General features: G+C 63.9%; 50 protein-coding genes (2 of these 50 running past the window's edge). 25 read left to right on the top strand and 25 right to left on the bottom strand.

Going from position 1 to position 57671, the window contains the following annotated elements; all coding sequences use genetic code 11:
* The 13 genes from LB524_RS22530 to LB524_RS22470 form a co-directional block, all read right to left on the bottom strand.
* Positions 1 to 383, bottom strand: the 5' portion of a protein-coding gene (locus tag LB524_RS22530; RefSeq protein WP_224530239.1) for a flagellar basal body-associated FliL family protein. The gene continues 112 nt to the left of window position 1, outside the view; 383 of the gene's 495 nt are visible here — the first part of the coding sequence; the start codon lies at positions 381 to 383; its stop codon lies beyond the left edge, outside the window.
* An 18-nt stretch (positions 384 to 401) separates the two neighbouring features.
* Positions 402 to 1106 carry a flagellar basal body L-ring protein FlgH gene (flgH, locus tag LB524_RS22525; protein ID WP_224530237.1) on the bottom strand — a complete coding sequence of 235 codons (705 nt, stop codon included), beginning with the start codon at positions 1104 to 1106 and terminating at the stop codon, positions 402 to 404.
* Positions 1103 to 1690, bottom strand: a complete 588-nt coding sequence (locus LB524_RS22520; RefSeq protein WP_224530235.1) for a MotE family protein — start codon at positions 1688 to 1690, stop codon at positions 1103 to 1105. The genes flgH and LB524_RS22520 overlap by 4 nt, the downstream gene beginning before the upstream one ends.
* Before the next feature lie 2 nt (positions 1691 to 1692).
* A complete protein-coding gene (locus tag LB524_RS22515; protein WP_140721464.1) occupies positions 1693 to 2934 on the bottom strand; it encodes a flagellar basal body P-ring protein FlgI in 1242 nt (413 codons plus the stop codon).
* Positions 2931 to 3443 carry a flagellar basal body P-ring formation chaperone FlgA gene (gene flgA, locus LB524_RS22510; protein ID WP_224530229.1) on the bottom strand — a complete coding sequence of 171 codons (513 nt, stop codon included), beginning with the start codon at positions 3441 to 3443 and terminating at the stop codon, positions 2931 to 2933. Before flgA ends, LB524_RS22515 begins: the two co-directional genes overlap by 4 nt.
* 6 nt (positions 3444 to 3449) lie before the next feature.
* Positions 3450 to 4238 (bottom strand): flagellar basal-body rod protein FlgG, encoded by a 789-nt coding sequence (gene flgG / locus LB524_RS22505; RefSeq protein WP_015315912.1) that lies wholly within the window; start codon positions 4236 to 4238, stop codon positions 3450 to 3452.
* 10 nt (positions 4239 to 4248) lie between these two features.
* Positions 4249 to 4572 carry a flagellar hook-basal body complex protein FliE gene (locus LB524_RS22500; RefSeq protein ID WP_181166333.1) on the bottom strand — a complete coding sequence of 108 codons (324 nt, stop codon included), beginning with the start codon at positions 4570 to 4572 and terminating at the stop codon, positions 4249 to 4251.
* Positions 4569 to 4985, bottom strand: coding sequence for a flagellar basal body rod protein FlgC (gene flgC / locus LB524_RS22495; RefSeq protein WP_015315914.1), 417 nt, complete (start codon positions 4983 to 4985; stop codon positions 4569 to 4571). Before flgC ends, LB524_RS22500 begins: the two co-directional genes overlap by 4 nt.
* A 2-nt stretch (positions 4986 to 4987) precedes the next feature.
* Positions 4988 to 5368 carry a flagellar basal body rod protein FlgB gene (flgB, locus tag LB524_RS22490; RefSeq protein ID WP_015315915.1) on the bottom strand — a complete coding sequence of 127 codons (381 nt, stop codon included), beginning with the start codon at positions 5366 to 5368 and terminating at the stop codon, positions 4988 to 4990.
* A 192-nt stretch (positions 5369 to 5560) separates the two neighbouring features.
* Positions 5561 to 6397, bottom strand: a complete 837-nt coding sequence (locus LB524_RS22485) for a hypothetical protein (RefSeq protein ID WP_224530227.1) — start codon at positions 6395 to 6397, stop codon at positions 5561 to 5563.
* Positions 6378 to 7793 (bottom strand): flagellar protein export ATPase FliI, encoded by a 1416-nt coding sequence (gene fliI, locus LB524_RS22480; RefSeq protein WP_224530225.1) that lies wholly within the window; start codon positions 7791 to 7793, stop codon positions 6378 to 6380. The genes LB524_RS22485 and fliI overlap by 20 nt, the downstream gene beginning before the upstream one ends.
* Position 7794: 1 nt before the next feature.
* The gene (gene flgF / locus LB524_RS22475; RefSeq protein WP_224530222.1) at positions 7795 to 8520 is read right to left on the bottom strand and encodes a flagellar basal-body rod protein FlgF; all 726 of its coding nucleotides are present in this window, start codon (positions 8518 to 8520) and stop codon (positions 7795 to 7797) included.
* Between the two features lie 2 nt (positions 8521 to 8522).
* The gene (locus LB524_RS22470; protein ID WP_224530218.1) at positions 8523 to 10334 is read right to left on the bottom strand and encodes a DUF1217 domain-containing protein; all 1812 of its coding nucleotides are present in this window, start codon (positions 10332 to 10334) and stop codon (positions 8523 to 8525) included.
* A gap of 156 nt (positions 10335 to 10490) precedes the next feature.
* On the opposite strand from LB524_RS22470, the gene motA reads away from it, so the two are divergent.
* The 6 genes from motA to LB524_RS22440 are packed head-to-tail and all read left to right on the top strand — an operon-like array spanning position 10491 to position 15324.
* Entirely contained in the window at positions 10491 to 11366 is an 876-nt protein-coding gene (gene motA / locus LB524_RS22465) for a flagellar motor stator protein MotA (protein ID WP_015315920.1), read from the top strand.
* Between the two features lie 32 nt (positions 11367 to 11398).
* Positions 11399 to 12346, top strand: a complete 948-nt coding sequence (locus LB524_RS22460; RefSeq protein ID WP_140619462.1) for a FliM/FliN family flagellar motor switch protein — start codon at positions 11399 to 11401, stop codon at positions 12344 to 12346.
* 17 nt (positions 12347 to 12363) lie between these two features.
* Positions 12364 to 12750: a flagellar motor switch protein FliN gene (fliN, locus tag LB524_RS22455; protein ID WP_015315922.1), complete on the top strand. Its 387-nt coding sequence runs from the start codon at positions 12364 to 12366 to the stop codon at positions 12748 to 12750.
* 43 nt (positions 12751 to 12793) lie between these two features.
* On the top strand, positions 12794 to 13807 hold the full coding sequence (locus LB524_RS22450) for a flagellar motor switch protein FliG (RefSeq protein ID WP_140619464.1): 1014 nt from the start codon (positions 12794 to 12796) through the stop codon (positions 13805 to 13807).
* Positions 13808 to 13810: 3 nt separating this feature from the next.
* Positions 13811 to 14893, top strand: a complete 1083-nt coding sequence (gene flhB, locus LB524_RS22445) for a flagellar biosynthesis protein FlhB (protein WP_140713476.1) — start codon at positions 13811 to 13813, stop codon at positions 14891 to 14893.
* Entirely contained in the window at positions 14890 to 15324 is a 435-nt protein-coding gene (locus LB524_RS22440; RefSeq protein ID WP_015315925.1) for a hypothetical protein, read from the top strand. Before flhB ends, LB524_RS22440 begins: the two co-directional genes overlap by 4 nt.
* A 24-nt stretch (positions 15325 to 15348) precedes the next feature.
* Here LB524_RS22440 and LB524_RS22435 read toward each other — a convergent pair whose 3' ends face one another.
* From LB524_RS22435 to LB524_RS22420, 4 genes are all read right to left on the bottom strand, one after another.
* Positions 15349 to 16119, bottom strand: coding sequence for a helix-turn-helix transcriptional regulator (locus LB524_RS22435; protein WP_224530211.1), 771 nt, complete (start codon positions 16117 to 16119; stop codon positions 15349 to 15351).
* A complete protein-coding gene (locus LB524_RS22430) occupies positions 16116 to 16826 on the bottom strand; it encodes a helix-turn-helix transcriptional regulator (RefSeq protein WP_224530209.1) in 711 nt (236 codons plus the stop codon). Before LB524_RS22430 ends, LB524_RS22435 begins: the two co-directional genes overlap by 4 nt.
* Before the next feature lie 470 nt (positions 16827 to 17296).
* On the bottom strand, positions 17297 to 18328 hold the full coding sequence (locus tag LB524_RS22425) for a histone deacetylase family protein (RefSeq protein ID WP_224530194.1): 1032 nt from the start codon (positions 18326 to 18328) through the stop codon (positions 17297 to 17299).
* A gap of 84 nt (positions 18329 to 18412) precedes the next feature.
* Positions 18413 to 19066, bottom strand: a complete 654-nt coding sequence (locus LB524_RS22420) for a TetR/AcrR family transcriptional regulator (RefSeq protein WP_140823150.1) — start codon at positions 19064 to 19066, stop codon at positions 18413 to 18415.
* A 258-nt stretch (positions 19067 to 19324) separates the two neighbouring features.
* On the opposite strand from LB524_RS22420, the gene LB524_RS22415 reads away from it, so the two are divergent.
* The 8 genes from LB524_RS22415 (at position 19325) to LB524_RS22380 (ending at position 29968) form a co-directional block, all read left to right on the top strand.
* On the top strand, positions 19325 to 20998 hold the full coding sequence (locus LB524_RS22415; protein WP_224530191.1) for an amidohydrolase: 1674 nt from the start codon (positions 19325 to 19327) through the stop codon (positions 20996 to 20998).
* Positions 20999 to 21138: 140 nt separating this feature from the next.
* Complete coding sequence (locus tag LB524_RS22410) at positions 21139 to 22233, top strand: ABC transporter ATP-binding protein (protein WP_224530188.1); 1095 nt, start codon at positions 21139 to 21141, stop codon at positions 22231 to 22233.
* Entirely contained in the window at positions 22233 to 23162 is a 930-nt protein-coding gene (locus tag LB524_RS22405; protein ID WP_224530184.1) for an ABC transporter permease, read from the top strand. The genes LB524_RS22410 and LB524_RS22405 overlap by 1 nt, the downstream gene beginning before the upstream one ends.
* Positions 23155 to 23967, top strand: a complete 813-nt coding sequence (locus LB524_RS22400) for an ABC transporter permease (protein ID WP_140661826.1) — start codon at positions 23155 to 23157, stop codon at positions 23965 to 23967. Before LB524_RS22405 ends, LB524_RS22400 begins: the two co-directional genes overlap by 8 nt.
* Before the next feature lie 43 nt (positions 23968 to 24010).
* The gene (locus LB524_RS22395; protein ID WP_224530182.1) at positions 24011 to 25039 is read left to right on the top strand and encodes an extracellular solute-binding protein; all 1029 of its coding nucleotides are present in this window, start codon (positions 24011 to 24013) and stop codon (positions 25037 to 25039) included.
* 67 nt (positions 25040 to 25106) lie between these two features.
* Positions 25107 to 26303: a serine hydrolase domain-containing protein gene (locus tag LB524_RS22390; protein ID WP_140713488.1), complete on the top strand. Its 1197-nt coding sequence runs from the start codon at positions 25107 to 25109 to the stop codon at positions 26301 to 26303.
* 32 nt (positions 26304 to 26335) lie between these two features.
* The gene (locus LB524_RS22385) at positions 26336 to 27517 is read left to right on the top strand and encodes a serine hydrolase domain-containing protein (protein WP_224530180.1); all 1182 of its coding nucleotides are present in this window, start codon (positions 26336 to 26338) and stop codon (positions 27515 to 27517) included.
* 126 nt (positions 27518 to 27643) lie between these two features.
* Complete coding sequence (locus LB524_RS22380) at positions 27644 to 29968, top strand: Tex family protein (RefSeq protein ID WP_224530178.1); 2325 nt, start codon at positions 27644 to 27646, stop codon at positions 29966 to 29968.
* Here the strand turns inward: LB524_RS22380 and LB524_RS22375 are convergent, their stop codons facing one another.
* A complete protein-coding gene (locus tag LB524_RS22375; protein ID WP_224530176.1) occupies positions 29969 to 30880 on the bottom strand; it encodes a LysR family transcriptional regulator in 912 nt (303 codons plus the stop codon).
* 103 nt (positions 30881 to 30983) lie between these two features.
* Here LB524_RS22375 and LB524_RS22370 point away from each other — a divergent pair, with 103 nt between their 5' ends.
* The 11 genes from LB524_RS22370 (at position 30984) to LB524_RS22320 (ending at position 48376) form a co-directional block, all read left to right on the top strand.
* The gene (locus tag LB524_RS22370) at positions 30984 to 32177 is read left to right on the top strand and encodes an acyl-CoA dehydrogenase (RefSeq protein ID WP_224530174.1); all 1194 of its coding nucleotides are present in this window, start codon (positions 30984 to 30986) and stop codon (positions 32175 to 32177) included.
* A 114-nt stretch (positions 32178 to 32291) separates the two neighbouring features.
* Positions 32292 to 35651 carry a DUF2126 domain-containing protein gene (locus LB524_RS22365; protein WP_224530172.1) on the top strand — a complete coding sequence of 1120 codons (3360 nt, stop codon included), beginning with the start codon at positions 32292 to 32294 and terminating at the stop codon, positions 35649 to 35651.
* 6 nt (positions 35652 to 35657) lie between these two features.
* Positions 35658 to 38069, top strand: coding sequence for a circularly permuted type 2 ATP-grasp protein (locus LB524_RS22360; RefSeq protein WP_140875277.1), 2412 nt, complete (start codon positions 35658 to 35660; stop codon positions 38067 to 38069).
* A gap of 12 nt (positions 38070 to 38081) precedes the next feature.
* Entirely contained in the window at positions 38082 to 38966 is an 885-nt protein-coding gene (locus LB524_RS22355; RefSeq protein ID WP_140792790.1) for a transglutaminase domain-containing protein, read from the top strand.
* 245 nt (positions 38967 to 39211) lie between these two features.
* Entirely contained in the window at positions 39212 to 40150 is a 939-nt protein-coding gene (locus tag LB524_RS22350) for a glycosyltransferase family 2 protein (protein ID WP_224530170.1), read from the top strand.
* Positions 40151 to 40248: 98 nt separating this feature from the next.
* The gene (locus tag LB524_RS22345) at positions 40249 to 41364 is read left to right on the top strand and encodes a DNA topoisomerase IB (RefSeq protein WP_140661836.1); all 1116 of its coding nucleotides are present in this window, start codon (positions 40249 to 40251) and stop codon (positions 41362 to 41364) included.
* An 84-nt stretch (positions 41365 to 41448) separates the two neighbouring features.
* Entirely contained in the window at positions 41449 to 41823 is a 375-nt protein-coding gene (locus LB524_RS22340) for a YciI family protein (protein ID WP_015315946.1), read from the top strand.
* Positions 41820 to 43094, top strand: coding sequence for an RNA polymerase sigma factor (locus LB524_RS22335; protein WP_224530168.1), 1275 nt, complete (start codon positions 41820 to 41822; stop codon positions 43092 to 43094). The genes LB524_RS22340 and LB524_RS22335 overlap by 4 nt, the downstream gene beginning before the upstream one ends.
* Before the next feature lie 191 nt (positions 43095 to 43285).
* The gene (locus LB524_RS22330) at positions 43286 to 44800 is read left to right on the top strand and encodes an aldehyde dehydrogenase family protein (protein ID WP_140619496.1); all 1515 of its coding nucleotides are present in this window, start codon (positions 43286 to 43288) and stop codon (positions 44798 to 44800) included.
* A gap of 435 nt (positions 44801 to 45235) precedes the next feature.
* Entirely contained in the window at positions 45236 to 46225 is a 990-nt protein-coding gene (locus LB524_RS22325; protein WP_224530164.1) for a TAXI family TRAP transporter solute-binding subunit, read from the top strand.
* A 93-nt stretch (positions 46226 to 46318) separates the two neighbouring features.
* Positions 46319 to 48376: a TRAP transporter permease gene (locus LB524_RS22320; protein ID WP_015315950.1), complete on the top strand. Its 2058-nt coding sequence runs from the start codon at positions 46319 to 46321 to the stop codon at positions 48374 to 48376.
* A 49-nt stretch (positions 48377 to 48425) separates the two neighbouring features.
* On the opposite strand, the gene LB524_RS22315 is transcribed toward LB524_RS22320, so the two are convergent.
* The 7 genes from LB524_RS22315 to LB524_RS22285 all read right to left on the bottom strand — a co-directional run.
* Positions 48426 to 49355, bottom strand: a complete 930-nt coding sequence (locus tag LB524_RS22315) for a hypothetical protein (protein ID WP_224530163.1) — start codon at positions 49353 to 49355, stop codon at positions 48426 to 48428.
* Between the two features lie 326 nt (positions 49356 to 49681).
* Entirely contained in the window at positions 49682 to 52453 is a 2772-nt protein-coding gene (locus LB524_RS22310; RefSeq protein ID WP_224530162.1) for a nitrate reductase, read from the bottom strand.
* Between the two features lie 3 nt (positions 52454 to 52456).
* Entirely contained in the window at positions 52457 to 52786 is a 330-nt protein-coding gene (gene nirD, locus LB524_RS22305; protein WP_140619503.1) for a nitrite reductase small subunit NirD, read from the bottom strand.
* 211 nt (positions 52787 to 52997) lie between these two features.
* Positions 52998 to 55448 carry a nitrite reductase large subunit NirB gene (gene nirB / locus LB524_RS22300; RefSeq protein ID WP_224530160.1) on the bottom strand — a complete coding sequence of 817 codons (2451 nt, stop codon included), beginning with the start codon at positions 55446 to 55448 and terminating at the stop codon, positions 52998 to 53000.
* A 4-nt stretch (positions 55449 to 55452) separates the two neighbouring features.
* Positions 55453 to 56250 carry an ABC transporter ATP-binding protein gene (locus LB524_RS22295; protein WP_224530158.1) on the bottom strand — a complete coding sequence of 266 codons (798 nt, stop codon included), beginning with the start codon at positions 56248 to 56250 and terminating at the stop codon, positions 55453 to 55455.
* A gap of 10 nt (positions 56251 to 56260) precedes the next feature.
* A complete protein-coding gene (gene ntrB / locus LB524_RS22290; protein ID WP_140619509.1) occupies positions 56261 to 57151 on the bottom strand; it encodes a nitrate ABC transporter permease in 891 nt (296 codons plus the stop codon).
* Positions 57152 to 57237: 86 nt separating this feature from the next.
* Positions 57238 to 57671: the 3' end of a CmpA/NrtA family ABC transporter substrate-binding protein gene (locus LB524_RS22285; protein ID WP_224530156.1), read on the bottom strand. Its footprint extends 883 nt past the window's final position; the window shows 434 of its 1317 coding nt (coding positions 884-1317); its start codon lies beyond the right edge, outside the window; its stop codon occupies positions 57238 to 57240.

Genomic DNA, 57671 nt, shown 5'->3' with positions numbered 1-57671 from the left:
ATCTGGTGCATCTTGAGGGTACGCACGAAGGCCAGAAGATCCTGCTGGACGTCCTCCGCCATCGCCGGCGGCTGCGGAGCGTCGTAGACCACGGACACTTCCATCCTGATCCAAGTGTCCGCGGGCGAGGCGATGTTGGTGGTGATCGGCGCCAGCGCGACGAGCGTCGGCCCCGCGCCAGCTTGTTGAGCGGCTTCGGGCTGGGGTACCTTGCCCTCGTTTTCAGGCGCGACTGGCACCGACGATGGCGCGCCGACGGCCTTGAGATAGCCGCCCGACATCCAGCCCATGCCGATGGCGGCAGCCGTCACCACCAGCAGCATGGCGCCCTGGATGGCAAGGGAGGGACCCTTGCGAGGCTGAACCTGATCGACATTGGCCATGGCGGTCCCCTCCAATGCCTAGAACGGTAGAACCTGGTCGAGAACCTGCTGGCCATAAGCCGGCTGCTGGACCTCGCTGACGCGGCCACGGCCGCCATAGGAGATGCGCGCCTCGGCGATGCGTTCATAGGAGATGGTATTTTCCGCGCCGATGTCCGACGGGCGCACCATGCCGGCGATGGTGAGCACCCTGAGCTCGTAGTTGACGCGCACTTCCTGGGAACCCCTGATCATCAAATTGCCGTTGGGCAGGACCTCGGTGACGACGGCGGCGACGTTGAGCTCCAGGTTTTCGGAGCGCTTGATTTCGCCGTCGGCATTGGTTTCGGTGCTGGAACTCAAGCCGGCGTCGCCCTTGCCGCTGGTGCTGTTGCCTTCCCATCCGAGCGTGACGTCATAACCCAGCTTGCGTGCGGCGGTGCGGCTCCGGTCGTTCTGGTTCTTGAAGTTGGCCTTGTCGTTGAGCTTGATCCTGACGGTCAGGATGTCGCCTTCGCGCAGCGCCCTGGGATCGGTGAACAGCCGGCTCTGGCGGTCGTCCCACAAAGAGAACTTCTTGACCGGAGCGGCGGGCGGCTGAGGATAGCTGTAGGGTACTGCCCCGTCGCCGCCGATGCCCGAACCGACCGGCGACAGCGATGGTTCCCTACCGATTTCCTTGAAATTGGTTGCGCAGCCGGACAAGGCTGCCGCCGCGCACAGGATGAGCATTCTGCGGATCATGACGGATCTACCCTTCGGGCTGCGCTGGCCATGATGCCGGTGAGCGTCGCCGCCGCCTTCTGGTCCATTTCGTTGAGGATGACACCCGCCTTCCGTGAATCGAGCTTCATCAGGATGGCCGCGGCGAGGTCCGCATTGACGATCGCCAGGCGTTCGGCCGCCGCATCGGGCTTCATGCCGGCATAGATCTTGACGACGCCGTCCTCGGCCCGGGCCAGAAACACCTCGCGCCGCTTCAGCCAGGTTTCGTATTCGGCTTTTTTTGCGTCCAGCGCCTTCATGCGCTCGTCGATGCCTGCCTGCAGCTGTTTTAACTCTTCCGCCTGCAAGGCATAGCGGCGGTCGCGCGCGGCGTCGGCGATGTTGGAGCAGAAGCGCTCGATCTCGCTCTGGTCCGGCGCCTTTTCTCGTGTCAGTTGCTGCGATGCGACCGCAGGCTGCGCTCCGGGCAGAATTTGGCGAACGACATCCTCGGCGCGTGCGCCGCTGCTCGAAGCGGACATGGCCGCGAGGACCGTGGCCGCGAACAAGATTGCGCGGGGAGGGCGTCCTTGATGGGATGAGAGGGAGGTGATCATCGACATCGCTATTGGAGAACCAGATCGGCTTGCAAGGCGCCGGCCGACTTGATGCCTTGCAGGATGGCAATGATGCCGTCCGGCTTGACGCCGAGACGGTTGAGGCCGGAAACGAGAGTTTGCAGGTCGGGCCCGTCGAGCACGGCGACGCGGGCGTTGGGCCGGGTGGCATCGATGGCTGTGAACGGTTCGACGGCGGTTTCGCCCTTAGAGAAGGGTTCGGGCTGCACCACGCGCGGCGCTTCCGTAATGCGCACCGTCAGCGTGCCGTGGCTGATGGCGACACGTGAGATCTTGACGTCGTTGCCGATGACGATGGTACCGGTGCGCTCGTCGATGACGACGCGGGCCGGCGTGTCGGACTCGACCACCAGGTTTTCGATCTCGGCATAGAAGCGGGCCGCCGAAACGCTCTTCGGCCGCCTGATCTGCACGGTGCGGGAATCGCGCTCCGCCGCCACGCGCATGCCGAAGCGCTGGGCGGTGTAGTCGTTGATCGCGTCCGCGATGCGGATGGCGGTGGAGAAATCGGGATTGCGCAATTGCAGTGTCAGCGTCGACTGGTCATCGAACTCGGCCTTCACCTGCCGCTCGATTATGGCCCCGTTCGGCACGCGGCCGGCGGTCGGTACGCCTTGCGTCAACTGCTCGGCCTGGCCTTGAGCGGTGAAACCGGAAACGATGACCGCGCCCTGGCCGACGGCGTAGATCTCCCCGTCCGCCGCCTTCAGCGGCGTCATGATCAGCGTGCCGCCGGCAAGCGAGGTAGCGTCGCCCATCGAGGAGACGTCGATGTCGATGCGGGCGCCGGACTGCACATAGGGCGGCATGTTGGCGGTGACGATGACGGCGGCGACGTTCTTGGCGCGTGCGCTGCCGCCTTCCGTGGCGATGCCGAGATTTTCGAGCATGGCGCGGATCGACTGTTCGGTGAACGGCGAGTTGCGCAGGCTGTCGCCGGATCCGGCGAGCCCGATGACGAGGCCGTAGCCGACGAGCTGGTTGTCGCGCGAACTCTGCAGCTGCGCGATATCCTTGATGCGCGAGGCGACCTGGCCAGGCGGCAGCGAGCTTGGTCCGGGCGAAACGCGGAACATGCGCGCGGTGGTGGCGGGATCATATTCGGGATCGTCGTAGACACCGCCATTCCTCGCGGCGAGTTCGCGCTTGGCCTTGGGCGTCAGGCCATCGGCTAGTGCCGGCTGCAGACCGAGCGTGGCCGCAATCAGAAGGGCAAGCAGGCGCATCATGAAGCGCCGACCTGGATGGTGCCGTCGGCCATCACCGTGCCGGAGAGAATCTTGCCGCTGTCGCTGTTGCGGACCTTGATGAAGTCGCCCGCCGAACCCGGCTGCAAGGTCACGGCGGTGGCCGTGATCGTCAGCCCGCCGGCGACGAAGAAGACCTGCACGGCGGCACCCTGCTCGACCAGCCAGGCCTCACGGACGGCGGCTGAAGGAATGTAGCGGCCGGGCAGCAGCGTGCGCTTGGCGATCTTGCCCTGCAATTCCTCGGAACGGGTCGCAACAGCATCGGGCTTATGCTTGCCGGGGATGAGGGTGACCTGCTTCAGGGCGGCGAGTTCGATGGTCTCGCCGGGATAAATGACCCGGTTGGGGATCAGCACGACCTCGCCAGCAGGTTGGTTGCTGGCGATCTGGTTGGCCGAGTCCTGGGCGAAAGCCGGCATGCCGCAGGCCACCAGCGCAAGGGCGAGCGCGGCGCGACGGAATGCGGAGCAGGAGATCGGCATGGCCATCATCCGTTACCTGATGTTCTTGGAGACGACGGAGGCCATGTCGTCGGCGGCCTGGATGACCTTGGAGTTCATTTCATAGGCGCGCTGCGCCGAGATCAGTTCGGTGATTTCCTTGACCGGGTCGACATTGGAGGCCTCGAGATAGCCTTGCTGGATGGTGGCGAAGCCGGGATCGCCGGGCACGCCGACATTGGCCGGGCCGGAAGCCGTTGTCTCCTGGAAGAGATTGTCGCCGAGCGGCGCGAGGCCCGCCTCGTTGGCGAAGTTGACGATCTGGAGCTGGCCGAGGTTCTGCAGGTCGGTCTGGCCGTCGATGCGGGCGAAGACCTGGCCGGTCTTGTTGACGATGACTTCGACCGCATCAGTCGGCACGGTGATGGCCGGAATGACACTGGCGCCGTCCACCGTCACCAGCTGGCCGGTGGCGTTGGTGTTGAAGGCGCCGGCGCGGGTATAGAGCGTACCGCCATCGGCGCCTTCGATCTGGAACCAGCCCCTGCCGGTGAGCGCCATGTCGAAGCTGTTGCCGGTGCTGGTCAGTTCACCCTGGGTGTGGACGTTGCGCACGGCGGTCGTCTTGACGCCGAGACCGATCGAAACGCCTTCCGGCACCAGCGAGGCATTGGAGCGGTTGGGGACGCCTTGCGTGCGATCGACCTGGTAGAGCAGGTCGGAGAATTCGGCACGGGCGCGCTTGTAGCCGGTGGTGTTGATGTTGGCGATGTTGTTGGCGATGACTTCCAGATTGGTCTGCTGGGCATTCATGCCGGTGGCGGCGATGGCGAGTGCTTTCATGGCCTGCTCCTCAGATGCCCATGCGACTGACTTCGAGATAGGCCGAGACCACCTTGTCGCGGATGGCGACGGCGGTCTGCAGCGCCTGCTGGGCGCTCATCACGGCATCGACCACCTGGCGGGTGTCGGCGTCGCCCTTGAGCGCCTGCATCGACACCTGCTCGGCATTCTGCATGGTGCTGACGGTCTTGGAGGCAGCCTGGCTCACCGCTTCGGCGAAGGAGGTGCCAAGGTTGCCCGATGCCGCCGGCGCAACGCCACCCTGCAGCAGATCGGTGGCTGTATCGCCCAGCCCAGGCTTCAGGTTAAGCGCGCCGATGCCGTTGACGATCATTGGTTCCTCATCAGGTCGATGGTCATTGAAATGAGATCACGCGCCTGCTTCACGACTTGCAGGTTGGCCTCGTAGGAGCGGTTGGCCTCGGTCATGTCGGCCATCTCGATCAGCACGTTCACATTGGGCATCTTGACGTAGCCCTTGTCGTCGGCGGCCTCGTTGCCGGGCTGGAATTCGACGGGAAAATTGCTCGGGTCGCGGTCGATCGAATTCACCTCCACCGTCGAGCTGCCGGAGGCCCGGTCGAGTTCGGAGACGAAGCTGATGGTCTTGCGGCGATACGGGTCGGCGCCCGGCGTGGTGCCTGTCGACTGGGCGTTGGCGAGGTTTTCCGAAACCACGCGCAGGCGCTCGGACTGAGCGCCAAGGCCTGATGCTGCGACTTTGAGGGCTGCGGTCAGTGCGTCCATGGTCAGCTCTTCACCGCCATCATCATCATTGAGTGGAATGCCTTGACGATGGCCGTGTTGAGTTCGAAGGAGCGGCGCACCTCGCCGGCCTTGAGAAGCTGGTCTTCAAGCACGACCGTGTTCTTGGAGGGCATGACCACGCCGTCGTCTTCCTGCGGCTTGATGGAGAAGCCGGCATTGGTCGCCGCAGTGCCGAGATGACCGGGCTCGGTGATCTGGAGCGACACCGCGGTGCGGTCGAGCACCTTCTCGAACGGCTCGACGTCGTTTGCCGTGTAGCCCGGCGTGTTGGCATTGGCGATGTTGCCGGCGACCGCCGACTGACGTACCGACAGCCACTGCGCTTGCTTGGCGGCGAGATCGAAAAGGGAAACAGGCTCCATGGGAATCTCCGGGCATGTGCCCAAAGACTAGGACGCCAGTCTTGCGCGGACCTTGCGATCGGTCGCTAGAACGTGAAGGCGAAAACGGTGAAGCGGTTTTCGGACGACATCATGCTCCATCTCTTGAAATGGAGACGGATGATTTCAGGACGATCCGACCTGAAATCATCCTCGGCACAAAACCGTGACGGCTTATCTGGAAAGCTCGATCACCTGGTTGGCACTGGTGAGCATGACCCATTTGCCGTTGCGCTGCTCGATCGCCGATACCTTGCTGGAATCCGGCAGCGTCGAACCGCGCTGGACCATCCACAGGCCGGTGTCGTCCTCGATCATGGCGCGGCCATTGGCGACATGGACCATGCGGAACTTCGCGATGTCGGCGGGGAAGGGTTGCTCGCCGGGCGGCTGCGTTTTGGAGTCGTCCTGCACCGTGCCGGTGGCAAGCAGATCCACATCGGCGTTGGGAACGTCCCTGGCGGTCAGCGGCGCGCTGCGCTCGGCGACCACGCCACCTCCCGCACGTCCCGAATTGGTACCGGTGCCGCCGAACTTGATCGCCTGCACGCCGAACTGGTCCTGGTTGAAGAAGATGTACCAGGGAAACAGGGCGCAGGTCAGGCCGAGCGTGATGCCGAGCGCTGCGATGACGACGTCGCTGCGACGGTCCGCCTTCTTCTTGCCCAGTCTGGGGAATTGCGGCTTTGGCGGCTGCGGCCATTCGCTGGCGGCAAACAGGCCATCGATCAGCGATTCGCGACTGGCTTGAGCCATATCGGCAGCCTCGACGCGGGGAAGGGAATTCACAGGGGGCTCGGCAGTCCGGGCCGGCAAAGGCTCGGATCTGGGGAGAGCCGATTTGACGGCCTTGGCCAGAACAACCGCGGTCGGGGCAGCCATGGCGGCGGCGGCGTTTGCCCTGGCGACCCTGGCCTCCTCCGCTCGAGCCTGCTCCGCGGCGTTCGCTTCGGCGATCATCTCGTTCAGGAGGCGCTCGGTGTACTGGCGTTCAGTCTCTTGGTTCGGCATTCTGCTTTCCCTTGAGATGGCGGGCAAGATCGGAGAACGGATCGGCGGACGGACGGTCCCTGGGCGATTGCGTCAGCGCCTCATAGATGAGGGGCACCTGGCGTACGGCCATATCGAGTTCAGCGTCGACGCCGCCCTGATAGGCGCCGAGCAGCCGGATGTCGCGCGTGTCCTCGAAACGGGAGATCATCGACTTCAGCCGCGTCACCAGGGCTCGCTGCTCGACGCTCCAGGCCTTGCCGGCCAGTCGCGAGATGGACGACAGCGGATTGACGGGCGGATAGCGGCCCTGTTCGGCGATCGCGCGGTCGAGCACGACATGGCCGTCGAGGATGCCGCGCACCGAATCGGCGACCGGATCGTTGTGATCATCGCCGTCGACCAGCACGGAAATGATGGCCGTGATCGATCCCTTGCCTTCCAGTCCTGGGCCTTCGGTTCCAGGCCCGGCGCGCTCGAGCAGCTTGGGCAGTTCGGTGAAGACCGATGCGGGATAGCCGCGGGCAACCGGCGGCTCGCCGGTTCCCGTCGCCACCTCGCGCAGGGCGTGAGCGAAGCGGGTGATCGAATCCAGCACCAGCAGCACACGGTGGCCCTGGTCGCGAAAATGCTCGGCGACGCGCATGGCGGTGTCTGGCGCGCGCCGGCGCATCATGGCGCTCTCGTCGCTGGTGGCGACGACGGCCACGGTCTTGGCCATGCTGTCGCCGATCGTATCCTCGAGGAATTCGCGGACCTCGCGGCCGCGTTCGCCGATCAGCGCCACGACGACGGTGTCGAACGCGTCGGCGCCGGCGAGCATGGCAAGCAGCGTCGACTTGCCGACGCCCGATCCGGCGAAGACCCCCATGCGCTGGCCGAAGCAGAGCGGCGTGAAGATGTCGATGACCTTGACGCCGGTCATGAAGGCGGTACCGACGCGCTGCCGCGCCATGGCGCCGGGTGTCGCGACGGCCGCCGACATGTCGTCGCCCCTGACCAAGGGCGGACCACCGTCGATTGCCCGGGTGAGCGCGTCGATGGCGCGGCCGCGCCACGAGGCATGCGGCGCCACCGCGAGCGGACCCCTGCGGAACACGGCATCGCCGATGCCGGCGTCGGCGCTGCGTTCGAAGGGGGCGATCACAACCTCGTCGCGGCTGATCTTGACGATCTCGCCGCGGCGCGAGCCGGACTGACCGCGCTGCTCGACAATGTCACCCAGCCTGGTGAAATCGGAAAGGCCGCGCACCTTGTAGTGCGTTGATGTGACTTCGGTGACGAGCCCGCCGCGCTTGACCAGCCCGTCGCTGTCGCCAAAGCGCCTGATAATCCGCTCCAAAGCGGCAAGCCGATCCAGCGGCGCCGGCTGGAGCTGTCTTTCGGGTGCGCGGAGGGCTGGCTGCTCTGACGACATGCTACGACTTCGAGCCGAGCGTCTTTATCGCCTCCTCGGCGGAGGAATCGGTCTGCCGCATCAGCGCGGCAGTGTTCTCGAAGGCGCGCTGGACCATGATCAGCCGGGTCATTTCCAGCACGGGATTGGCGTTGGATTCCTCGAGGAAACCCTGGGCGACGCCGATGTCGGAGCGGTCGGTGACCGGTTCGGGCGTGCGTGCGGGCACAATGCCGGAATTGCCGTAGCGCACGAAATTCTCGCCCGGGTCGAAATTGTAGAGGCCGATGGAGCCGACGAGCTGTTCGTTCTGGCGCAGCGAGCCGTCGGCGCCGGCCTTGGGCGGACCGTTGCGGGGATCGAGCTGGATCGGCGCCCCGCCGGCGTCGAGCACCGGATGGCCCTCGACCGACATCAGCTCGCCATTCTCGTTCATCGAGAAACGGCCGTCGCGGGTCATGACGGTGCCAACTGGCGTGTCGATGGCGAACCAGGCGTCGCCCTGGATGGCGAAATCGAACGGGTTGCCGGTCTCCGTCATGGCGCCGTGTGCCCCCGACAGAAAGGTCTTGCCGGAGGAGGCGAACGAAACCGACTTCTGCCCTGCGCCAGACACCACGTCCTCGAACTTCACGCCGGTGGCGCGAAAGCCGACGGTGCTGGCGTTGGCGACGTTGTCGGCGATCGTGTCGAGCCGGCGCTCGAGGGCTATCTGCGCGGAGAGGGCAACGTAGAGACTGTCTCGCATGATCAGAACTTCAGTTTCTGCATGGCCATCATCAGGTCGGTGGAGATGCCCGATGTGACCGGTTTGGCAAAGAGCACGCTGACCGACGTCACCGCCGTCGAGGTCGGATTGTTGATCTCGTACATGCTGGTGAAGCGGGTCAGGAAGTTGTTCAGTTTCACTGGGTCGGTGAAATCCGAGATGTCGAGCTTCTGCCCGAACAATTGCGCCTGCTTGTCGATGTCGGCGGTGGCGAAAGAATCGGGCAGCCCCAGCGCGGTGCGCACCACGCTGGCAAGCGCCGTGTCGGCCAGCACGTCGTACCAGCTGGTGATGGTTGATGCTTTGCGGTCGAAATAGAGCGCCAGCCGCACGCCCTCATTGGTCTTGCCGGCGTCCTCCTCGAGGGTCTGGCGCATGTAGTTGTCGACGGTCGGCTGCTGCGCCGGATTGATGGTGGTGGCTGCTTCGCCGTACTGCTCGAAGTTGAAAGCGGCGGCGAGCCCGGCATAAGCCTTGTTCGTCATCTTGTTGGCGACGCTGTCGGCGTCGCGAATGCCCCCGGTCAGCACGCTGCGGATGAGATCCTTGCTTTCCGTCGCCGGATCGAGTCCGTAAGCCGAGAGCGCATAGTTGTACAACCGGCTGTTGGCCATCAGGTCGTCGATGGATTTCACGTTCGTGACGTTGGCAAGGTAGTATGCGGTCTCCGATTTTATGGACTCCGCGTTCGGCGGGATCAGGCCAAGGGCCGACCCGGTGGTGTAGATCTTCGGCGTGTCTTTCAGCACCTCGTCGCGCGACGTTGTCTGATCGCCATATTGGGCAAAGTTGAACGCCGTGACGAAGTTGGCGTAGCGTTTGTCCGTCAGCTTGTTTGCCGGGCTGTTGGGATCGCTGACGCCGCCCGCCAGCATCGTGCTGATCTGCAGCGGCTTTTCGGTCGACGCATCCAATCCGTAGGAAGCCATGGCGAAGGTGAGCAGGCGCTTGTCCGCCATGAGATCGTCGATCGACTTCACCTTGGAGATGTTTGCCGCGTAATAGTCCGCCTCGCCCTTGATATACTGGGCGCTCGGTTCGACCAATTTCAGTCCGGTTCCGGCCACATAGCCTTTCGGCACCGCCTGCTGGGCAGCATCGCGCGTGGTTGTCTGATCGCCATACTGGGCGAAGTCGAAGGCCGAGACAAAGTTGGCGTAGCTCTTGTCGGTCAGTTTGTTGGCGGGACTGTTGGGGTCGCTGACGCCACCTTCGAGCATGGCCCTGACGGTTGCGGCCGGTTCGGTCTCGGCGTCGAGGCCGAACGCGGCCATCGCGTATGTCAGCAGGCGGCTGTTGCCCATCAGGTCGTCGATCGACTTCACATTGGAGATGTTGGTGACGTAGTAGGCGGTTTCACTCTGGTAGTAGGAGAGTCCTGCCTGCGAGGCGCCGATCTGGACTTGCAGCGCATAGTTGCTGGTCACCAGTTGCTGCGCCTTGTTGTAGATCGTCGCATTAGGGCCGTTGGCGGCGAAATTGAAGGCGCTGACGAACGCGGCGTAGCGCTTGTCGGTCAGTTTGTTGGCAAAACTGTTGGGATCGGAGACGCCTTCCTTGAGCGCCTTCACCATGAAGGCCTTGGCGTAGTCCATGTTCTCAAGGCCGTAGGCCTTCATGGCGTATTTGAACAGCCGGTCATTTTTGACGAAATCGTCGATCGATTTCACCTGGGTGATGTTGGCGAGATAATATTGGGTATCGCGGTCGACTGTCGGCTGTTGCTCGATGCGGTCGATCGACTTGTTGATGTCTTTGGTGATCAACTGGTAGCTGGTATAGGTACTGAGCAAGGACGCGCCTCCGGCCGAAGCTATGCCAGCACAATAAGCTCACTTCCTTGCGCGAAACTGAATCGCCAACTTTCGTGCCATGGCGGCTCGGATTCAAGCCTCACACAAGGCACGGGGACTATCCCTTGTCCGACGTGAAATGCGGAAGGACCGGTCGTGGGCATTCTGATTGGACTTGTGGTGACGCTTGGCTGCGTCCTTGGCGGCTTCATGGCCATGGGCGGGCATCTGCACGTGCTGGTGCAGCCATGGGAAGCCGTGGTCATCTGCGGCGCCGCACTCGGCACCTTCCTGGTCGCCAATCCGATGAAGACTGTCAAGGATACCGGCAAGGGCATTCTGGAAGCCTTCAAGCAGGCGGTGCCGAAGGAGCAGGACTATCTGGAAACGCTCGGCGTGCTGCACAGCCTGATGCGCGAGTTGCGCTCCAAGTCGCGCAGCGAGGTCGAGGCGCATATCGACAATCCGGAGGAGTCGGCGATCTTCCAGGCCTTTCCGACCGTGCTCAAGAACCACGATTTGATGAATTTCATCTGCGACTACTGCCGCATCATCATCATCGGCAATGCCCGCTCACACGAGATCGAGGCGCTGATGGACGAGGAAATCCAGACCATCAAATCCGACAAGATGAAGGCCTATCACGCACTGGTCGCGGTCGGCGACGGCCTCCCGGCGCTCGGCATCGTCGCCGCCGTGCTCGGCGTGGTCAAGGCGATGGGGGCGCTTGACCAGTCGCCGGAAATCCTCGGCGGCCTGATCGGCGCGGCGCTGGTCGGCACCTTTCTCGGCATCTTCCTGTCCTATGCGGTGGTCGGACCTGTCGCCACCAAGATCAAGACGGTGCGCGAGAAGAAGAACCGCCTCTACATCATCGTCAAGCAGACGCTGCTCGCCTACATGAACGGTGCGCTGCCGCAGGTGGCGATCGAGTTCGGCCGCAAGACCATCTCCTCCTATGAACGGCCGACCATCGACGCGGTCGAGCAGAGCACCATGAACACCGGCAGCGCCGAGAAGAAGGCTGCCTGAGCGATGCGCGACAGATCGGTGCCAAAACTGTCATGACGAGTCCGGGCAGCCCCTCGCAGGCGCGTTCGTTGATCATCGAGCGTCTGGTCGGCGACAGCGGTGAGACCGATCAGGTCGTCGACGCCGGCCGTGCCATGGCCGAACGCGCCGTGCCGCTGCTGCAGAAGGGACTCTCGGGCGAGCTCGGCATTCCCGTAATTGTCGACCTCAAGGCCGTCGAGGTCAGCCGCGTCCCGGAGGCGCGCTCGCGCGCCGGCGACAATTTCGCGATGACCGTCGTCGGCTCGCCGGCGTCCTCGGACGCGATGACACTCGTCATGGATGCTCCCGCAATCGCGATCATGGTCTCCACCCTGTTCGGCGGCGACCCGGATATGCCGGTGTCGCCGATCGAGCGCGAGCTGTCGTCGATCGAGGCCGATGTCTCGACCATGGTGCTCCAGGAAGTGGCGCAGGCGCTGAATGGATCGGGGCGGCGCTCGCTCGAACTGCGGCTGCCCGCACCGCGCGCCATGTCGGGAATCGAGGCCAGGCGGCACGTGTTGCGCGACGGTGCCGCGATCCGCATCGTCCTTGGCATCTCGACGCCGGTCGACAGCGGCTCGATTACCGTGACGATGCCGCAGCGCATCGTGCTGGCGGGCCGCGATGCCACGGCCAGCATCAGCGAGGACGATCACGGAACCAGTTGGCGGGCACGCTTTTCGGAAGAGGTGATGCGCTCGACCGTAGCGCTCGAGGCCACCATGCCGCTGGCGCGGCTGACGCTGGGCGACCTCGCCAACCTCGAAGTGGGCCAGGTCATCGACTTCGAAGAAACGGCGCAATCGCGGGCTCGCCTCGGCGCGCGCGGCCAGACGCTGTTCGTATGCGAGTTCGGCAAACTGGGTCAGAATTACACCGTCCGAATCAGGCATCCTTTCGATGCCGGGCAGGATTTCATCGATGGGCTCATGCCGGCTGGTGCCGGGCGCGCCTGAGCTTTTGGAGACGACGCATGGCCAAGACCAAGGTAGAAGCAGAGCTCGACCAGCCGGACGAGCAGCTCGATCGCGCCATCGAGGAATTGCGCGGGGTCCTGCACGAAGAAGAACAGCGCCCCGATGCGGCGTTCCGGGCTGCGGCGGGGGCCAATTCAAGCGTTATCATGAACATCCCCGTCGATGTCCAGATCATCCTCGGCAGCACCGAGATGGCGGTTGCCGATCTGATGGCGCTGCAGAAGGGGTCGACGGTCGCGCTCAATCGCCGCATCGGCGAGCCGGTCGATGTCGTGGTGAACGGCCGCAAGATCGCGCGCGGCGAGATCACCGTGCTCGAAAGCGACCCTTCGCGCTTTGGCATCAGGCTGACCGAAATCATCGCCGGCACGAAGGGCGCCTAGACATGGATCGCGGAGCTCGCCGGTGGCGGCGGAGGCGAAAGGCATGACGACGCCGCTGACGACCCTGACGCGCGCGCAGAAGGCGGCCGCCATATTGGTGGCGATGGGCAAACCGTCCGCCAGCCGTCTCCTGAAATTCTTCAAGCAGGAAGAGCTGAAGGCGCTGATCGAGGGCGCGCGGCTGCTCAGGACGATTCCGCAGAGCGATCTCGAGCGCATCGTCGCCGAATTCGAGGCCGAGTTCACCGAGGGCGCCGGCCTGCTCGATTCCGCCGACAGGATGGACACCATTCTCAACGAGTCTCTCTCGCCCGAAGAGATGAGTGCCATCATGGGCGACAAGAAATTCGAGGTCGCGCCTGAAGGGCCGCCGCCGATCTGGCCCGATCTCGAAAAGCTCGAACCCTCGCGGCTGGGCGCCTTCCTGGCGGGCGAACACCCGCAGACGGCGGCCATGGTGCTGTCGAAACTGGGGCCGCAGGCGGCGGCGAGTGTGCTTTTGACACTGACGAAGCCGATGCGCGGCGAGATCATCAAGCGCATGGTGACGATGGCCAACGTTCCGGCCGCCGCCACCAGGATCGTCGAGAACCGGCTGCGCTCCAGCGTGCTGTCGGATACCTCCACCAAGGACACTTCGGCCGGGCAGGCGCGCGTCGCCAGCGTGCTCAACGAGCTGGAAAAGCCCCTGCTTGAGGAGGTCATGCAGGATCTCGAAGCCGCCGGCACGCCCGACCTCGACGGTGTCCGTGCCCGGCTGTTCGCTTTCGACGACCTGCCGCTACTCACCCAGAAGGCGCGCGTGCTTTTGTTCGACGGGCTGTCGACCGAGCTTGTCACGCTGGCGCTGCGCGGCACGTCGGCCGCACTGGCCGAGGCGGTGCTGTCGGCGATCGGCGCGCGCTCGCGACGCATGATCGAGGCCGAACTCGGGCAAGGCTCGGAGGGTGTCCCGGCCGCCGATATCATGGCCGCGCGCAAGACGATCGTGACGACCACCATCCGCCTGTCGCGCGAAGGGGCCTTCGAACTTCCCTCGACGCAGAACGCCGCCTAAGGCATGTCCGACGCCACCGACAAGGACTCGAAAACCGAAGAGGCGACGGAAAAGAAGATCCGCGATACCATCGAACAGGGCAAGCTGCCCCATTCGAGGGAAACGGCGCTCCTCGCCTCGTTCGTCGCCATACTGGTGTTCACAGTCTTCTATGCCAAGGACGCCGTCGTCGACCTCAGCACGTTCCTGTCGATGTTCCTGGAGAAGCCCGAGGCTTGGCCGATGGACACCGAGACCGATGTCATCGCGCTTTACAAGCAGGTCTTGTTCGAAGTGGGTCGCGCCGTCGTGAGCCTGCTGGTGCTGCTGACGGTTGCCGGCATCGGCGCCTCCGTGCTGCAGAACATGCCGCAATTCGTCGGCGAGCGGATCAGGCCGCAGATGTCGCGCATATCGATCGCCAAGGGCTGGAACCGGATGTTCGGCGCCCAGGGCTGGGTCGAGTTTTTGAAATCGCTCGCAAAGGTCGGTTTCGCCATCACCGTGCTCACCTTCACGCTGTCGGAGGACCACCGCAAGCTGCTTGCCGGGATGATCACCAATCCCGTCGCTTTCGGCCTCGTCATCCGTGGCATCGCCGTCGACATACTGGTGGCGATCGTGTTCGTCATGGGACTGATCGCGGCGATCGACATCGTCTGGTCGCGCTTTCACTGGAAGCAGGACCTGCGCATGAGCAAGCAGGAGGTCAAGGACGAGTTCAAGCAGTCCGAAGGCGACCCGATCGTCAAGTCGCGGCTGCGCTCGTTGGCGCGCGACCGGGCGCGCAAGCGGATGATGACGGCGGTGCCGCGCGCGACGCTCGTTATCGCCAATCCCACCCATTTCTCGATTGCGCTGAAATATGTGCGCGACGAAGATTCGGCGCCGCTGGTCGTAGCGAAAGGGCAGGATCTGGTGGCGCTGAAAATCCGCGAAATCGCCAAGGAGCATAACATCCCGATCTTCGAGGACGTGGCGCTCGCCCGCTCCATGTACAAGCAAGTTTCGGTCGATAATGTGATCCCATCACAATTCTACCAGGCCGTCGCCGAACTGGTGCGGATCGTCTACTCGAAAAAGGCTGAGCGCAGACAGATTTCATGAACCGGCAACCGCACGCAAAATCCCGCGAGATCATCGTCGCCAGCGCCATCGAACAGGTGGTGGTGGAGCTCAGGCTGATCGACGTCGCCGACTATATCGCCTTCATCCGGCTGGAGCATTTCGCCTGCCTGTCGGATCTGGTCGATTCAGCGGCGGAGCTGTTCTTCATGCCGGGTACGCTTAGGCTCGGTCATGGCGGCGAGGCACATGTCGACTGGAGCGGCAGCCCGCGCATCGTGCTCGATCTGGAACTCAGGCCGCCCGGCGTGACCGTCTATTTCCAGCTGACGCTGAGCGAGACCGGCAGCACGGTCCTGGTCAATTACGTGTCGTTTGAAAAGCCGGGCGAAGACCCCGGGCACAACACGGCGCTGCTGGAGGCGGTGATCGAACAGGCCCGCATCCGCAAGGTCGAACCGCTGGCGTTCTAAAGCGCTTCCTTCAGCCGAGAGCGGCTACTCGATAAGCCCCAGCCGCAACGCCTTGGCGACCGCTTGGTTGCGGTTGACCGCATTGAGCTTTTGGGTCGACTGGGTGAGGTACTGGTTGGCGGTGTGCACCGACAGTTTCAGGAGCCGCGCGATCTCCTCGCTGGTGTTGCCGTTGGCGGTCAGCTTCAGGCATTCAAGCTCGCGCTTGGAGATCGAGCGCATTCTGCCGACGTCTCCCGGACGCATCCGCGCGACGGCGGCGAACAGCGAGAAGCAGCGAGCGTGAATTTCGTAGAGCGCATCCTGCGCCAGCGCGATCTCCGATCCCAGGAAGACGACAAGACCGCATTGACCGCGATCGGCATGGACGGGGAAGGCAATGCCGCTCGACCCGGGTGTCAGCGGCGCTATCTGTCCGGTCCAGGCGAGATTGCCGAACATGTCGGCCATGGCCGACACGCCATCATCCGTCCACCAGCGCGGCTCGGTCGAAATCCGGCTATGGCGAACGATGTCCTCGCCATTGGCGCCTGAAATGAACTTGGTGGCCACCGCGACGCCGGGATAATCTGAATCAAAGCACGGGACCAGCCGGGCGCGCTCCGGCGACGGGCTGACGAAGTACAGGCCGAAGGCCGAGGCGTTGATGTCGACTGAGATCCAGCGGCAGCGGCGCACCGCATCGGGAATGGTGACGGCGTGATGTGTTTCGGATCCCAGCGAGAAGGCACCGAACGGGCTGCGCTGCTCGTTGAAAAGAGCCTCCGCGGCCTCCTTGATGTCGGCGTGTTTCAAATGATGCCACTCCTGATCGCCGTGGCGATGGCCATCGCACGGTTCGAGGCCGCGAATTTCTGGATGGCGTGGGTGATGTAGCTGTTGACGGTGTTGGAGGAGACGCCAAGGATCACCGCCACCTCGTCGGTGGTCTTGCCTTCCGAGACCCAGAACAAGCATTCGCGCTCGCGGTCCGACAGCGGATCCTGCATCGCCGCGGCGGCGATCAACTGCGGGATGTGCGAAAGCGCGTAGCAGCATTTCAGCTGCGCCTTCATCAGCGCCGGCTGGTCGATCCGGCCGGCGACGGCCGCCGAGAACAAGGCGAACAGGCGCTGACGGCCGACATTCAGCCGCAGTGAATAGACCTCGGCATGGCCGAGCACGTCGAGGAGCCGAGCCTCTTCGCCCGAGACCAGCCCGCCGGCATCCGGCGCCTGGGCCGCAACCAGCGGCGTCGGACGGATACCGGGTGCGGCGGTGAGCGGGCCCTGTGCAAGGCCGGCGATCAGCCGCTTGCCGATCAACTCGATGGCGTCGAAGATCCAGTTCGAAGACACGATACGTGCATCGTTGCGGTCCTGGTCATGGACGATGGCGACCAGCATGTAGCTGTCGGCGCCGATCTCGGCGGTCAGCTCCATGAAGAAGGAGGTGAGATCACCGCGCGACGTCAGGCGCGAGCCCAATGTGTCGGATTGAAGAGGCGCGGCGGGACTGCTCATCTGCTGCTTTTTGGTCGGAATCAATTCTGATGCCCGGCTGCTGGAATGCCAGCCGCCGAACCCGAAAACGCGTTACTTTTACGAGACACACACGAGGCGCGGGGCCGCGCCCAACCAGACGGAATCCATTCAGGGAACGCGAGACATCCGCGTCTGGCGCCGGAAAAATTCCGGAACGTGAGACTTTGGGTGGTCGCCGCGCCCCCCGAGGACCGGCTGATTCGGGTCTAATCTACCCGCAGATGAATCCGACATCAAACGCGATTTGACAAAATCGAATCCGGTGGACTCGGCCTGCGACTCAGCGGCCAATTTCTTTGCATTTCCTGGGCACGGAAATCGAGCCGCGCAGGCCGGCCATGATTTTTGCGAGGCTTACGCGGCGCCTCAGGATGCAAAAAAGGGGCGGCTGCCGCCACCCTTCCTTTGTCCGTCCTCCCCGCAGGCGCTGCGCTTTCTGGACGACCGCTCTACCGATCCTCGAACCCGGTCAGCACGCCGACGGCATTGATACCGATCTCCTCGACGGCATAGCCGCCTTCCTGGACGAACAGCGTCGGCAGGCCGAGCTTGGCGATGCGCTGGCCGATCTTCGGATAATCCAGGCTTTTCAGCTTGAACTGGCTGATCGGGTCCTTTTCGAAAGTGTCGACGCCGAGCGAGACGACGACGATGTCGGGAGCGTAGGCGGCGAGCCTGGCGCAGGCATCCTCCAGCGACACGTTCCAGGCATCCCAGCCGGTGCCGAAGGGCATGGGGTAGTTGATGTTGAAGCCTTCGCCGGCCCCCGCGCCACGCTCATCGGCATGGCCGAGGAAGAACGGGTACTCGACCATGGGATCACCGTGCAGGTTGAGAACCTGTACGTCGGCGCGGTCATAGAAGATCTCCTGCGTGCCGTTCCCGTGGTGATAGTCGACATCGAGGATCGAGATACGCTTGGCGCCCTGGTCGCGGAACCATTGCGCGGCGACGGCCGCGTTGTTGATGTAGCAATAGCCGCCCATGAAGCCGGCCCCGGCATGGTGGCCGGGCGGACGGCAGAGCGCGAAGGCCGACCTCTCGCCGTCCTTGACCAGGCCGGCGGCGGTCAGCGCGACGTCAAAGGACGATTTGATCGCGGCCCAGGTGCCCTCGACGAAGGTGGCGCCGCCGTCGAAGGAATAATAGCCGAGCAGGGCGTCGATGCGCTTGGGCGGCACGTCGCCGCGCAGTCCGCGCGTCGGCCAGGTGAAGGGCATCGCCGTGCCCGCATGGCCCTCGGCGATCCATTGCGGCCAGACGGTCGGCAGGAAGTCGATGTAGTCGGCCCTGTGGACGCGCTTGGCGGCGGCGAGGTCGTGCTCGACCGGGGCAATGATTGGTCCGAGCTTCTCGCTTTCGACCCGCGCCTTGATGAACTCCGCCCGCGAGGGCCTTTCGAAGCCGGGCACGATGGCTGAGGTGACCAGTTCCATCTGCCCGGCATGACCGGCGTGAAGCGGCGAATAGACAGTCTTCATGAAATTCCTCTCGAAGTGCGAAGCTACGGCAATTCCAGGAAAAGTGTGAAGCGGTTTTCCGTCTGGAATTGCATTTGAAACCGGTCAGTCAAGGTTGAGGTAGGGGCTCACCAAGGCGAGCCACATGGTTTCCACATCGTCCTCGATGAGGTCGAATGTCCTGCGGTCCTTCTTCAGCCCAACGAGCCGGCAGACGTGCCCGACCTCCATCATCAGCACGCCGAGCCGGCTGGCGATCTTGCCTTCGAGTGCGGGGTTCACATGCTGCAGCCATGCAGCATAGAGGGCGATGATCTGGTCGTCATATTCGTTCTGGATCGGCCGCAGGTCGGCATTGCCTGAAATGGCCTCGATCACCGGCATCAGGGTGGCGTTTTCGAGGTAGAGCTTGGACGTGTCGATGAACAGCTTGCGCACTTCCCGCCGAAATTCTTCGCGGTTGGTGGGCGGGGCGACCTTGATGCGCCTCGCGATCACCTCGGGAAAGGATGACAGCCAGCGCCGGGCGAGATCCAGAAGAATGGCTTCCTTGTTGGGAAAGTACTGGTAGACCGAACCGACCGACAGGCCCGCGCGCTGCGCGATGGCGAGCGTCGTCGGTGTCCTGGTTCCTTGCTCCCGCGTCAGGATCAGCGCAGCGTCGAGAATCCTGTCGACCACCTTGCTGGACCGTTGTTGCCGCGGCTGCTTGCGCGGCTCGAGCGCTATCTTGGTTTTGCGGTCGAGACTGCGCTTCACTGCTTGATGCCCTCGTTCCCCGCCTGGTCCCAACACAAGCGGGGCGTGCTGTCCACAATACATTCTAAATCCGGCATGTTGACAAACGCGAATAATCAGTCGCATTCTTTATCCACACTGTCTCTTGGGATAACAAGGGAAATTTCGAAGACAGCGTACTGGCATCTATTTTTGTCCCATGGCGCCGCTCCTGTGGAGTGGGTTGTTGGGCACGGGGTTGTCGGGTCTAAAGTCAGTCGTCAAAAGCGCGGAGTAGCGATGTCTGTTACGGGTGCGGGTCACAATGCGGATCTGATTGTCATCAACGGTCGTGTGCTGACCATGGACGGTGACAATCCCGCCGCCGAGGCCGTTGCCGTCAAGGACGGCGCCATCATCGCCATTGGCAGCGGTGCTGCAATCGGAGAGTTCAGGGGAAGGGGTACAAAGGTCATCGACGCCGAGGGCGGTTCGGTGATCCCGGGTTTCATCGAGGCCCATATGCATCTGTTCGGCGGCGCGGCTGAACTCGACAATCTGCACCTGGCTGGCGTGCATGGCTTCGATGCCTTGCGCGATGCTATCCAGCTCTTTGCCGCGGCGCGGCCCAATGCCAAGCTTCTGATCGGCGCCGGCGTCGACTATGCGGTCCTTCCCGAGCCGGTTACGCGGCATCATCTCGACCGCATCATTCCCGACCGCCCCTTCGCCATGTCGGCTTCCGACCATCACACGATGTGGGCGAACACCAAGGCGCTGGAGCAGGCAGGGCTTCTGCATGGCCGCCAATTGGGGCCGGGCAACGAAATCGTCATGGGCGCCGACGGACTGGCCTCGGGCGAATTGCGCGAAGGTGAGGCATTTGGTCCGATTCTGGAATTCTTTGGCCAGAACCGCACGCGGCTCGGCCTGACTGGCATGGAGCCGGAGCCTTATCCTTCGGCCGAGGAATTGGCTGCCGACCGCGATCTGATGCATCGCGGTCTCGAATGGTGCGCCAGGCATGGCATCACGTCGATCCAGAACATGGATGGCAACCTCTACCAGCTTGAATTGCTTGCCGGCCTGGAGGCGGAAGGGCGGCTTATATGCCGTACAAAAATCCCGTTCCATTTCAAGAACTTCATGACACTGGGCATGCTTGAAAAAGCGTCGGCTATGGCCGCGACCTATAACTCCGAATGGCTGTCCTCGGGCATGGTCAAGGTGTTTTACGACGGTGTGCTCGATTCTTGGACTGCCGTGATGGTCGACGACTACGCCGACCGTCCCGGCTGGCGCGGCGAGCCATTGTTCACGCCCGAGCACTTCGCCGAGGTGGCAGTGGAGGCCGACCGCAGAGGCCTGCAGATCGCCGTTCATTCGATCGGTGACGGCGCAGTCCGCGCGGTGCTCGACGGCTATCAGGCGGCGCAGGAGAACAACGGCAAGCGGGACAGCCGTCACCGCGTCGAGCATATCGAAGTCATCACCCCGACGGATGTACCGCGGTTCGCCGAACTTGGCGTCATCGCTTCGATGCAACCGCCGCATCCGCCCGGCGCCATGAACTTTCCGCTGGAGCCGACGATTTCGCGCATCGGTCGCGAAAGGTGGCCGCTGAGCTATGCCTGGCGCACGCTGAAGGATGCTGGCGCCCGCGTCGTGTTCGCTTCCGACTGGCCGGTCTCGCCGGTTGATCCGATCCTGGGCATCCAAGCGGCGGTGATGCGAAAGCCTTGGGCAGAGGGCTTGGCGGACCAGAGTTTCTCGCTGCATGAAGCGCTTGCCGGCTATACGGTCGAGGGCGCCTACAGCGAATTCATGGAACACCGCAAAGGCGTGCTGAAGCCGGGTTATCTGGCGGATCTGGTCGTTTTGTCGGCCGATATCGAGAGGACTGCCCCGGAAGCGTTGCATACGGTGCGGCCGGTGACGACCATCTGTGGCGGCAGAATCACCTACCAAGCCTGACTGTGGCATGGGGCTTGCTACCCCAAGAGTACACTGAACTGTGAGTCAATGCCGGGCTTGCCAACATACCGGGCGTGTGGTCACATCCAACAGGGGAACAGCTCCGCCAGCAAGAGCGGGGTCAACAGTGAGGCGTAATCGTGCCGGACAAACCGGATCGGAATGCGATTGAAGTAGTAAACGTCAGCAAAATTTTCGGATCGGGTGAGGGGCAGGTCGCTGCCCTCGACAAGATCTCGGTTTCCATTCGCGAGAACGAGTTTTTCACGCTGCTTGGGCCGTCCGGCTGCGGCAAGACCACTCTTTTGCGGCTGATCGCCGGATTCGATTTTCCAACAGCCGGCGAAATCCTGCTCTACGGCCAGGACATCGCGCCCTTGCCGCCGTTCAAGCGCCCGGTCAACACCGTCTTCCAGTCCTATGCGCTGTTCCCGCACATGACGGTGGCCGAGAACATCGGCTTCGGCCTGGAAATGCTGGGCAAGCCAAAGGATCAGATCAAGGCGCGCGTCGCTCAGATGCTGAAGCTGGTCAAGATGGAGGCGCTGGCTTCCCGCCGCACCAGCCAGATCTCTGGCGGCCAGCAGCAGCGTGTGGCACTGGCCCGTGCGCTGGCGCCGCAGCCGAAGGTGCTGCTGCTCGACGAGCCGCTCTCCGCGCTCGACTACAAGCTGCGCAAGGAGATGCAGATCGAGCTGAAGCGGCTGCAGCACGAGACCGGGATCACCTTCATCTTCGTCACCCACGACCAGGAGGAAGCGCTGACCATGTCGGACCGTATCGCCGTGATGTCGTCGGGCAAGATCCTGCAAGTGGGTTCGCCTTGGGACATCTACGACAAGCCGGCCGAACGTTTCGTTGCCGACTTCATCGGCGAGACCAACTTCTTGACCGCCGCCATTGCCGGCGTCAGCGATGGAAAGGCCCGCGCGACGCTCAAATCCGGGGCGATGATAAATGCCACGGTGGCGGAAGGCTTCCAGCCCAAGGACAACGCCACCGTGGTGGTGCGGCCCGAACATGCCAAGCTGACAACGACCAAGGGTGATCTTTCCGGAACGGTCGAAAACATCGTCTATTTCGGCACTGATACGCACATTCAGGTCCGCCTCGACAGTGGCGAGGCCTTCACGGTCCGCCAGCAGAACACCCGCAGCGCAGGCTGCGGTTTCGAGCAGGGCGACAAGGTCGGCATTGCTATTGGCAACGACGCCGCACAGGTGTTGAGGGACTGATGGCAACCGCACTCTCAAAAGCCGCCTTGTTCGAAGCAGGTGCCGCCAAGGCCTCGGCACGGCGCAACCGGCTGCTCTCCGTGCCGGCGCTGATCATCATCGGCATTTTCGGCGTGCTGCCGCTCATCATCATATGCGTTTATTCGTTTCTCCAGGCAGCGCCCTATGGCGGCGTGCAATGGCAGTTCTCGACCGACGCCTATCTGAACTTCCTGTTCCAGCGCGATATTTTCGATGACACGCTGCAGTTCACGCCGGACTTCCTGATCATCTACCTGCGCTCGTTCCTGTTCGCCGTGGTGACGACGGTCATCTGCCTGCTGCTTGGCTTTCCAACCGCCTACTTCATGGCGACGCGGCCGCCGGCGCAGCGCAACTGGTGGGTGCTTTTGATCACCATTCCGTTCTGGTCGAACCTTTTGGTGCGTACGCTGGCGATCATGTTCATCATCCGCGACGAAGGACTGGTCAACAATGCGCTGATGGCGTTGGGTGTGATCGATAAGCCGATCACGATGCTCTATACTAATTTCGCTATCCAACTCGGCCTGCTCTATTCCTTTCTGCCGTTCATGATCCTACCGCTTTATTCAAGCCTGGAAAAAATGGATTTCCGGCTGGTTGAGGCCGGCTATGACCTTTACGCCACCCGTCGCAAAGTGTTGTGGCGGGTGATCATCCCGCTGTCGTTGCCCGGCATCATCGCCGGCTGCCTGCTCGTCTTCATCCCGGCACTCGGCGCCTACGTCACGCCGCTGATCCTTGGTGGCGGCATCCATCTGATGATAGGGGATCTCATCGCCCAGCAATTCGGCTCGGGACGCAACTGGCCGCTCGGCTGCGCGCAAGCGCTGATCCTAATGGCCGCGGTGCTCGTGGCGCTGTACTTCTACGTTCGCAACACGTCGGGGAAGGTGCAGCATGGCTGATCCCCGCAACGTAGATATCAAGGATCAGCCGGGGTTCCGCACGATCGCCATCATATGCGTTGGCGTGCTTTACGTGCCGATCCTGATCCTGATGATCTTTTCGTTCAACACGGGTTCGCTTGTCACCCATTGGGAGGGCGTCGGCCTGACTTGGTACGGCACCGCACTGCTCAATGAGGAATTTCACAACGCCGCCGAGAACACGCTGATCATCTCGGTGAGCGCGACGATCGTTTCGACGATCTGCGCCACGCTGGCGGCGATCGGCATGACCCGGGTGAAGCCGTGGCGTGGCCTTCCGGCCGCCTTCATGGTCATAAACCTGCCGCTGATGGTTCCCGAGATCATAACCGCGGTGGCGACATTGTCCTTCTTCGCCCTGATCGCCGGGGCCTTCGGTCTGAATTTCGGCATCGGCAATCTGATCCTCGCCCATACCGTGTTCTGCATCCCCTTCGCCTACATGCCGATCCGGGCACGTCTCGAGGACATGGACCTGACGCTCGAATCCGCCGCGGCCGATCTCTACGCCACGCCCTGGCATGCGTTCCGGCGCATAACACTTCCCTTGCTTGTTCCCGGTATAATGTCGGGTGCGGCGCTCGCCTTTATCGTCTCCTTCGACGATTTCACCATCACGCAGCTCGTCGCCGGCCCCGGCCAGACGACCTTGCCTCTCTACATCTGGAACCAGATCAGGCGGCCGATGACGCCGGAGATCAATGCCATCTCCACCATACTGCTGTTGGTCTCGATCCTCTTCGTCTCGGTGTCATTCCTGATCGCGCGCCGACGCGCCAAGTGACCAAAAGCTCCACGACAACAATGGGAAGGCAAGGAGAACAAAAATGTCTAGAAAGTTGATGGCGGCCGTTTCGACGGCCGTGCTTATGTGGGCAGTGCCGGCACTCGCCGACGGCGAGTTGCATATCTACAATTGGGGTGACTACACCAACCCCAAGCTGATCGATAAATTCGAGAAACAGTACGGCATCAAGGTAACGCTGGACGATTATGATTCCAACGAAACCATGCTGTCGAAGGTACGCGCTGGCAATTCCGGCTACGACATCGTGGTGCCTTCGGACTACACCGTTAAGATCATGGTCGACGAGGGCCTGCTCGAAAAAACCGAGCCCAATGCAATGCCCAACGGCAAGAACATCGATCCGCGTTTCGTCGACGTCTATTGGGACAGCGGCCGCCACTACACCGCGCCGTGGCAGTTTGGCACCACGGCATTCGCGGTCAACACAGACAAGTTCAAGGGCAACATCGACACGCTGGCCATCCTCTTCGACCCGCCGGCGGAGCTGAAGGGCCAGATCAATATGCTCGACGATGTCAACACCGTCATGCATGCGGCCGAGCGTTATGCCGGCGCGCCGCGCTGCGGTGCCGACAAGACCAATCTGAAGAAGGTCAACGACATCCTGATGGCCGCCAAGCCGTCATGGAAGACCTTCAGCTACGACACCATCACCAAGATCACTTCCGGCGATGTGATCGTGACGGAGCAGTGGAATGGCGCGACCTATCGCTCGCGGCAGAAAATCCCGGCCATCAAATACGCCTATCCCAAGGAGGGCATCGAGGGCTGGATGGACAATGTCGCGGTGCTGAAGGGCGCCAAGAACCTCGACAATGCCAAGCTGTTCCAGGACTTTATCATGGCTCCGGAAAACGCTGCGCTGATCTCGGAATTCGCCGGTTACGACAACGGCATTGCGGGCAGCCACAAGTTCCTGCAGCCGGATTTCGCCAATTCGCCGGAACTCAATCCGCCGGCAGGCGCGCCGGTAGCGGAATTCGTTCCGCCCTGTCCGCCAGATGTGGTGGAGATTTACAACAAGATCTGGACCAATTTGCGCAAATAGGTTCGGTCTAAAGTCCAGCGGGAGGGAGGCTTCGGCCTCCCTTCTTTGCGCTTACGGGGAGGGTTCCATGACATCTTACCGCAACAGCGATCCGCGGCCGCCGATCATGCAGGGCTCGCCGCCCGCCATGCTGCCGCCGAGGCTCGACTGGGACAGGCCGCCCTGGAACCGCTGGGCTTTCCAGCACATCCGGGAAATTCTGCCGACCGTGGAAGTCTGGCGCGGCGCTGGCCATCGCCACCGTCTCGAACGCGCCGAGGTTGATCTCGACGGGCTGGCGGTCGAGGACAGCGAGGGCAGGCCTTCGACACTCGCCGGCTTGCTCGACGAGACCTATACGGACGGCTTCCTGGTGCTCAAGGACGGCAGGATAGCCTATGAGCGCTATTTCAACGGCATGGACGAGCGCACGCTGCACCTGTCGCAGTCGATGGCCAAGTCGGTCACCGGCTCGGTGTTCGGCATATTGGCCGGGCGCGGCCTGATCGATCCGGCGAAGCCAGTGACGGACTACCTGCCGGAACTGAGCGCGACCGGGTGGGCCGGCGCCAGCGTCCAGCATGTGCTTGATATGACCACCGGCGTGCGGTTTTCGGAGGAATACACCGACCGCTATTCCGACATCGGCCAGGTCGATGTCGCCACCGGCTGGAAGCCGGTGCCACCGGGCAGCGATCCGGATTTCCGCTGGCCATCGCACATGTTCGAACTGATCCTGGGCTTGAAGGACACGGTTCGCCCGCATGGAGCCACGTTCGAATATCGCTCGATCGAGACGGACGTGCTCGCCTTCATCATGGAACGGGTGACCGGCAAGCGGCTGGCGCAACTCGTCTCGGAAGAACTTTGGCAAAAGCTCGGGGCTGACGAAAGCGCCTGCTTCACCGTCGACAGCGCCGGCTATGCGCTGGCCGATGGCGGCTTCAACGCGACGCTGCGCGACTACGCCCGCTTTGGCCAGCTGATCCTCGACAATGGCGGCGGCATCGTGCCGGCGGACTGGATCGAGGCGACGCGTACCGGCAGGCATGGTCCGGATTTCTCGGCCAGCCTGCCCGAGGGCAGCTATCGCAACCAGTTCTGGATCGAGAATCCCAGCTCGCGGGCACTGATGTGCCGTGGCGTGTTCGGACAGTTGATCCATATCGACTGGAACACAGGAATAGTCGTGGTGAAGCTGTCGACCTGGCCGGATTTCAGCAACATGGCCTATTCCAGGGCAACGCTGAAGGCCGTGCACGCCATCGCCGCGGCGCTTGCCTGAGCTTCATGACCAATGGACTGGGAGGAAACGCCATGACCGGCAAGACCGCGTTCGAGACTCGATACGGATTCCGCCGCAACGAGGTGCTGCTCGGCAACTGGCGTGTGAGCCCGTTCAATCGGTGGTCGTTCCAGAATCTCGGCGAACTGGTGCCGACCGCCCGGGTGGCGGCAGCGCCCGGCGCCGCAGAAGCCCCTCGGCGAGACATGGACGGCTTGCTCGGGGAAAAGGTCACGGTCGCGACTGCACCGGAGACGGTGGCTGAATTCCTCCTGCGCTCCAGCACCGACGCCCTGACGGTGATGAAAGGCGGCAAGATCATTGGCGACTGGTTCGCGCCGCATATGGAGTTTGGCGCGCGCCACATCATCTTCTCGATCAGCAAATCGGTGACCGCGATCATCGCCGGCATACTGGAAGGCGAGGGCGTGTTCGACCCTGAAGCGCCGGTGACGGACTATATCCCGGAAGCAGCCGGCTCGGCCTATGGCGATGCAAGTGTTCGGCATGTGCTCGACATGAGCGTCAGCCTCGACTTCGAGGAGGCCTATCTCGATCCGGAAAGCGCCTTCGCCCGCTATCGCCGAGCGACGCTGTGGAATCCGGGCGGCGGCACCGAAAGCCTGCGTGAATTCATCCTGACCCTGCAGCGGCTTGCCGAGCCGCATGGCCAGACCTTCCGCTACCGCTCGCCCAATTCCGACCTGCTCGGCCTGCTGCTCGAGCGCGCCTCGGGCCAGCGCTTCACCGACCTGATGCGCGAGAAACTATGGCTGCCGCTTGGCGCCGTCGGCGAGGCCTCAGTCGGCGTCGACATGGAAGGCACGGCTCGCACAGCCGGCGGCATTTCGGTGACGCCGCGTGACCTGGCGCGCCTCGGCGAGATGATGCGGCAGGGCGGCACCGCCAATGGCCGCCGCATCCTGCCCGAGGCCTGGGTGCGCGACACCACCAGCACCGGCGGCAGCTCGGAAGCTTGGCGGCGCGGTGCCATGCTGCCGCTGTTCCCGAAAGGCCGCTACCGTAACAAATGGTATCAGACCGGCTTCGAAAATGGCGCGTATTGCGGCATCGGCATCCATGGCCAGTGGCTTTATGTCGATCCCAGCACCGAAGTGGTGATCGCCAAGATGTCGTCGCAGCCGGAGCCGGTCGACGATGCGCTGGATATCGAGATCGTTGCGTTTTTCGAGGCGCTGAGCCGGATGGTCTGACCAGCGCGGACGATCCAATCGTCCCGCGCTTTCCTGTGGACCCGACGGCCTGATAGAGGCGCGGCGGTTGGCGGGCCGCACGCCAACCCTTATGGTCGCCGCTCTTTTCGACGAGAGTGGGAAGACATGGCATCCGACATCAAGCGCATCGCAGCCATCATCGCGGCCGAAATCAAGGCGCGGCCGGAACAGGCGGCCGCGGCGATCGGACTGCTCGATGAGGGGGCGACGGTGCCGTTCGTGGCACGCTACCGCAAGGAAGTGACCGGCGGGCTGGACGACACGCAATTGCGCGACCTTGCCGAGCGTCTTGTGTATCTGCGCGAACTCGACGCCCGCCGCGACACCATCCTGGGCTCGATCCGCGAGCAGGGCAAGCTGACGCAAGAGCTTGAAACCAAGATCGCGGGCGCCGCGACCAAGGCGGAGCTCGAGGACATATACCTGCCCTACAAGCCGAAGCGCCGCACCAAGGCCGAGATCGCCCGCGAGCGTGGATTGGGGCCGCTGGCCGAAGCCATTCTCAACAACCGTGCGCTGGTGCCCGCGGACGTCGCGCTCGCCTATGTCACCGGCGAGGTGGCCGATGCGAAGGCGGCGCTCGAGGGCGCGCGCGACATCCTGTCGGAGCAATTCGCCGAAAACGCCGATCTGGTCGGCAAGCTGCGCAGCTACATGAAGGAGCGCGCCTTCCTGCGCGCCAGGGTGGTCGACGGCAAGCAGGAGGCCGGCGCGAAATTCTCCGACTATTTCGACCATGTCGAAAGTTGGGCGACCGTGCCAAGCCACCGCGCGCTCGCCATGCTGCGCGGCCGCAACGAGGAGGTGCTGTCGCTCGACATCGAGGTGGATGCCGATGACGGCTCGCCGGTGAAGCCGGTCGAGCGGATGATCGCCAACGCCTACGCCATCGGTGCCAGCCTGCCAGGCGACCGCTGGCTGATGGAAGTGGCAGGCTGGACCTGGCGCATCAAACTGTCGCTGCACCTGACGCTCGACCTGATGCGCGACCTGCGCGAGCGGGCCGAGGAAGAAGCGATCCATGTCTTTGCCCGCAACCTCAAGGATCTGCTGCTGGCGGCTCCCGCCGGCTCGCGGCCGACGATGGGGCTCGATCCCGGCATCCGCACCGGCGTCAAGGTGGCGGTGGTCGATGGCACCGGCAAGCTGCTGGCGACGACGACGGTCTATCCGTTTCCGCCGAGGAACGATGTGCGTGGCACGCAGGCCGAACTTGCGGCGCTTATCCGCCAGCACAAGGTCGAGCTGATCTCGATCGGCAACGGCACCGGCAGCCGCGAGACGGAGAAGCTGGTCGCCGACATGCTGTCCGACATGCCTTCGGACGGCGGCCCGAAGCCGCTCAAGGTGATCGTCAGCGAGGCGGGAGCGTCGGTCTATTCGGCCTCGGCGACGGCTGCCGCCGAGTTCCCCGGCCTCGACGTGTCGCTGCGCGGCGCGGTGTCGATCGCGCGACGGCTGCAGGATCCGCTGGCCGAACTGGTCAAGATCGAGCCGAAATCCATCGGCGTCGGCCAGTATCAGCACGATGTCGACCAGTACCGGCTCGGCCGCTCGCTGGAAGCGGTGGTGGAGGACGCCGTCAACGCGGTAGGCGTCGACCTCAACACCGCGTCGGCGCCGTTGCTGGCGCGGGTTTCAGGCCTCGGCGCGTCGCTCGCCGATGCAATCGTCGCGCATCGCGATGCGACCGGCCCGTTCGCCAGCCGCAAGGATCTGCTGAAGGTGGCACGGCTTGGACCGCGCGCGTTCGAGCAGTCCGCCGGCTTCCTGCGCATCGCCAATGGCAGCGAGCCGCTCGATGCCTCGTCGGTGCATCCGGAGGCCTATGGCGTGGCCAAGAAGATCGTCGCCGCCTGCGGCCGCGACGTGCGTTCGCTTTTGGGCGACAGTGCCGCGCTCAAGGCGCTCGACCCGCGCGTCTTCGTCGATGAGCGGTTCGGCTTGCCGACGGTGCGCGACATTCTGGCGGAGCTGGAGAAGCCCGGCCGCGATCCGCGTCCCGGCTTCAAGACGGCGACCTTCGCCGATGGCATCGACGAGATCAAGGATTTGAAGCCCGGCATGCTGCTGGAAGGCACCGTAACCAATGTCGCCGCTTTCGGCGCCTTCGTCGATATAGGCGTGCACCAGGACGGGCTGGTGCATGTCTCGCAGCTCGCCGACCGCTTCATCAAGGATGCGCATGAGGTGGTCAAGGCCGGCGACGTGGTCAAGGTGCGCGTCGTCGATGTCGACATCAAGCGCAAGCGTATCGCGCTCTCCATGCGTAAGGATGCCGGCGAGGGCGGTGCATCGAAGGGCGGGCCGCGCGACAATGGCGGCGGCAGGCCGGCGCCACGCGGGCCTACGCCGCAACGCCAGCCGGAGCGGCCGGCACAGCAAGGTGCGTTCGGCGCCGCGCTGGCGGACGCGCTGAAGCGAAAGTAGCTACCACGCCAGAACAGCCGGCTCCTTCTCAAGCTGGCCGAGCAGCCAGTCCCGGAAACTGGCAACCGGCGGATAGCCGCGCTTGTCGTGGGGGACGACGAGGTAATAGGCGCTGCGGCTCTGCATCGGCTGGCCAGGCGCGGGCACAAGCTGGCCGCGCTGCAGTTCACCCTCGATGAGGATCTGCGGCAAGAGCGCCACGCCGAGCCCGGTCATGCAAGCCTGGGCGGCGGTGGCGAACTGCTCGAACTGCATGCCAGGCCCGGTCGGCGCGCTCAGGCCCTGATGCTCGAACCATTCGCTCCAGGCGCCGGGGCGCGTCGTCATGTGCAGCAGCGGCAGGCGGCCGATGTCGGCCGGCGTGGCGATGGCGCGGCCGGCGAGGAATTCGGGTGACACCACCGGCGCCACCGCCTCGCGCACCAGAAGGGTCGAGTCGGCGTCCGGCCAGTCCGGCAGGCCGTAGTGGATGGCGGCATCCAACCGTTCGCGAGCGAAGTCGAAGCGCCCGACGCGGGTGACGAAGTTGATGGTAATGTCGGGATTGTTCTCGACGAAATCGGGGATCATCGGCATCAGCCAACGTGTGCCGAAAGTCGGCAGGATGGCAAGATTCAAGATCCCACTATGCCGATTGCTCATCAATCCAAGGGCTGCGTCACGCAGCTGGCCAAGCGCCGAGCGTACCGCTTCGGCGTAGATTTCACCTGCCGTGGAGAGCCTTACATTGCGGCTGTCGCGTTCGAACAGCCGGCGGCCGAACTGATCTTCCAAAAGCCTGACCTGGCGGCTGACCGCGCCCTGGGTCAGGCCCAATTCCTGGGCGGCGGCGGTGAAGGAGCCAAGCCGCGCCACGGCCTCGAAGGCGGCAAGGGCGCTGATGTTGGGCAAAAGGCGGCGCTGGACACTCATGATCCATTCCTAGCGCTCATTGATCCGTGAAGCAATTTCGTTTGATTTTTTCAGGCCACGAGCCGATAAGCCGGGCTTCACCTGTTTCAAGGACCGAGAAGCCATGGCCGACAAGAATGCATTCGTGTGGGAAGACCCGTTCCTGATCGAGGACCAGCTTTCGGAAGACGAGCGCATGGTGCGCGATGGCGCTGCCGCCTTTGCCGCCGACAAGCTCGCGCCGCGTATCGAGGAAGCCTATCTCAACGAGACCTTCGACACGGCTATCTTCCGCGAGATGGGCGAGGCCGGCCTGCTCGGCATCAACATTCCGGAGGAGTTCGGTGGCCTCGCTGCCAGCTATGTCACCTACGGGCTGGTGGCGCGGGAAGTCGAACGCGTCGATTCCGGCTATCGCTCGATGATGTCGGTGCAGTCGTCGCTGGTGATGTACCCGATCCATGCCTATGGTTCGGACGAACAGCGCAGGAAGTACCTGCCGAAGCTTGCCAGCGGCGAATGGATCGGCTGCTTCGGTCTGACCGAGCCGGATGCCGGCTCCGACCCCGGCGGCATGAAGACCCGTGCCGAAAAGACCGCCAGCGGCTACAAGCTCTCCGGCTCCAAGATGTGGATTTCCAACGCGCCGGTCGCCGACGTGTTCGTCGTATGGGCGAAGTTGAAGGGGGAGAACGGCAAGGACGAGATCCGCGGTTTCGTGCTCGAGAAAGGCATGAAAGGGCTGTCGGCGCCGAAGATCGGCGGCAAGCTGTCGCTGCGCGCGTCGATCACCGGTGAAGTGGTGATGGAAGGCGTCGAGGTCGGCGAGGACGCGCTGCTGCCCAACACCAAGGGCCTCGGTGGACCCTTCGGTTGCCTCAACCGGGCCCGCTACGGCATCTCCTGGGGTTCGATGGGAGCGGCGGAAGATTGCTGGCATCGCGCTCGCCAGTATGGCTTGGACCGCAAGCAGTTCGGCAAGCCGCTGGCCGGCACGCAGCTCTACCAGAAGAAGCTCGCCGACATGCAGACCGAGATCGCTCTGGGGCTACAGGCCTCCTTGCGCGTCGGGCGCCTGCTCGATGAAGGCAAGATGGCGCCGGAGATGATCTCGATCGTCAAGCGCAACAATTGCGGCAAGGCGCTCGACATCGCCCGCCAGGCCCGTGACATGCATGGCGGCAACGGCATCCAGATCGGCTATCACGTCATGCGCCACGCGCAGAACCTGGAAACCGTCAACACCTACGAAGGCACCCATGACGTGCACGCGCTGATCCTGGGACGGGCGCAAACGGGGATACAGGCCTTCTTTTGAGCGACTTAAGCCGGCAAGCGGTTCTTTAATTTAGGTGCACCGCAACATCCGCTTGGAGAATGGCGGCCAGATGTGTCAGGGTTCGGCTGATGAAACGCCGATCTCCGGGGCCCCATGGCAATTCTGGCAGCCGTCTACCACCTGACCCACTATAAATACGACCGGCCGGTGGTTCTCGGGCCCCAAATCATCAGGCTGCAGCCGGCACCGCATTCCCGCACCAAGGTGTTGAGCCATTCGCTCAAGGTCGAGCCGGCGAACCACTTCGTTAATCTGCAGCAGGATCCTTACGGCAACTTCCTCGCCCGTTTCGTCTTTCCGGAGCCGGTGACGGAGCTGAAGATCGAGGTCGACCTCGTCGCCGACATGACCGTCTACAATCCGTTCGACTTCTTCGTCGAACCGTCGGCCGAGGCGTTCCCGTTCGACTATCCCGAGGAGATCCGTGACGACCTCGCCATCTACCGCACGCCGGAGCCGGCCGGGCCGCTGCTCCAGGCGTTTCTGAAAACCGTCGACCGCAGCGCGCCCAACACGGTCAATTTCCTCGTCGATCTCAATGCGCGCCTGCAGCGCGAGATCGCCTATATCGTGCGCATGGAAACCGGCGTCTTCTCACCGGAGGAAACGCTGGCAGCGGCCAAGGGCTCCTGCCGCGATTCAAGCTGGCTCCTGGTGCAGATCCTGCGCAATCTCGGCATCGCCGCGCGCTTCGTCTCGGGCTATCTGATCCAGCTCAAGCCCGATCTTGTCGCGCTGGATGGGCCGGCCGGGACAGCGGTCGATTTCACAGACCTGCACGCCTGGTGCGAGGTTTATATTCCTGGCGCCGGCTGGATCGGCTTCGATCCGACCTCGGGCCTGCTCACCGGCGAGAGCCATGTGCCACTGGCAGCGACGCCGCATTTCCGCAATGCCGCGCCTATTTCCGGCATGGCGAGCTTTGCCAATGTCGAGTTCGGCTTCGAGATGCGGGTGGACCGCATCGCCGAGCATCCGCGCATCACCAAGCCGTTCTCGGATGAGAGCTGGCAGGCGCTCGACGCGCTCGGCAACGAGGTCGATGCCGCGCTCGCGGCCGGGGATGTGCGGCTGACCATGGGCGGCGAGCCGACCTTCGTGTCGATCGACGATTTCGAGGCCGCCGAATGGAACACCGCCGCCGTTGGGCCAACCAAGCGCGAAAAGGCCGATGCGTTGATCCGCAGGCTGCGCGAGCATTTCGCGCCCGGCGGTTTTCTCCACTACGGCCAAGGCAAGTGGTATCCCGGTGAAAGCCTGCCACGCTGGACGTTTTCGCTCTTTTGGCGCGCCGACGGCGAGCCGGTGTGGAGCGACCCGTCGCTGATCGCGCGGGAAGATAGTTCGGCTGATATCGGCCCGAAACAAGCCGAAAGCCTGCTGACAGCGATCGCCGGCGAACTCGGCATCGACACGTCCATGGTCAGCGAAGCCTATGAGGATCCGGCCGAATGGCTGCTCAAGGAAGGCAAGCTGCCCGACAATGTCGACCCGTCGAATTCGAAACTCGAAGATCCGGAGGAACGCAGCCGCATGGCGCGTGTCTTCGAACGCGGGCTGACCAAGCCGTCCGGCTATGTGCTGCCGGTGCAGCGCTGGAACAGCCAGGCCTCCGATCCGCGCTGGCGCTCGGAGAAATGGAAGACGCGGCGCGGCCGGCTGTTCCTGGTGCCGGGTGATTCTCCGGTCGGCTATCGCCTGCCGTTGGGCACGCTGCCCTATGTGCCGCCGGCGCAATTCCCCTACATCGTGCCCGTCGATCCGTCGCTGCCGCGTGGCCCGTTGCCCGTACGCGAAGCGATCTTGCCAGCGGCCGCTCCTGCGGAACTCGAAGGCGCCGACGAAATGGCCCGTCGCCAGCAGGCAGCCTCGTTCACGGCGACGACCGGCCAGCAGGAGCGCGTCGAGCAGGAGATCACCGAGATCGGCGGCGCGGTGCGCACGGCACTTTCGGTCGAACCGCGTGACGGCAGGCTGTGCGTGTTCATGCCGCCGGTCGAGGCGCTCGAGGACTATCTCGAACTCGTCGCCGCCGCCGAGAACGCGGCAAGGGCGATTGGCCTTCCCGTGCACATCGAGGGCTACGGTCCACCGCATGACCCGCGCCTCAACGTCATCCGCGTGGCACCCGATCCCGGCGTCATCGAGGTCAACATCCACCCTGCCTCGAACTGGCAGGACTGCGTGGCGACAACGACGGCGATCTACGACGAGGCGCGGCAGACGCGGCTTGGCGCCGACAAGTTCATGATCGACGGCCGCCACACCGGCACCGGAGGCGGCAACCATGTCGTGGTCGGCGGCGCCACGCCCAATGACAGCCCGTTCCTGCGCCGGCCCGACCTGCTGAAGAGCCTGGTGCTGCAATGGCAGCGGCATCCCTCGCTGTCCTATCTGTTCTCCGGCCTGTTCATCGGCCCGACCAGCCAGGCGCCGCGCTTCGACGAGGCGCGCCACGACTCTCTTTACGAGCTTGAAATCGCGATGGCGCAGGTGCCGCATCCCGACCAGGGTGCCGCACCCTTGCCGTGGCTGGTCGACCGGTTGTTCCGCAACCTGTTGACCGACGTCACCGGCAATACGCATCGCTCGGAAATCTGCATCGACAAGCTGTTTTCCCCGGATGGTCCGACTGGCCGGCTTGGCCTTGTCGAATTCCGCGGATTCGAGATGCCGCCCAATGCGCGCATGTCTCTGGCGCAGCAATTGCTGGTGCGGGCCATCATCGCCCGCGCGTGGAAGAACCCGCTCGACGGGCGCTTCGCGCGCTGGGGCACCTCGCTGCATGATCGCTTCATGCTGCCGCACCATGTCTGGGCGGACTTTCTCGACGTGCTCGACGACCTCAAGCTCAATGGTTTCGAATTCCGGCCCGAATGGTTCGATGCCCAGCTCGAATTCCGCTTTCCCTTCTGCGGCGAGGTGCAGCATGCCGGCATCAAGCTGGAGCTCAGGCAAGCGCTGGAACCATGGCATGTGATGGGCGAGCAGGGCGCGATCGGCGGCACCGTGCGCTTCGTCGATTCATCGGTCGAACGGCTGCAGGTCAGGACCGAAGGCCTCAACCCGGAGCGTCATGCGATCGTCTGCAACGGCCGCATCGTGCCGATGAGGATTACCGACAACAGGGAGGTCGCGGTGGCCGGCGTGCGCTTCAAGGCCTGGCAGCCGGCCTCGGGCCTGCATCCGGCGCTGCCGGTCAACACGCCGCTGGTGTTCGACATCTATGACCGCTGGTCCGGCCGGGCAATCGGCGGCTGCGTCTACCATGTCGCGCATCCCGGCGGGCGCAGCTACGACACTTTCCCCGTCAACGGCAACGAGGCGGAGGCACGGCGGCTCGCCCGCTTCGAACCGCGCGGCCACACACCCTCGGGCTATGTGTTGCGCGAGGAACAGCCGGCGGAAGATTTCCCGATGACCCTTGACCTCAGGCGTCCACCAAGACTGTGATCTGACATGGCAAAGGGGAATCACAAAAGGGTGCGCGGCAAGCCGCAGGCCCATAGCCTGCTGGAGCACTACCAGCCGATCGACGGCGTCGTCGACGAGATGGTCGACGCGTCAGGCAATCCCCGTCCGGTCTGGAAGCATTTTGTCGAAGCGCTCGACGACCTCGGGGCCGAAAAGCTCGGCCAGCGCTTCGCCCGCGCCGATCAGTATCTGCGCGATGCCGGTGTCTATTACCGCGTCTACGACAAGGCGGGCGCCAACGAGCGCGAATGGCCGCTGGCGCATATTCCCTTGCTCATCGAGGACAGCGAGTGGCAGGCGGTCAGCGCCGGCCTGGTGCAGCGCGCCGAACTGTTCGAGGAAATTGTTGCCGATATCCATGGGCCGAACCGGCTGATCGAAAAAGGCATCGTGCCGGCAGGACTGATCGCGGCGAGCCCTGAATATTTGCGGCCCGTGGTCGGCACCAGGCCGGCCGGAGGGCATTTCCTGCACTTCTGCGCCTTCGAACTCGGCCGCGGTCCGGACGGCCGCTGGTGGGTGCTGGGCGACCGCACCCAGGCGCCTTCGGGCGCCGGCTTCGCGCTGGAAAACCGGGTCGCCACCACGCGCGCTTTGTCCGACATCTATGGCGAGATGCATGTGCACCGGCTCGCCGGCTTCTTCCGCCGCTTTCGCGATGCGCTGATCGGCATGGCAAAGGAGAGCGACGGCCGCGTCGCCATCCTGACGCCGGGGCCACTCAACGAGACCTATTACGAACACGCCTATATCGCCCGCTACCTCGGCATCATGCTGCTCGAAGGCGAGGACCTGACCGTTTCCGGCGGCAGGCTGATGGTGCGGACCGTGTCCGGCCTGATGCCCATCAGCGTGCTGTGGCGGCGGCTCGATGCCGCCTTCGCCGATCCGCTCGAGCTGCGCCCGGATTCGCAGATCGGTACGCCGGGGCTGGTCGAGGCGATCCGGCAAGGCACGGTGTCCACCGTCAATGCGCTGGGCTCGGGCCTGATGGAGACGCGCGCGCTGCTCGCCTTTCTGCCCAAGATCGCGCGCGAATTGTGGGGCGAGGAGCTGCTTTTGCCCAGTGTGGCGACATGGTGGTGCGGGCAGGAGACGGAGCGCGCCCATGTGCTCGCCAATATCGACCGCATGGTGGTCGGCCCGGCGCTGTCGACAAGACTTGCCTTCGAAGATGACGGACAGACGAAGCTCGGCTCGGCGCTGTCGGTCGGGGAGCGGGCGGAACTGGTGGCGCGCATCGAACGCGACGGCGAGGCCTTCGTCGGCCAGGAGGCGGTGACGCTTTCGACGACGCCGGTCTATGTCGGCGGCTGGCTGGAACCGCGGCCGGCGAGCCTGCGCGTCTATCTGGCGCGTACGCCCGAGGGCTGGACGGTGATGCCGGGCGGGTTTGCGCGCGTCGGCCTATCGCTCGACCCGACGGCGATCGCCATGCAGCGCGGCGGCCAGGCGGCTGATGTCTGGGTGGTGAGCGACAGACCCGTGGAGCGCGAGACGCTGCTGCCGCAGGAGAGCGACAGCTTCAACCGTACCAGGCCCGGCAGCCTGCCCAGCCGCGCGGCGGAAAACCTGACCTGGCTCGGCCGCTACATCGAACGCTCGGAAGACACGGTGCGTATCCTGCGCGCCTATCACGTGCGGCTCGCCGAAACGTCCGATCCGGACATGCCGCTGCTGGCCGATATCAGGGATTATCTCGAACCGTTCGGCATCGATGTCGAAACGGCGATCCCGCCAGGGCTGATCGGCACGCTCGACAGCGCGGTGTACAGCGCCGGCCAGATCCGCGATCGTTTCTCGCCGGATGGCTGGCTGGCGCTCAAGGATTTGTCGAAAACGATCCATCAGTTCGCCACCACAGTGGCGCCCGGCGACGATGCGACGCGGGCCATGACCGTGATCCTGCGCAAGCTTGCCGGATTCTCGGGCCTTTTGCATGAGAACATGTACCGCTTTGCTGGCTGGCGTTTCCTCGAGATCGGCCGGCGGCTGGAGCGCGGCATCCAGATCGCCAGTACGCTGGCCCGACTGACCAGCAGCAAGGCGCCGGACGGGGCGCTGGACATGATGCTGGAGATCGGCGACAGCGTGATGACCCATCGACGGCAATATCCGGTGCAGGCCGGCCGGCGCACGGTGATCGATCTCCTGGCGCTCGATCCGCTCAATCCACGCTCCATCCTGTTCCAATTGGAGAGGCTGAAAGCAGAGATAGGGCTGTTGCCGGCGACCGGCGGCGAGGGGCACATGTCGGCGGCGGCCAAGGAGATCCTGCAGCTCAACACGTCCATCGCCATCAAGGAACCGGCAGACATGACGGTGAAGGCGTTGAACGATCTCGCGGGCGAAATAGGCGGGCTCTACAGCAGCCTCGCCAAAGCCTATTTCGGCTAGAAAGAGATGGCCATGCTGTATGACATCAGGCTTCTGCTCCACTACGACTATGCTGCCGCAGCTGGTGGCGGACGCCATCAGGTGCGCGTGCTGCCGTCGACCATTGACGGTGTGCAGCGTGTCATCGCCGCTTCCCTTTCTTTTTCACCGGCACCCAACGAACGGTCGGATTTTTCCGATTTCTTCGGCAACAATGTCACTTCGATCGCGTTTCGCGACGCCCATGACACGCTCGACATCAGGATGAGCGCGCGTGTGTCGGTGGCGCGGCCCGAGCCGGGGCTCGACGTGTCGCCCGATCTCCGCCGCCTTCGACAGGATCTGGCCGCCGTGCGGTCGCTTGCGCCTGCCTCGCCGCACCATTTCCTGGCCGCCAGCAGCCATGCGGGCATCGATGCCGCGATCACCGCATTCGCGCGAGACAGTATCGGAAACTCGGCCGCGGGGACGGCGATGAACCTGTGCAATCGCATCCATCGCGATTTCACATACGATGACGAGGCGACCACGGTGCGGACCCGGGCCAGCGACGCCTTCCAGCTGAAGCGGGGCGTCTGTCAGGATTTCTCCCACATCATGATCGCCGGCTTACGCGGGCTTGGCATTCCGGCCGGCTATGTCAGTGGCTTCCTGCGCACCATTCCGCCCAAAGGCAAGCCCCGGCTGGAAGGCGCGGATGCCATGCATGCCTGGGTCAAGGTCTGGTGCGGGCGTGATGCCGGCTGGCAGGAGTTCGATCCGACCAATGGCATGCGGGCCTCCAACGACCATATCACCGTTGGTTACGGGCGCGACTATTCGGATGTGGCGCCCATCGTCGGCGTGCTGAAGACGACTGGCGGACAGGTCGGCGACCAGGCGGTCGACGTCATCCCGGTCGTGCTCGAAAAGGCGTGAAACGGGGCGCACTAACTTGCCGGCGCCGCGAGTTCTCACAAGGATGGGGCAGACTTCTCAAACATCGATGCGGTCACTAGAGCAGCTCACCGGTTCACGGAAAAGGCGAGCCGATCCAAGTCTTTGATTTCGCGCAATTCCGGACGGAAAAGCGCCGTTTCACACTTTTCCTGTAAGTGCTTAGTCTGTATTCGCTTGGAGGGAGAATAGTCTTAGGCTGCCGCGCACAGGCATGAGGTTTGTCATTGAAAGCTGTCAGCGTCGTCATACCCGCCTACAATGCGGCGGCAACGATCGCTAAAACGCTGGCCTCGCTTGGCGGAGAGGCCGGGTTTATCGGCGAGGTCCTGCTGGTCGACGATCAATCGACCGATGGCACAGCCGATGCAGCCCGGCAGGCCGCGGCGCAATCATCCCTGCCTTTGCGTGTGCTGCCCGCCAGTTGCCGCGACGCCGGCGGCGCCCGCAACCTGGCGCTCGACGAGGCAGCCCATCCGTGGGTCTACCTGATCGACGCCGACGACCTGCACCTTCAGGGCGGCTTAAGCTCCTTGCTGTCGCAGGCGGAAACCCAGCCCAAGGCCGACATGATCGTCGGCGCCTTCCGGCGCAGGGTGAACGGCCAGGACCGGCAGATCAAGGTGCCAAACGGCTATACCGCGGCCTGCCTCACCAACGCCTCCGCCTACGTGAAGGGAGATATACGCTCGGTGGCGGTGGGCAGCGTGCTGGCTTCCCGGCGTCTCATCGGCGAGACCCGGTTCCCCGTCGGGCTCGCCTTCGACGAGGACACGCTGTTCTGGGCGCGGCTGATGAGCAAGGCGTCGCTGGTCATGGTTCAGCGCCCCGTCATGATCTACGAAGTTTCAGCGGAGCGTTCGGACGATCGCTTCACGATCAACCCGGTGCGGCGCTTCCTGGACTGGCGCCGGGAGCTGCGTGCGCTTACCGACTGCGGCATCCCGATTTCGGCACTGAAAGCCAGGGAGGGCCTCGTCGCGCTCAAGATCGCCCGTGTCCATTATGCGCGGGGCGACCTGGACATGGCCACGCGCTTTCTCGCAATAGCCTCAGTGGCGCCGAAGCGGCGCTCGGAAGCTTGGCGCTGCCTGCGCTACAAATTCAAGCTCGCGGCGCGCCGCCGGCTGTCCCTTCCGCCGACACAGATGCAGCGCGCATTGTAGGCCCGACCGACGCCACCGGGATTGCCTTGTTTCCAGGCGGGGTGTGGAACCAGCGGTCAGCCCGCAGCTTATCTACGCATATTTCGTGTGGAGCTTACATGCTGCAGAGAACCGGATCGTCGCGGAGCCGATTGGCCGACGGTGATAGCGTACCCAAGAATGGAGCACAGATTTCCGCCAGGGATGCCGCGCTGACCTATGTCAGCGATGCCGAGCCTGGCATCCGCCGGCTGAAGGCAGGCAAGGGATTCGCTTACAAGGCACCGGACGGGAAAGCGGTCTCCGATGCCGACAGAGCGCGCATCGCGGCGATCGTCATACCGCCGGCCTGGACCGATGTCTGGATTTCGCCCGATCCGAACGGGCATATCCAGGCGACCGGGAGGGATCAGCGGGGGCGCAAGCAGTATCGCTATCATCCGCAATGGGCCGAGGAGCGCGACGGCGCCAAATATTCGAGCCTCGTGGCTTTCGCCGAAAGCCTGCCGGACCTTCGGCGCAGGATCGACAGCGACCTGCGTCGTCACGGCCTGCCGCTCGAACGCGTCGCCGCCGCGGTGGTCTGGCTGCTCGACAACACGATGATCCGCGTCGGCAATGCAGCCTATGCTCGCGACAACAAGAGCTTCGGCCTGACGACTTTGCGGGACCGGCATGTCGATATCAAGGGATCGAGCCTGCGCTTCGCCTTCAAGGGCAAGTCCGGCAAGGAATGGAAATTGAAGCTGGTTGACCGCCGGATCGCGGGGATCGTTCGGGGCGCGCAGGACCTGCCGGGCCAGAAACTGTTCCAGTATCTCGACGAGGACGGCAACAGACGCCCTGTCCGCTCCGACGACGTGAACCACTATATCCGCGAAGCGGTCGGCGATGCGTTCAGTTCGAAGCACTTCCGCACATGGGGCGGCACCATCCACGCCGCGTCGCTGTTTGCACAGACGGAACTGCCTGAGAGCCAGGCACAGCAAAAACGGGTGATGAACAACGTCATCGACAAGGTGGCCGAACGGCTGGGCAATACGCGCGCGGTCTGCCGCCAATGCTATATCCATCCGCAGGTCTTCAAGGCTTGGAGCGAAGGACGACTGCTTGCCGAAATGGCGGAAGCCAACAAGCGCAAGCGATCCATCGAAGGCCTCGATGAGGAGGAAGCGCTCGTGTTGAGATGGTTGAAGACGCAGGAGGACCGATCGGCGGCAATCGGCGGCCGCTGAATCCGCGGCGTCTCGATTTTTTTATCGACGCCATGTCGGCATCGGCCCTACTGTTTCGTCCTTTGCTACAGAAAAGGACCGTCCATGCTCTACGCCATCCTCTGCTACGCCTCCGAAGATGTCGTCTGTTCCTGGAGCAAGGAACAGGACGACAAGGTCATGGCCGACCTGCTCGGCGTTCAGGAGAAGTATGCCAACGCCGGCCGGCTTGGGCCCGTGGCGCGGCTTTTGCCGACGACGGCGGCAACGACGCTGCGGAAAGTGAAAGGTGAATCGCTGGTCATCGACGGGCCGTTCGCCGAGACCAAGGAACAGTTCCTCGGTTTCTACACGCTCGATTGCGCCGACCTCGACGAGGCCGTCGAATTCGCTCGCGAGCTCTCCGAGGTCAACCCAAGCGGCGGTTCCTACGAAATCCGCCCGGTATCGGTGTTCCATCCGACGAGGGTTCCGGCATGACCGAACTCGCCTGGATAAGCTCCGCGATCAGCGCTGCCCGCCCACAGGCTATGGGCGCGCTGCTGCGCTATTTCCGCGATCTCGACACGGCGGAGGAAGCTTTCCAGGACGCCTGCCTCAAGGCGCTGAAGAACTGGCCGCAAAACGGGCCGCCTCGCGATCCGGCGGCCTGGTTGATCTTCGTCGGCCGCAACAGCGGCATCGACGCGGTGCGCAAGCGTGCCAAGCAGGCGCCGATGCCGGAAGAGGACCAGGTTTCCGATCTGGAGGACGCCGAAAGCGACATCGCCGAGCGGCTGGACGGAGCGCATTACCGCGACGACATATTGCGGCTGCTGTTCATCTGCTGTCACCCTGATTTGCCCGCAACGCAGCAGATCGCGGTGGCGCTGCGCGTCGTCTCCGGCCTCACCGTCAAGCAGATCGCGCGCGCCTTCCTGATCGGCGAGAGCGCGATGGAGCAGCGCATCACCCGCGCCAAGGCGCGCATCGCGGACGCTGGCGTACCGTTCGAGACGCCGGGCGCGGTCGAGCGCTCCGAGCGGCTCGCGGCGGTCGCGTCCATGGTCTACCTGATCTTCAACGAGGGCTATTCGACCAACAGCGGCGAGGCGCCGGCTCGCGCGCCCTTGTGCGAGGAAGCGATCCGGCTTGCCCGGCTGCTGCTGCGGCTGTTCCAGACCGAGCCGGAGATCATGGGGCTGACGGCGCTGCTTCTGCTGCAGCACGCACGCGCACCGGCACGTTTTGACGATGATGGCGAGATCGTGCTGCTCGAGGACCAGGATCGAAGCCTGTGGAGCCGCAAGATGATCGACGAAGGGCTGGCGCTCGTCGACAAGGCGCTGCGCCATCGCAAGCCAGGTCCCTATCAAGTCCAGGCGGCGATCGCAGCGCTCCACGCGCGGGCCGAGAAAGCCGAGGACACCGACTGGGTGGAGATCGACCTGCTCTATGGCCTGCTCGAGCAGATGCAGCCGTCGCCGGTCATCACGCTCAACCGTGCGGTCGCGGTCGCCAAGGTGCGCGGACCGGAAGCGGCGCTGGCGATGATCGAGCCGCTCGAGCCGAGGCTTTCGGGCTATTTCCATTTCTTCGGCCTCAAGGGCGGGCTGTTGATGCAACTCGACCGGGGCGAGGAGGCACGCATTGCCTTTGACCGCGCCATCGCGCTCGCCAACACCGCGGCGGAAGCTGCCCATATCCGCATGCATATCGACCGTCTGATCAAGGACGGCGCCGTACGCATGCCGGCGAAAAACGCAAACTGACCCCCTACACGGCCCGAGCATTGCCTGGCTCAATCGTGCAGCCCGGGCTTGGACCATGCCGGGGTGGCGATTTTCCCCTGAAACAGGTAATGGCACGCCATGACAGCCGCTTCCAGCCGCGACGGCGCCGGGAAGGCATGGCAGGCGTTGGCCCGCGCCCTACGAGCGGCGGGATTCTGAAAGGGACAGAAATGACGATAGCGAAGGAAACGGCCGAGCTTCTGGCGAAACTGGGCGTGGCCAAGGAGGCGCTTGACGGCGGCGACCTGATCGTGCGCAGTCCGGTGACGGGTGAGCGGATCGCGGCGCTGAAGACGATCTCGCCGGCCGACGCGGCAAAGACCATCGATGCAGCCCACAAGGCGTTCCAGTCCTGGCGGCTGGTGCCGGGTCCCAAGCGCGGCGAACTGGTGCGGCTGCTGGGCGAGGAACTGCGTACGCACAAGACCGAGCTTGGCCGGCTGGTGTCGATCGAGGTCGGCAAGATCCCGTCCGAAGGGCTCGGCGAAGTGCAGGAGATGATCGACATCTGCGATTTCGCCGTTGGTCTGTCCCGGCAATTGTACGGCCTGACCATCGCCACCGAGCGTCCGGGCCACCGCATGATGGAAACCTGGCATCCGCTTGGCGTCGTCGGTGTCATCTCCGCATTCAACTTCCCGGTCGCGGTGTGGTCGTGGAATGCCGCACTGGCGCTGGTTTGCGGCGATGCAGTGGTATGGAAGCCGTCGGAGAAGACGCCGCTGACCGCGCTTGCCTGCGAGGCGATCTTCAAGCGTGCGGTCAAGCGCTTCGGCACCGACGCACCGCAAGGACTGGCACCGGTTCTGATCGGCGACCGTGCGGTCGGCGAAATCCTGGTCGACCATCCCAGGGTGCCGCTGGTCTCGGCCACCGGTTCGACTCGCATGGGCCGGGATGTCGGTCCGCGCCTAGCCAAGCGTTTCGCCCGCGCCGTGCTGGAACTGGGCGGCAACAATGCCGGCATCGTCTGCCCGACGGCCGATCTCGACATGGCGCTGCGCGCCATCGCCTTCGGCGCCATGGGCACCGCCGGCCAGCGCTGCACGACGCTGCGCCGCCTGTTCGTCCATGACAGCGTCTACGACGCCTTGGTGCCGCGACTGAAGAAGGCTTATCAGAGCGTCTCGGTCGGCAATCCGCTGGAGACCTCGTCACTGGTCGGTCCGCTGATCGACAAGGCCGCCTTCGATGCCATGCAGAAGGCGCTGACGGAGGCGGCCGCGCATGGCGGCAAGGTGACTGGCGGCAGCCGGGTCGAGAACGGCCATCCCGATGCCTATTATGTGCACCCGGCGCTGGTCGAAATGCCGAAGCAGGTTGCACCGGTGACGGAAGAGACCTTCGCGCCGATCCTCTATGTGATGAAGTATTCCGATTTCGACGCCGTGCTCGACGAGCACAACGCGGTCGGCGCTGGCCTGTCGTCGTCGATCTTCACCCGCGACCTGCAGGAATCCGAGCGCTTCCTCGGTGTCGACGGTTCGGATTGCGGCATCGCCAACGTCAATATCGGTACTTCCGGCGCCGAGATCGGGGGCGCTTTCGGTGGCGAAAAGGAAACCGGCGGCGGCCGCGAGAGCGGTTCAGATGCGTGGAAAGCGTATATGCGGCGCGCCACCAACACCGTGAACTATTCCAAGGCGCTGCCGCTCGCCCAGGGCGTCTCGTTCGACATCGATTGAGAACGCCGGCCCGGTTCGGGTGTCGTTGCGCAACCGAACCGTTTGCGACCGGAGGTTGATTGCCGAGTGCAGTTATGCTACCATCTTCCGCATGGTGCCGACATGCGCCGATGACCCGCCGCAAGGCGGGTTTTTTGTTTCACGGTTCTTGTGTTTGGCTGGTTGTCGCCAACAGGCAGGTGACGCCGGCGACGCGGTTAAACCGCTCTACGGCATGTCGCGGCGAATAGGATTCGCCCGACCTGCTGTAAGCCCCTGATTTATGCAGGTCGTTGGCCCGGAGCCGGGTGCCATCCATTAAGTCCCTGTTTTTACGCGATTCCGGGCGGAAACATACCCTTCCTGGAAGCGCTTTGGAACGGCCAAAAAGCACGCGCAGGTTGACAACCTTCCGGTTGCTGCAACATCCTGCCGATCTTTGACTCGGAGGTAGTTATGACTGTTTCGATCAACCGCCGCACCTTTTCCATGGGCACAGGAGCTTTGGCTTTGGCCGCCGCCGGCCTTTCGCCGGCGCACGCGCAGCAGGCTTTTTTCCGCATCGGCACGGGTGGAACGTCCGGCACTTACTATCCGGTGGGTGGCCTGATCGCCAACGCCATCTCGGCAACGGGGCCGGCCGGCGTCGAAGGCCTGGTCGCCACCGCCACGTCCTCCAACGGGTCGGTCGCCAACATCAGCGCCATCCAGTCGGGTGCATCCGAATCAGGGTTTACGCAATCCGATGTCGCCTACTGGGCATATTCGGGCACTGGCCTCTATGAGGGCAAGCCCAAGGCTGATGACCTGCGCCTCATCGCGACGCTCTATCCCGAAACGATCCATCTGGTCGCCCGAGCGGATGCTGGTATCAAGACGGTGGCGGACCTGAAGGGCAAGCGCGTTTCCCTCGACGAGCCGGGCTCAGGGACCATTGTCGACGCGCGCCTCGTGCTCGGCGCATACGGGCTGACGGAGAAAGATGTGCAGCCCGAATACCTCAAGCCCGGTCCGGCCGGCGAGCGGCTCCAGGATGGCGCTATGGACGCCTATTTCTTCGTCGGCGGCTATCCGACCGGCGCCATCGTCGAACTTGCCAGCACCAACAACATCACCCTGGTTCCAATCACCGGCCCCGAAGCCGACAAGCTCCTGTCCGAGCAGAAGTTCTTTTCCGCCGACACCGTGCCGGGAGGCACCTACAAGAATGTCGGCGAGACCAAGACCATATCCGTCGCCGCGCAATGGGTGACCAGCGCCAAGCAGACCGACGACCTCGTCTACAAGATCGTCAAATCGCTTTACAGCGACGCGACCCAGAAGGCGCTGCAGGCCGGCCATGCCAAGGGCAAGCTGATCACGCTCCAGAACGCGGTCACCAGCGCGGGCATTCCGTTTCATCCCGGTGCGGAGAAATTCTACAAGGAAGTCGGCGCCCTGAAGTAGGAGCTACCAGCGCGTAGGACCGATGGACGACAGCGAGGCGGGAGGCGTGCTTTCCGCCTCTTTTGCCTGGAAACTCAGGACACGGAACCGGCCATGAGCGACGATGACAAAATCACGCTTTCCGCGATGGAGTTCGATGAGGAGAAAGCTCGCGAACTGGAGGAGAAATTCGACTCCGAAATCCGATTCCGGCCATTGACCCAGGCCGCGGGCTGGCTGGTCGGCTTCCTCCTGGTGGCGCTGTCGCTGTTTCACTACTACACCGCTGGCTTCGGATTGCTGCAGGAGATGCTGCACCGAGGCATCCATCTGTCGATGGTGCTGGCGCTGATCTTCCTCGTCTTCCCGCTGGTGAAGAAGGGTTACGACCAGCCCGCGCAATCCAGCTTCCTGCGGCCGCTTGGCATACCGCTTTTCGACTGGCTGCTGGCGCTCGCCGCCGTGGTGGCCGTCCTGCACGTGCCGATGATCCCGCTCGACGATCTTGCCTTCCGCGTCGGCAACCCCACGACGCTCGATGTGGTGTTGGGCGTTATCCTGATCCTGCTCCTCCTGGAAGCGACGCGCCGCTCCGTCGGCATCCCGCTGCCGATCATCGCGTGCATCTTCATGGCTTACGCACTGTTTGGGCGGTACATGCCGAGCATTCTGGTGCACCCCGGCGCGTCCGTTTCCCAGCTTGTCGATCACCTTTATCTGACGACGCAGGGAATCTACGGCATCGCGCTCGGCGTCGTCGCCACCTACGTCTTCCATTTCGTGCTGTTCGGCGTCTTCGCAACCCGCATAGGCCTCGGCCAGCTCTTCCTCGACTGTGCCGCCTGGGTCGCCGGCCGCTACGCCGGCGGTCCCGCGAAGGTATCGATCTTCGGCTCGGCATTGTTCGGCATGATCTCCGGCTCGTCGGTCGCCAACACCGTCACCGTCGGCTCGCTGACCATCCCGGCGATGATCAAGCTCGGCTACAAGAAACATTTCGCCGCGGCGGTGGAGGCGGCGTCCTCGACCGGCGGTCAGGTCACGCCGCCGATCATGGGCGCGGCCGCCTTCCTGATGATCGAATTCCTCGAACTGCCCTACACGACCATCATTCTGGCCGCCATCGTGCCTGCCTTCATGCATTTCTTCGGCGTGTTCATGCAGGTGCATTTCGAGGCCAAGCGCACCGGCCTCCGAGGGCTCAGGCCGGACGAGATGCCCGACGTCGTCGAGGCGCTGAAGCGGGACTGGCCGACGATCATCCCGCTCGTCGTCCTCATCGGCGTCCTGCTCTCGGGCTACACGCCCTACATGGCCGCCTTCTGGGGCATCACGCTCTGCATCGCCGTCGGCTTGCTCAATCCGCGCCGTCGCATGTCGGTTGCCGACATCGCAGTATGCCTGCGCGACGGCGCCAAATATGCGCTCGCCGTCGGTGCCGCGGCCGCCACCGTCGGCATCGTCGTCGGCGTCGTCACCCTGACCGGCGTCGGCTTCAAGCTATCCTACATCGTCACCTCGACGGCAGGCCAGTTGTCGCTCCTGTTCGGCACCTTCATCCCCGAGTCGATCTTCTCGGCTCAGGGCCTGACGCTGCTGTTCACCCTGCTCATGACCGGCGTGGTCTGCATCCTGATGGGCTGCGGCATCCCGACGACGGCCAACTACATCATCATGGTGACCATCGCGGCACCCGCGCTGGTCATGCTGGGCACCGAACCGATCGTCGCCCACTTCTTCGTGTTCTATTACGGCCTGCTGGCCGACATCACGCCACCGGTGGCGCTGGCCGCCTATGCGGCCGCCGGCATGGCGGGGGCGGACCCGTTCAAGACAGGCAACACCGCCTTCCGGTTAGGGTTGGGCAAGGCGCTGGTTCCTTTCGTGTTCGTCTTCTCGCCGTCCCTGCTGCTGGTGACAAAGGACTTCACCTGGCCGAATTTCTTCCTGGCCTTTGGCGGCTGCGTGCTTGGTATCACCTGCCTCGGGGCCGCCCTGTCGCGCTATCTGCTGGTGCGAACGCGCCCATGGGAGAACGTGCTCCTGGTATTTGCCGCCCTGCTGCTGGTGGCGCCTGAGCTCTATTCCTCGCTGCTCGGCCTGGCGCTCGTCGTTCCCGTCGTGCTGCGCCATTGGAGCGCACGCCATACCGACGAGGCGCAACCAGTCTGACCGGCGCCGCGCCCGCGCGATCGACGCTTTAAATAAGCCTGCATCACCTTCACAAGTTGGGAGGTGACGGGACTCGGCGGTCGGTGGAAAAACACGCTGCGAAGGCGCTGTCGACGACGGCCAGCTTGGCGGCCTGGACGATCATGTATTCCTCGTAGAATCCGTGCGACACCCACATCACCGAATTGCCGCGCTGACCAAGCCAGCCAATGCTGCCGAGTTCCTCCGCCGTGCGCAGTTTACGGCTGAGATGGGTCCGCGACAGCTTGAGCCATTTGGCGAAGTCGCCGATCGAAACCACGCCGGTCGGAATTCGCTCCAGCCCGGCATGGTCGGGGTTGATGCCCGACATCAGCCAGTCCATGACGATGCCGCCATTGTTGAGCCAGATGAACAGGGAAAAGGTCTGGTTGGGTTCGCGCACCGGCTTTGAGGCTAGCAAGCCGTCAGCCACCAGCGGCTGCAGCGTGGCAAGCATGTCTGGCCGCTCCAGGAACCTGGCCAGCCGGTTGCCACCATCGATATGGTCGAGCGTGCGCAGATGGGCTGTTACCCAGCCGGTGAATCGCTCAATCGTCGCCGCCGTCGGTTGCAGGGGATGCGTGCGGCCGTCCCCACCCGCCACATACTCGGCGATGTTGTAGTGCAGCATCTCCTTGATGAAGGCGTCCGCCGTGTTGCGGCTGGCAACCGCGTTCTTGTGCACGACCTCGATGAAACGCGATACGGTCAGGTCCTTGCGGCGGTCGTTCGGGTCGCGCCTGAAGTGCATGGCAAGGCCGACATGGCCCAACAGCCAGCGCTGCTGCGTGGCAAAGATCGAAGCCAGCCGCGGGCTTTCCTCATAGATGCGGATCAGGGACTGCGACTGTTCCTGAACGTAGCGGTGCAAGGCTGGATGGCCGGCTATGTCTTGCAGATTCAGCGATGATCTCCCGATGCCTTGAATCAACTCGCATGGCGAGATTGCGTTCCCCATTTTCCAGTCTTCGACATCTGTGTCCAGACGTACCAACTACGAAGAACAGGGCCAGCCGAGACACAGATCCACGGCAACGGTTATCGTCTCGTTTGCTATGGCTTGAGAACCCCTTCCCGAATCGTTAGCCGAACGGCGAGATCCAGCCGCAGCGTGGCGCAACGGTCGTCAAGGCGTTCCAGTTGCTGGTCCATGGCGGCATCTTTCACCTCCATCAACCAAATGAGTCCCAGCCAAGTCGAATTAACCGTTGGACAGGTTGAAGCCGTTGCGGGTTCCGCCGATTTCGCAAGGCCGTGCCACTTTGCCAGGTGGGACGGACACCTTCACTCGGCCGCCTGAACCCGACGGGCCTGGATGATCGTGCGGATTTCCGACCGGCAGGAACCGCAATTGGTGCCTGCCTTGAGCGTGGCGCCGATGGCTTCGACGCTGTTGCAGCCGGCCGCCACGGCCGCGGTAATCTGGTTCACCCCGACGTTGAAACAGGAACAGACGGTCGCGCCGGCATCGGGCCGATCGGCACCGGCGCGGCCGGCGACGATCCTGAAGCGTTCGCGCTGGCTGGCGTGGACCTCGCCAAGCTGCTCGGCGGCCCAGCCGCGCGACACCGCGACCGGACCGGGTGCGATGAACAAGGCACCCGCCAGATGCTCGCCTTGGAAGGCGGCGATGCGGTGCTGGCCGGCCTCGTGGTCGTGATAGGCGAGCATTTCGGCATCCGCGGCATCGAAGAGCGAGCCGGCGAAGGCCGTCCAGTCGATATCGTCATTGGCAAAGGCCAGCTCGACCCGCCAGCCGCCCCGGCATCTGGCGATCGCCCAGTAGTCGGCGGCCATCATCACGGGCCTTTTGCGTGTCACGGCAAAGCCGAAGGCCCCAGCGGTGAATTTCTCGATGCGGGCGGCGACATGCTTTAGCGCCGGCTGCCCCGACACGGGATCGGTAAGCGACGCTGTCAGCGTGTCGAGCCGGCCCCTGGCGGCGAACTGGTCGGTCCAGTGCATCGGCGCGAACAGGCTGCCCGGGCGCTGGCGCGTTGTCACCAGCACGCGGACCAGCACTTCGCCGCGCGGAGTCGAAACGCGCGCGATGTCGGCGTCGCCAATGCCGTAACGCTGCGCATCCTCGGGATTGATTTCGACGAAGGGCTCGGCGATGTGCTGGGACAGGCGCGGGCTTTTGCCGGTACGCGTCATGGTGTGCCAATGGTCGCGGATCCGGCCGGTGTTGAGGACGAGCGGGACGGCGGCGGTGATGCGGGTCTCGACGGTTGGGCGCAGAGCGATGAAGCGGGCCTTGCGGTCGGGCGTGTAGAAGTTGCCGTCGGCGAAGAAACGGGTTGGTTGGCGTTCAATCGAAGTGGCCCCCTCTGGCCGAGTTCCAGCCTGAGCACCCCCTTCTGATTGAAGCTGAGCTTGAGCACCCCCCTCTGGCCTGCCGGCAGGCCAGAGGGGGGTGCCTGGGCTCGGCGCCGGCCAATGGAACGGAGCCAATCCTTCGTAGTCCTCAACATCGATCGCAGCATAAGCGCTGATGTCGAAATCCCGCTCGCCATCATTTTCGAACCCCGACAGCGCGGCGTGCTCGGCAAAGATCTCCACTGGGCTCTCATGCGCGAACGCCTCGCCAAAGCCCATCCGCCTTGCCACTTCCGCAATGATCCACCAGTCGGGCCGCGCCTCGCCGGGGGCGGCCAAAAACGGCCGCTGGCGCGAGATGCGGCGCTCGGAATTGGTGACGGTGCCGTCCTTCTCGCCCCAGGCCGTGGCCGGCAGCCGGACATGGGCGTGGCGGACCGTGTCGGTCTCGGCCAGCACGTCCGACACCACGACGAACGGGCAGGCCTTGATCGCCGCCTCGACTGCCCCTGCATCCGGCATGGAATCGACCGGGTTGGTGGCCATGATCCACAACGCCTTGATGCGCCCATCGGCCACCGCCTTGAACATCTCGACCGCCTTGAGACCGGGCTCCCCGGCAATCGCCGGCGCCTTCCAGAAGCGCTGCACGCGTTCGCGATGCCCGGGGTTTTCGATCTCCATGTGGGCGGCGAGCATGTTGGCCATGCCGCCGACCTCGCGGCCGCCCATGGCGTTGGGCTGGCCGGTGACCGAGAAAGGGCCGGCGCCCGCTTTTCCGATGCGGCCGGTGGCGAGATGGCAGTTGATGATGGCGTTGACCTTGTCGGTGCCCTGGGACGACTGGTTGACGCCCTGGCTGTAGACGGTGACGGTCTTTTCCGTCCTGGCGAACAGGCTGTAGAAACGGCTAAGTTCGTCTTCGCTGAGGCCCGTGGCGGCAGCGACGCCGGCAAGATCGAGCGTCGAGGCGGCGAACAGGGCTTGTCCGAATCCGGCCGTATGCGCCGTGATATAGGCACGCTCGAGCGCATTGTGCTGGCCGAGCCAGGCGAGCAGGCCGGTGAACAGGGCGACGTCGCCATCCGGCGCGATCGCCAGATGCATGTCTGCGATGTCAGATGTCATGGTACGGCGCGGATCGACGAGCACTACCTTCATCTCGGGCCGCGTTTCCCGGGCAGCCGCGATGCGCTGATAGAGCACGGGATGGCACCAAGCGAGATTGGAGCCGACCAGCACGATCAGGTCGGCCAACTCCAGATCCTCGTAGGTTCCCGGCACAGTGTCCGAACCAAACGCGCGGCGATGGCCGGCAACCGACGAAGCCATGCAGAGCCGCGAATTGGTGTCGATGTTGGCCGAGCCAATGAACCCCTTCATCAGCTTGTTGGCGAGATAATAATCCTCGGTCAGCAACTGGCCGGAGACGTAGAAGGCGACCGCGTCGGGGCCATGTTCGGCGATGGTGTGCCGGAAGGTCGAGGCGACGACGTCGAGCGCCTCGTTCCAGCCGGCGGGGCGGTCGTGGATTTGCGGATGGAGCAGCCGGCCGTCGAGGTCGATCGTCTCGGCCAGTGCGGAGCCCTTGGAACAGAGCCGGCCGAAATTCGCGGGATGATCGGGATCGCCGCGGACAGATACCTGCCCGTCCGCGGTGATCTTCGCCAGCACGCCGCAGCCGACCCCGCAATAGGGGCAGGTGGTCCTCACCTCGCGCGCTGCGTCAATCTCCATGGCTCAGGCCGCGCGGCTGGCCAGCGCTTCCAGCGCGACGAACAGGTGCTCGCCCTCGACCTTGACCGCAATGGTGCGCACCGCGCCTTCGTCGGCGCCCAGCGCCTTACCCGTCTCCAGCGAGATCACCCAATTGTGCAAGGGGCAGGTCACCGCCGCGCCATGCACGATGCCCTGGCTCAGCGGCCCGCCTCTGTGGGGGCAATGGTCCTCGATGGCGAAGACCTGGTCGTCGGCGGTGCGAAAGACAGCGATCTTGCCTTGCGGGGTGGCGACACAGCGCGCGCCACGGCGGGGAATGTCGGAGAGGGTGCCGATCGATGTCCAGGTCATAGGTGTGCCTTTGCTTGATATGAATGTGCCAAGGCACCCCCCTCTGTCCTGCCGGACATCTCCCCCGCAAGGGGGGAGATTGGCAGCTTGAGCGCAGGCGCATTTTCTTCAGCGCTGGAGATTGGCGAAAGCAGATATGACATCCGATCTCCCCCCTTGCGGGGGAGATGGCCGGCAGGCCAGAGGGGGGTGCCTCGCGCTGACATCTCCATCACTCCGCCGCCTGCGCAAACCCGACCGACGCCATCGGCCGGAATTCATGCTTGTCCTTGCCGGACACGCGCTCGGACCATGGGTCGACCTGGGCGAACTTCTGCGAAAAGATGAAGCGGTCGTAATAGGCCTTGCGCTTCTCGCCATCGTCCATGATCTGGCGCTTGATTTCGGCGGTGCCGATGCGCTTGGCCCATTTGTAGATGCGTTCGAGATAGCGGCCCTGCTCGCGATACATCTGCGTCAGCGCCACGATATGCTCCAACGCCTCGTCCTCGGTCCTGACCAAGCCGAGCACTTCCGTGCCCTTGATGTCGAGCCCGGCGGCGCCGGCGAAATGGATCTCGTAACCGCTATCGACGCAGATGACGCCGACATCCTTGCAGGTCGCCTCGGCGCAATTCCTCGGGCAGCCCGACACCGCCATCTTGACCTTGGCCGGCGTCCACGAGCCCCACATGAACTTCTCGATGCGGATGCCGAGGCCTGTCGAATCCTGCGTGCCGAAGCGGCACCAGTCCGAGCCGACGCAGGTCTTCACCGTGCGCAGGCCCTTGGCATAGGCATGGCCCGAGACGAAGCCGGCCTGGCCGAGATCGGCCCACACCGCCGGCAGGTCCTCCTTGCGGATGCCCAGCATGTCGATGCGCTGGCCGCCGGTGACCTTGACCATCGGAATTTCGAATTTGTCGACGACGTCGGCGATGGCGCGCAGTTCGGCCGCATTGGTGACGCCGCCCCACATGCGCGGCACCACCGAATAGGTGCCGTCCTTCTGGATGTTGGCGTGGACGCGCTCGTTGATGAAGCGCGACTGGTAGTCGTCGGCATACTCGTCCGGCCAGTCGCAGACGAGATAGTAGTTAAGGGCCGGCCGGCATTTGGCGCAGCCGCAGGAGGTCTTCCACTCCAGCTCCTGCATGACCGCCGGAATGGTCTTCAGTCCCTTGGCCTTGATCAGCCTGCGCACGTCGTCATGGCCGAAAACGGTGCAGGAGCACACGGGCTGCACGGCGGCCGGGTTGTAGGTGTCACCGAGGGTCAGCACCATCAGCTTTTCGACCAGCCCGGTGCAGGAGCCGCAAGACGCCGACGCCTTGGTGTGGGCGCGCACGTCGTCGAGCGAAGTCAGGCCCTTGCCCGTGATCGCGCCCGTGATCTTGCCCTTGCAGACGCCGTTGCAGCCGCAGATTTCCGCATCATCCGGCAAGGCTGCAACGGCCGCCATAGGGTCCAGCGGGGCACCCCCCTGGTAGGACTGGCCGAAGATCAACGTATCGCGCATCTGCGATATGTCGGTCTGTTTCTTCTTCAGGTCGTTGAACCAGGCGCCGTCCGATGTCTCGCCATAGAGCACGGTGCCGATGATGCGGTCATCCCTGAGCACCAGCCGCTTGTAGACGCCGGCCGAGGCGTCGCGCAGCACGATCTCCTGGCGGTCATCGCCATCGGCGAAGTCGCCGAGCGAGAAGAGGTCGATGCCGGTGACCTTGAGCTTGGTCGGCGTGTCCATGTGGACGAAGGCGGCGGTCTCGTCGCCGGCAAGCTGATGAGCGGCGACACGCGCCATCTCGTAGAGCGGCGCCACCAGCCCGTAGACCATGCCGCCCACCTCGGCGCATTCGCCGAGTGCGTAGATATCCGGGTCGTTGCTGCGCATCCCGGCATCGACGACGATGCCTCTGTTGACGGCAATGCCTGCATCCTTGGCCAGTGCCGCGTTCGGCCGGATGCCTACCGCCATGACCACCAGCGTCGCCGGGATGGTTGTGCCGTCGGCGAGTTCCACCCGCTCGACCTTGCCATTGCCGGTGATTGCCTGCGTGTTGGCCTTGGTGACGACCTTGATGCCGCGCTGCTCCACCGCGCGCTGCAGGAGGTAGCCGGCGGCCGGATCGAGCTGGCGCTCCATCAGCGTCGGCATGACGTGCAGCACGGTGACATCCATGCCTTGCGCGTTGAGGCCGGCCGCCGCCTCCAATCCGAGCAGGCCGCCGCCGATGACGACGGCCTTGGCGCGCGACTGGGCGGCGAGCATCATCGCCTGAACGTCGTCGAGATCGCGATAGGTCAGCACGCCCGGCAGATTGTGGCCGGGCACCGGGATGATGAACGGCACCGAGCCGGTGGCGATGAAAAGCTTGTCGTAAGGCTCGGTGACGCCGTGGTCGGAGGTGACGGTCTTCGCTTGCCGGTCGATGGCCATGATCTTGTGGCCCTTGTAGAGGGTGATGTCATTGGCGATGTACCAGCCGTCGCCATGGATGATGATTTCCTCATAGGCCTTCTCGCCGGAGAGCACCGGCGACAGCATGATGCGGTCGTAATTGACCCTGGGCTCGGCGTTGAAGATGGTGACGGCGTAGCGGCCTGGCGCCTGTTCCAGCAGATGCTCCAGCATGCGCCCGGGCGCCATGCCATTGCCGATGATGACGAGTTTTTCGGTCATGGCTTTACTCCGCGGCTTCGACGAAGCGGTGGCGTTCGTAGAGAAACTTCAGCACCGCCTCGCGGCAACGCAGGAATGTCCGGTCGGAGGCAAGTTCGATGCGTCGGCGCGGCCGCGCCAGAGGCACGGGCAGCACCTCGCCGATGGTCGCCGCCGGGCCGTTGGTCATCATGACGATGCGGTCGGACAGCAGCACCGCCTCGTCGACGTCATGGGTGATCATGATCGTCGTCGAGCCCAGCCTGGAATGGATGTCCATCACCGCGTCCTGCAGATGGGCGCGGGTCAAGGCGTCGAGCGCACCAAACGGCTCGTCGAGCAGCAGGATCTTGGGTTCCATGGCAAGCGCCCTGGCAATGCCGACGCGCTGCTTCATGCCGCCGGAGATTTCGGCCGGCCGCTTGTCGCTCGCATGCGCCATCTGCACGAGGTCGAGATTGCGCATGATCCAGTCATGCCGCTCGGCCTTGCTCTTCGAGCGGCCGAAGACTTTCGACACCGCCAGATTGATGTTCTCGTAGACGGTCAGCCACGGCAGCAGCGAGTGGTTCTGGAACACAACGGCGCGCTCGGGGCCGGGGCTGTCGACCTCCTTGTCCTCCAGCAACACCGCGCCGGCGGAAACCTTGGTCAAGCCGGCGATCAGGTTGAGCAAGGTCGACTTGCCGCAACCGGAATGACCGATGATGGAGACGAATTCGCCCTTGTCGATGGTCAGCCGGATGTCCCTCAGCACATCGCTGACCTGGCTGCCACGAGCGAAGGATTTGTCGATATGGTCGAGCTTGAGATAGGCGGTCATGGCGCTCTCCTCACTTTGCCGTCGTGCCGCGGGTGACAAAGGCGCCGACCGCCGCGACCAGGCGGTCGAGGCAGAAGCCGGTGACTCCGATATAGGCGAGCGCGACGATGATGTCGGGCAGCCGTGACGAATTCCACGCGTCCCAGATGAAGAAGCCGATGCCGACGCCGCCGGTCAGCATTTCGGCCGCGACGATGGCGAGCCAGGACAGGCCGATGCCGATGCGCAGGCCGGTGAAGATGTAAGGCGCAGCGGCCGGCACCATGATCTTGATGAAGAATTCGAGCTGGTTCAGCCGCAGGATGCGGGCGACATTGCGATAGTCCTGCGGGATGTTGCGCACGCCGACGGCGGTGTTGATGATGACCGGCCAGATCGAAGTGATGAAAATCACGAACAGAGCCGACGGGTTGGAGTCGCGGAAGGCGGCGAGCGACAGCGGCAGCCAGGCGAGCGGCGGCACGGTGCGCAGGATCTGGAACACTGGATCGAGGCCGCGCATCGCCCAGATCGACTGGCCTACCAGCGCGCCGAGCGCCACACCGACGACCGCCGCCATGCCGAAGCCGATGGCGACGCGCTGCAGCGAGATCAGCACCCGCCAGGCAAGACCGATATCCTGCGGGCCGTTGTCGAAGAACGGATGCGCGATCAGGTCATAGGCCTCGTTCCACACCTGGCTCGGCGGCGGCAGGCTTGCCGTCGGTGACGAGCAGGCGACCTGCCAGACGACAAGCAGAAGGGCGATGACGATGGCGGGCGGGACGAGAACGCTGGCCACCCTGGTGGCAACCGCCACCGGATCGACACGGCGCCGCGCTTTGGCGGTGAAGGCGACCACCTCGGCTGACTTGGCCGGGAATGCTTTCACCTTGGTGTCCTCGACGGCTTGGATGGACATGTCCTGGGGATACTCCGTGGTGTGCTGGTGCGGTACTGAGCGCCAAACGGCGCTGGCGCCGTTTGCGTTGGGTACAAACGGCCTGACTAAGCCGATGCCTTGATGGTCAGGCTGTCGAGATAGGCCGAGGGGTTGGCCGGATCGAAAGTCTTGCCGTCGAAGAAGGTCTCGACGCCGCGCGAGGACGAGGCCGGGATGTCGCTCGCGGCGACACCGAGTTCCTTGGCCGCCTCGCGCCAGATATCCTCGCGGTTGACCTGGTCGACCAGCGCCTTGATGTCGGTGGTCGGCGCGAACTTGCCCCAGCGGATGTTTTCGGCGAGGAACCAGCTATCGTGGCTCTTGAACGGGTAGGAGACGCCGCCCTTCCAGAATTTCATGTAGAGGTCGGTGGCGCTGGCGACCCGGCCATTGCCGTAGTTGATGTCGCCCTTGAGGCGGCCGATAATGTCGGCGACGGGCACATTCATCCATTGCCGCTTGCCGATGATGGCGGCCATCTCGTCCTTGTTTTCCTTGG

Source organism: Mesorhizobium sp. ESP6-5 (assembly GCF_020164695.1).
Taxonomy (GTDB): Bacteria; Pseudomonadota; Alphaproteobacteria; order Rhizobiales; family Rhizobiaceae; genus Mesorhizobium; species Mesorhizobium australicum.
The sequence above is the reverse complement of the archived record's forward strand: the minus strand, read 5'-3'. Positions and strand labels throughout refer to the sequence as shown.

Excerpts from the sequence above, each read along its gene's own strand:
- flgH (WP_224530237.1), bottom strand. The coding sequence starts at position 1,106 with ATGATCCGCAGAATGCTCATCCTGTGCGCGGCGGCAGCCTTGTCCGGC.
- LB524_RS22520 (WP_224530235.1), bottom strand. The coding sequence starts at position 1,690 with ATGTCGATGATCACCTCCCTCTCATCCCATCAAGGACGCCCTCCCCGC.
- LB524_RS22515 (WP_140721464.1), bottom strand. The coding sequence starts at position 2,934 with ATGATGCGCCTGCTTGCCCTTCTGATTGCGGCCACGCTCGGTCTGCAG.
- flgA (WP_224530229.1), bottom strand. The coding sequence starts at position 3,443 with ATGGCCATGCCGATCTCCTGCTCCGCATTCCGTCGCGCCGCGCTCGCC.
- flgG (WP_015315912.1), bottom strand. The coding sequence starts at position 4,238 with ATGAAAGCACTCGCCATCGCCGCCACCGGCATGAATGCCCAGCAGACC.
- LB524_RS22500 (WP_181166333.1), bottom strand. The coding sequence starts at position 4,572 with ATGATCGTCAACGGCATCGGCGCGCTTAACCTGAAGCCTGGGCTGGGC.
- flgC (WP_015315914.1), bottom strand. The coding sequence starts at position 4,985 with ATGGACGCACTGACCGCAGCCCTCAAAGTCGCAGCATCAGGCCTTGGC.
- flgB (WP_015315915.1), bottom strand. The coding sequence starts at position 5,368 with ATGGAGCCTGTTTCCCTTTTCGATCTCGCCGCCAAGCAAGCGCAGTGG.
- LB524_RS22485 (WP_224530227.1), bottom strand. The coding sequence starts at position 6,397 with ATGCCGAACCAAGAGACTGAACGCCAGTACACCGAGCGCCTCCTGAAC.
- fliI (WP_224530225.1), bottom strand. The coding sequence starts at position 7,793 with ATGTCGTCAGAGCAGCCAGCCCTCCGCGCACCCGAAAGACAGCTCCAG.
- flgF (WP_224530222.1), bottom strand. The coding sequence starts at position 8,520 with ATGCGAGACAGTCTCTACGTTGCCCTCTCCGCGCAGATAGCCCTCGAG.
- LB524_RS22460 (WP_140619462.1), top strand. The coding sequence starts at position 11,399 with ATGACGAGTCCGGGCAGCCCCTCGCAGGCGCGTTCGTTGATCATCGAG.
- fliN (WP_015315922.1), top strand. The coding sequence starts at position 12,364 with ATGGCCAAGACCAAGGTAGAAGCAGAGCTCGACCAGCCGGACGAGCAG.
- LB524_RS22450 (WP_140619464.1), top strand. The coding sequence starts at position 12,794 with ATGACGACGCCGCTGACGACCCTGACGCGCGCGCAGAAGGCGGCCGCC.
- flhB (WP_140713476.1), top strand. The coding sequence starts at position 13,811 with ATGTCCGACGCCACCGACAAGGACTCGAAAACCGAAGAGGCGACGGAA.
- LB524_RS22440 (WP_015315925.1), top strand. The coding sequence starts at position 14,890 with ATGAACCGGCAACCGCACGCAAAATCCCGCGAGATCATCGTCGCCAGC.
- LB524_RS22430 (WP_224530209.1), bottom strand. The coding sequence starts at position 16,826 with ATGAGCAGTCCCGCCGCGCCTCTTCAATCCGACACATTGGGCTCGCGC.
- LB524_RS22425 (WP_224530194.1), bottom strand. The coding sequence starts at position 18,328 with ATGAAGACTGTCTATTCGCCGCTTCACGCCGGTCATGCCGGGCAGATG.
- LB524_RS22415 (WP_224530191.1), top strand. The coding sequence starts at position 19,325 with ATGTCTGTTACGGGTGCGGGTCACAATGCGGATCTGATTGTCATCAAC.
- LB524_RS22405 (WP_224530184.1), top strand. The coding sequence starts at position 22,233 with ATGGCAACCGCACTCTCAAAAGCCGCCTTGTTCGAAGCAGGTGCCGCC.
- LB524_RS22400 (WP_140661826.1), top strand. The coding sequence starts at position 23,155 with ATGGCTGATCCCCGCAACGTAGATATCAAGGATCAGCCGGGGTTCCGC.
- LB524_RS22395 (WP_224530182.1), top strand. The coding sequence starts at position 24,011 with ATGTCTAGAAAGTTGATGGCGGCCGTTTCGACGGCCGTGCTTATGTGG.
- LB524_RS22390 (WP_140713488.1), top strand. The coding sequence starts at position 25,107 with ATGACATCTTACCGCAACAGCGATCCGCGGCCGCCGATCATGCAGGGC.
- LB524_RS22385 (WP_224530180.1), top strand. The coding sequence starts at position 26,336 with ATGACCGGCAAGACCGCGTTCGAGACTCGATACGGATTCCGCCGCAAC.
- LB524_RS22380 (WP_224530178.1), top strand. The coding sequence starts at position 27,644 with ATGGCATCCGACATCAAGCGCATCGCAGCCATCATCGCGGCCGAAATC.
- LB524_RS22375 (WP_224530176.1), bottom strand. The coding sequence starts at position 30,880 with ATGAGTGTCCAGCGCCGCCTTTTGCCCAACATCAGCGCCCTTGCCGCC.
- LB524_RS22370 (WP_224530174.1), top strand. The coding sequence starts at position 30,984 with ATGGCCGACAAGAATGCATTCGTGTGGGAAGACCCGTTCCTGATCGAG.
- LB524_RS22365 (WP_224530172.1), top strand. The coding sequence starts at position 32,292 with ATGGCAATTCTGGCAGCCGTCTACCACCTGACCCACTATAAATACGAC.
- LB524_RS22360 (WP_140875277.1), top strand. The coding sequence starts at position 35,658 with ATGGCAAAGGGGAATCACAAAAGGGTGCGCGGCAAGCCGCAGGCCCAT.
- LB524_RS22355 (WP_140792790.1), top strand. The coding sequence starts at position 38,082 with ATGCTGTATGACATCAGGCTTCTGCTCCACTACGACTATGCTGCCGCA.
- LB524_RS22345 (WP_140661836.1), top strand. The coding sequence starts at position 40,249 with ATGCTGCAGAGAACCGGATCGTCGCGGAGCCGATTGGCCGACGGTGAT.
- LB524_RS22340 (WP_015315946.1), top strand. The coding sequence starts at position 41,449 with ATGCTCTACGCCATCCTCTGCTACGCCTCCGAAGATGTCGTCTGTTCC.
- LB524_RS22335 (WP_224530168.1), top strand. The coding sequence starts at position 41,820 with ATGACCGAACTCGCCTGGATAAGCTCCGCGATCAGCGCTGCCCGCCCA.
- LB524_RS22330 (WP_140619496.1), top strand. The coding sequence starts at position 43,286 with ATGACGATAGCGAAGGAAACGGCCGAGCTTCTGGCGAAACTGGGCGTG.
- LB524_RS22325 (WP_224530164.1), top strand. The coding sequence starts at position 45,236 with ATGACTGTTTCGATCAACCGCCGCACCTTTTCCATGGGCACAGGAGCT.
- LB524_RS22320 (WP_015315950.1), top strand. The coding sequence starts at position 46,319 with ATGAGCGACGATGACAAAATCACGCTTTCCGCGATGGAGTTCGATGAG.
- LB524_RS22315 (WP_224530163.1), bottom strand. The coding sequence starts at position 49,355 with ATGGGGAACGCAATCTCGCCATGCGAGTTGATTCAAGGCATCGGGAGA.
- LB524_RS22310 (WP_224530162.1), bottom strand. The coding sequence starts at position 52,453 with ATGGAGATTGACGCAGCGCGCGAGGTGAGGACCACCTGCCCCTATTGC.
- nirD (WP_140619503.1), bottom strand. The coding sequence starts at position 52,786 with ATGACCTGGACATCGATCGGCACCCTCTCCGACATTCCCCGCCGTGGC.
- nirB (WP_224530160.1), bottom strand. The coding sequence starts at position 55,448 with ATGACCGAAAAACTCGTCATCATCGGCAATGGCATGGCGCCCGGGCGC.
- LB524_RS22295 (WP_224530158.1), bottom strand. The coding sequence starts at position 56,250 with ATGACCGCCTATCTCAAGCTCGACCATATCGACAAATCCTTCGCTCGT.
- ntrB (WP_140619509.1), bottom strand. The coding sequence starts at position 57,151 with ATGTCCATCCAAGCCGTCGAGGACACCAAGGTGAAAGCATTCCCGGCC.